The organism is Vibrio sp. 10N.222.54.E6 (assembly GCF_041473955.1).
GTDB lineage: Bacteria > Pseudomonadota > Gammaproteobacteria > Enterobacterales > Vibrionaceae > Vibrio > Vibrio tasmaniensis_A.
Genome location: NZ_JBFRTD010000014.1, coordinates 68,410 through 126,080, shown reverse-complemented (window position 1 = coordinate 126,080; position 57,671 = coordinate 68,410). Strand labels below are relative to the sequence as shown.

Genomic DNA, 57,671 nt, shown 5'->3' with positions numbered 1-57,671 from the left:
AAACTGCATGGCGACAGCAAGTTGCAACTGTTCGAAATCGCCATCAGGTAAGGTTTGAGTTTGCTTGTCTGCCATCGCTTGTAATAGGTTCTCAAGGCGGCGTAAAAACAGGTATGCCTCACGTAAGTGACCGACTTCTTCTGCTTCTAATAAATGAAGAGATTCAATCGCACTTAGCGTCTCCAACAAACCTCGACCACGAAGGCTCGGTTCACGTCCACCACGAATCAGTTGAAAGACTTGAGCAATAAACTCGACTTCACGAATACCACCAGAGCCAAGCTTAATGTTGTTTGATAAGCCACGACGTCGCACTTCGCTACTGATCATCGACTTCATTCGACGCAAAGATTGAATGGCACTGAAATCAATATAACGACGAAAAACAAACGGACGCAGCATCTGGCGGAGCTCTTGGTATTCAGGGTACATTTCACTGCCCATTACACGCGCCTTAACCATTGCGTAGCGTTCCCAGTCACGGCCTTGTTCTTGGTAATAGTCTTCAAGAGCAGCATAGCTCATGACCAAAGGGCCGCTCTCCCCGAATGGACGCAAGCGCATGTCGACTCGATAACAGAATCCGTCAAAGGTTTGCTGATCAAGCGCCTTGATAATACGTTGCCCCAAACGCGTGAAGAACTGCGCGTTGGCGATACTTCTTCTTGCTCCTTGGGTTTCACCATTCTCAGGGTAAGTAAAAATTAGATCGATATCGGAAGAGAAATTCAGCTCACCGCCACCTAACTTGCCCATACCTATGATCAACATAGGCTGCGCTTCACCTTGCTCGTTACAAGGTGTGCCCCACTCTTTACAACAAATATCGTACTGCCATTGATAGGTCTCGAAGATCATCGCCTCTGCTAGCATCGACAAATGATTTAAGCTCTGTTCTAGATCCCATGAGCCCATAAAGTCACGCCAAGCAATGTAGATCATCTCTCGATTACGGAATTGACGCAGTACACGTTGGCCGCTCATTTCATCAGCACAACCAGAAAGTAACTCGGCCAAACGCTTACGATACCCTTCCGCGCGCTCTTCACATCTCAGCATCTCTGGCAAGGTGCTGGATAAAATCGAGTCACGCTGTAAACAATCACCAACAAAACAGCTCAAGCCTAATACACGCTTGAGCTCGGCAATCAATGACTCAGGCCAAGTGTTAATGGCGTCACTTTGATGCTCTAATAATTGCTCAAAAGCAGACTGGGAATGAGTGACGAGTAGAGAAGGCAATGGCATGTTTCTTCCTTGTGTAAGCTGCGCACCGAACAATTGGTTTGTCGGTTCGGTTCTTCAATAACGAGTTCTAAAAACTAATGATTAGTTATACCAAAGTTCTGCCAATAAAAAACGCCCGCATTAGCAATGTGGGCGTTTTATCAGTGAACTTATCAAGTTGAGTCTTTTCTCTAATAACAAATCTCCAGGGCCAAACCTCTAGGAATAGACCTTTAGATCTTGCGAACTAGAGCTCAGACCGAAAGCTGGGGATTAAACCTTAAACTGCTTAATCTTACCGTCTAGCTCTTGTGCGTTGCTTTCCATGATCTCAGAAGTCTCGAGAAGCTCACCCACCACCACTACGGAGGCTTCAACAAGCTCACGAACATTGGTCAAGTTGACACTCATCTCTTCCGCCACACTAGTTTGTTGGCCCGCAGCAGTCGCGATCTGGAAGTTCATATCATTAATCTGGTTTACCTGACTTACGATGCCATCAAGCTCAGAACCAGCGTTAGTCACTAGGTCTACGCCTTCAGCCGCTTCAACAACACTCTTTTCCATCAGCTCTACAGCCGAGTTAGCACTGCTTTGTAGATGGCTGATCATATCTTGAATTTCTACTGTCGCTTGCTGAGTACGTTGCGCAAGGTTACGAACCTCATCGGCAACAACCGCAAAACCACGCCCCGCTTCACCTGCACGCGCGGCTTCAATCGCTGCGTTCAAAGCCAATAGGTTGGTTTGCTCTGAAATGCCTTGGATAGTACCAACCACACTGCCAATCGAGTCTACGCGCTCTTCTACTTGGTTTACCGCTGCTGCAGAGGCTGCGATGTCCGAAGAAAGCTCACTCATCTTAGAAACAGAACCTTGAACGAACTTCTGACCTGTTAGTGCTTGACCTGATGCTTGCTCAGTAAGAGAAGAAGCACTTTGCGCGTGCTCAGCCACGGTTTGCACAGTAGACGTCATCTCGCTCATTGCTGTCGCTAGTTGGTCGATTTCGTTAAATTCTTCCTGAGCTGAATCTTTGGTTTCGGACATGCTGATGGTCATCACTTCCGTCAGGGCAAACAACTCATCAGAAGAGGCCACCTGAGTTTTGATCATGTCACTCAACTGGACTCGAGTTTTTTCGAGTTCTCGTGCCACATCACCGTATTCATCTTTACAATCCATATGAATTGGCACTGATAGGTTCTTATCGGCCATCGTTTTAATGGCGTCATTGAGGTATTGAGTTTGGCGAAGCATAACGCGCGCTGCCGCCAATAGAAGAACCACAAACACAATGATCATCAAGGCTGTTTGCCAAGCCACTTGAACTAGGTAAGTCTCGTAATGCTGCTGTGCAACTTGTGCATTGTTAGTGACTGCAAGTAATGAATCGTAAAACGCACTTGCGTCCCATAGCTGCTTCGAAATAATCAAGATAGTGCTGAAAACCATCAGCATGATCATTTTTGGAACGAGACGGATGTCCGAGATAATCCTTTCCCACGGCTTGAATGACAGTTTAGTCATTGTCAGTTCTCCATTAACTCTTATATATTGATGGCTTCTATATCCGCGAGATGGCTATGTCAGTCAAAGTTCGCGATTTATTTTGAGCCTCGTATGAATGTTAAATAGTATCAAAGACACCACTAAGCCGATGAGCTTATTATCACTGATTCTCTCTTTCTTAGCGTTATTTGTGATCTCAGGCTTATTGTTTGCACCGATTGATAAAGAATCGAAACAAGTTCTTATCGGCCTGGACTTTATAATCTGTAGCGTTTTTCTTTTTCAGCTCACTATTGATCTATTCAGATCACAAAATAAGAAAGAATATCTAAAAGTACACTGGATCGATTTCTTGGCAAGCATCCCTATGGTCGAGCCACTTCGATTCGCTCGCATTTTTCAGATCTTGCGCGTGATTCTCGTTCTTCGGTCAGGAAAACGTGTTTTCAGGGAGCTGTTTAGCAATCGAAAAGAAACGACACTCGCCTCAATTATTTTGCTATTGGTTATTCTCCTGACCATAGGTGCAGGAACAATACTGCTGCTAGAGCACAAGGATCCCAATGCCAACATTACCACTGGCCAAGATGCTTTATGGTGGGCTTTCGTAACGATTAGTACCGTGGGGTACGGCGATTATTATCCAGTGACGAGCTCAGGCAAGTTAGTCGCTTCTCTGGTGATCATTTGTGGTGTGGGTGTTTTTGGTATGATTTCAGGGTTGATTACTTCTTTGATCACCTCTCCAACTCGCCATGACAATCAACGAGCTGAAAACAAAGAGAAGCACCTTGAGAAGATCATTGAGCAACAACAGAAAATTCTCGAACGACTAGAAAAGCTGGAACAACAAACAAAAAAATAGAGCCGAAGCCCTATTTTCAATTTCATGTTGTTATGAAACTCAGTCTTGCCAATACGGCTCAACTTCTACACTTATTTGGCGTGTCTGTTCCATCGCATGCAGAATAGACACCTCTTGACGAGCTAACCAACGCTCTAGCTGAACCTTCTCATCGCCTTCTAACTTCTCAGTCAAAGGCTCTAATGTTTTAAGTGCCAGCAAATCGTCAATACCTTGCACCATATCGGCCCATGGCAAGCGGAAACTGTTTCGTTCATCGTCATCATACAAACTCGCGAAACCAACACCAGAATATAGGTTTCTCATCAAACGATATTGCTGTTCAATATACGCTTGGCTAGTCATCACTCGCTCTGGCGGGAAAGCTTCCATCAAGTCGGCCCATGTGCGATCGAGTTGCTTAACCGAAAACCATTCGATACCACGTGCCATTTGTTCACGTGCTTTTTCGTCTAAGAATGGTTGCCAGCCACGAGACAAGATCCAGCGACTCAGATCTAGCAACAAACCAGTGTAACGAGCAGAGCTCAACAAGGTAAGCAGTTCTTCGCGATCGGGAAGTTGCTCTTGCATCTCTTTAAGTTCAGCGACCAAAAACTTACGCGCATCCAATTTACGCAGTACGTGGCCTTTATCTTCGAGCAAATCTTCGAAGTGGTCATAGCTTTTTAGCCAGTCGAGTTCTTGCTCAAGCCACTTAAGCTCTTGGCGTAAAATGGCACTCGCGCGTCTTGGGACAATGCCACCATAGATGGTGAAGGTTTGACGAATAAAACTCAGCGAGTGACTGATCTCATGTAACGCTTCAATGGATTGGCGCTCGGTGAAGATCTGCTCATGATAATGCCAATGAGCGAGAGCATGCTCTAAAGATTGAATGAAACACGATTCAACAGTATCACTTTTAGCAGTATCAACTAAGGTCAAAGGAGTGACTTCATCTCCTTGATAACCTTGAGCAAGGCGGTAACCCTTAGCGGCTTTGCTTAGATTACCTAAACGCATGCCACCTTGTTCACAGAATTGACGAGACAGTGTAAACAGAGCATCTGTTTGACCGGACTTAAGTTCCAATTCGACTTCACAAATCGGTTCTTGCAGTTCGCCTGATTCAACAAAACCTTGATCGAATGCGACCTCGACTTGACTGCCATCAGGCATACCAATCAACCACTGCTCACGTGTGAAGTTGGTAGAAAATAGAGGAGTCAACTCAGCTTCCAGCGTTTCGATGTCTTTGCCCGCTGGCCAGATGTCCTCTGGATGTAGGGCTAGCTTAGGTTCATTGCTGTCATGTTCTGCATTGTATTCAGGCCTTTGATGCAGGCCTGCAACCACACGACCAGCCGTCTTTACGGTCTGTACAAATACGTCATCAAAGCGTCGAATGCGCAAGCCAGTATCGTGCTTACGTAACCAGTTATCGGGGGTGTCAAAGTAGATGTTACCTAGCTCACGACAACTGTGCTGAAGTACTTTAGTTTCAGCAATTTTATTGCGTAAAGTCTCTGAAAAATCAGGAGAAACAAAAAACTTCAGTTCTATCTCGGTTTCCATAGTTATACCTTTCTGTGAAGATAGGGACAGGATATTGCCAATTTGAAAACTCAGCAAGTCAGAAATATCGCCCTTATGATGATCTAAAACAGTTTTAATGAGACATTGATTAGGTTAACATGCGCGACTTTGTAGCCATCGCTTAACATTTCACCATGAATATGGTGTATGTTGTTTTAAGGTTATTATTTATTAGGTTGGATGACCATGCCAGTAAATACAATTATGGGGTTATTTGCAAAGTCCCCAATTAAACCTTTGCAGCGTCACGTAGTATGCGTGAACGAATGTTGTTCTCACCTAGTTAATTTCTTTGAAGTTTCTTCAAAAGGTGACTGGGAGAAAGCATCAGAAATTCGAGCTCAAATTTCTCACCTTGAGAAAGAAGCTGACGTACTAAAACGTGAAATTCGCCTTAAACTTCCTCGCGGTTTGTTTATGCCAGTTGATCGCACCGATATGTTGGAGCTATTAACTCAACAAGACAAACTAGCAAACCTAGCGAAAGACATTGCTGGCCGTGTATATGGTCGTCAACTTGTCATTCCTGCTCCTATGCAAGAAAACTTCATCGCTTACGTTAAACGTTGTCTAGATGCAGCGAACCAAGCACAAAACGTAATCAATGAACTAGACGAATTACTTGAAACGGGCTTTAAAGGCCGTGAAGTAACACTCGTTGCTGAAATGATTCATCAATTAGATGTAATTGAAGATGACACGGACGCGATGCAGATCGAACTACGCCAACAACTAATGGCGATTGAAGATGGTCTGAATCCAGTTGATATCATGTTCTTATACAAAATTCTTGAATGGGTTGGTGGTATTGCAGATCAAGCACAGCGTGTAGGCGCTCGTCTTGAAGTAATGCTTTCTCGATCTTAAATCATACGTTAACTATATAACGAAGAGCATTTTTTGAACAAACCACTTATGCGCTGAGTATTTCTCTCGCTGAGCGGTTTTTTGCGTCTAAATTTGTTCCGCTTGTTATCAAACAACTAGGTATTACGATGGATATCCTTGCTAACTACGGCACTGTCCTGATTATTGTTGCAGCAGCTTTCGGTTTCTTGATGGCTATTGGTATTGGTGCAAATGACGTTGCGAACGCAATGGGCACTTCAGTAGGCTCTAAAGCTCTAACCGTTAAACAAGCGATCATTATCGCAATGATCTTTGAATTCGCAGGTGCTTACCTTGCGGGCGGCGAAGTAACAGACACGATCCGTAAAGGTGTTATCGAAACATCTCTGTTTGCAGATCAACCTGACGTACTTGTGTACGGTATGATGTCTGCACTACTAGCTGCTGGTACATGGCTACTTCTAGCTTCATACATGGGCTGGCCAGTATCAACGACTCACTCAATCATCGGTGCAATCATCGGTTTTGCTTGTGTGTCTGTGGGTACTGAAGCTGTAGATTGGAACAGTGTCCAAGGCATTGTGGGAAGTTGGATTGTCACACCATTGATTTCCGGTATCTTCGCCTATCTCATATTTGTCAGTGCCCAGCGACTGATATTCGATACAGAAAACCCGCTATTCAATGCGAAGCGTTTTGTACCGGTATACATGTTCATTACTACAATGGTCATTGCACTTGTAACGATCAAGAAAGGTCTTAAGCACGTAGGCCTTCATCTAACCGGTACTGAAGCATGGTTATGGGCTGCAGGTGTTTCTGCTGTCGTCATGATTGGCGGTTACTTATACATTCAGAAGAAGTTTGCTAACCGCGAAGAAGACCACGGTTTTACTGGCGTAGAAGGTATCTTCAGCGTACTAATGGTTATCACAGCTTGTGCAATGGCATTCGCACACGGTTCAAACGACGTTGCGAACGCGATTGGTCCACTGTCTGCTGTTGTTTCAACGGTTGAGCACATGGGTGAAATCTCAGGTAAGAGCACTATCGCATGGTGGATTCTTCCACTAGGTGGTATTGGTATCGTTGTTGGTCTTGCAACAATGGGTCATAAAGTAATGGCAACCGTTGGTACTGGTATTACAGAACTAACTCCTAGCCGTGGCTTTGCAGCTCAACTAGCGACCGCGTGTACGGTTGTACTTGCTTCTGGTACTGGCCTTCCGATTTCAACCACGCAAACATTGGTTGGTGCGGTATTAGGTGTAGGCTTTGCTCGTGGTATCGCAGCTTTAAACCTAGGCGTTGTACGTAACATCGTAGCTTCTTGGATTGTGACGTTACCTGCAGGTGCTCTACTTGCTGTTGTATTCTTCTACGCAATTCAGGCTATGTTTACTATGTAATAGCCCTGACGCTAGTCAATATTAGCGTCAGAAAACGGTGAGCTTCAGTAAAGATATGTAAATACCATGTCATTATTGACTCAAACGCACAGAAAGGGAGGCTTTGCCTCCCTTCTTTGTTGCACCATATAAAAAAACTAAATATTATTTGCTCATTGAGGCTGACTCATACGCCTACTCAATTTGAATCGTTAAAGGATTTACTGTGAAAAAACTGATTAGCTTAGTTTTGTTCGCAATGCTTGCGGCTCCAGCTGCCTTTGCTCAAGACCGTTATATTGCTGACAAACTATTTACTTATATGCACTCTGGCCCAAACAATACTTTCCGTATCATAGGTAGTATTGATGCCGGCGAGAAAATCACCTACCTGCAAACTAACAAGAGCACGGGTTACACTCAGGTTCAAGATAGCCGAGGACGTAAAGGTTGGGTTGAGAGTAAGTTCGTAAGCACAAAAGAAAGTATGGCGCTGCGCATGCCTAAGCTAGAGAAAGAACTCTCTGAAGTAAAAGGCAAACTGGCGAATGCTCGCCAAAGTGCTGACAGCGAAAAAGCAGGTCTCGCAAGCTCTCTAGACTCTCGCAACAAACAGATTGCTGAACTAGAGCAGAACTACAGTGAGATTAGCCAACAGCTAACGAGCTCTCAAACTGAGAACCGTCAACTACGCGCTAAGCTAGATACTCAAAAAGATGACTTACTATTGAAGTACTTCATGTACGGTGGTGGTGTTGCTGGTATTGGTCTACTTCTTGGCCTTGTTCTGCCACACATCATGCCTCGTCGTAGAAAGTCACCAAACGGCTGGGCGTAAGCCTCGCATTTGCTAGTAGGTTCAGTATCGAATATCAAAAAGGAGCACCGAGGTGCTCCTTTTTATTTGTCTGGATTTATCATTCAAGTCACAGCGCTAACATCAATCACAGTAAGTAATATCGATAGTACTAACCTTTCCACTCATACAAAGCTGGGATTTCTATTTTCTGCTGATTGAATTCAATGATTACCGATTGTGGTTTAATCTCAAGCAACTGAATACCCCGCTCGATCCATTCCCCTTGAGCAACTTCATGTCCATTCACTTTTACCCAACGCTTAGTTTCGCTACTCGAGTACATGTGAGTTTGTAAGTCTAACTTAGGTAATACACCAGACAATCTATTGCCATGTGTTTCTAAATCGATGACCTGAGAATCCATATTCCCCACAGGTCTAGAATCCATCGGTTCAGATGAAACCGACTGCTCTCCCATCATTGATTCAAGCTTCAACGCTAAATCGGGTGACAACTCGGTGAGGTCTAACCCTTTCAGTAAATCACGGTCCGATTGCAGCGTGGCATTATCATTATTCGTTCCAGGTTGAACTGACGGTTCAATAGATAATGGCTCTAAATTCGTTGCTGCTTGATTACTAGTATCTACATTTGCCAATATCGCTTTTGAGTCACTAGCGATATTACCGATGTCGGTGCCCATCTTTGCATGTATCTCTTGACGCGGTAGTGCTTTCAAAAGCTGGCTTACCGGTGCCGAGCGAACAGAGAATAATGCTTCATCGTCTGCATCCACTGACACTGCATCCACACTGGCAATGTGAGGCTCAAGGTCTGATTGAAGCTTTGATTCAGGCAGAGCTACGGGGCTAGCCGAGCCTTGCTGCTGCTGTTGATTATGCGACTGGTAAGCCAGAACGCCGCCCACCAATAAAGAAGGCACCAAGACAAGGATCAGTCCCATTGTTAACGATGAACCTCGTTTGTTGCTAATCCCTCTAGCAGAACTAGGCACGTGATGGTTTTGGTAACCTTTAAAACTAGGTTTATTATTAGAAGACTGTTTAAGCTCGTGCATAATACGTGACATTAGCTTTCGCCTCCTTCTAATGACATCAACTTAGGCGAGTCGAGTTGAGCTAATCTCTGCAACCTTGCTAAGGTGCGCTTACCTGCGATGCCATCAACAGACATACCCTGCCAAGTTTGAAACGCTTCGATTTTCATTTTCAATTCATAGTCAAATACATCACTGCCCGATACGTCTTCACCCAAGACTTCTGAAAGCAATAGATCAAGTAAAGCAACCGCCTCACCTTGATAGCCCTCTTTCAGGGTCTCTCTTAGCGGCTGTTTCCAAATCGCGACATAATCACCTTGCCAAATTTGCTTTAAGGTGCGCTTAGGCATCACCAATAGCTTTTCGTTGACTAGGAGCTCAACAGACTCCTCAGACGCGCCATAAAGTACAGCAAACACAGGTTCTTGACCTAATTCCAGATTAAGAACCACGGGAACTCCAAGTTCAATCAAATATTCTAAATTGGCTTGATGTTGCTCACATACAAATACACTTTGTTGTTCACTCAAACATAGCCAATCACGAAGCGAAGATTCATACCCCCAAAGCGTGTATAGGTCCCTAATTGCAAGCGTTTGATTATTCCCTTGCCTTAAGTGATTCTGAACATCTTGTGGTAGTGCAAACTTCGAAGCCTTGAGATCTTGAACCGATATAGATTTATCATCCAATATCGGTGCTTCAGCCACAAATGAGCGTTGAGTATTCGCCGCTACTTCCGTTTTCACTTCACTGGAAGTATCCGCAGGCATCCATGAACTAATATAGGTTGGGGCGAAGTTAAAGGTCGCGATTACAAGGCCGACACTTAATGTGGCAATCCCCGCGTATTGGATTAATTTTGGAACTACATGAGTAGCACGAGTTTTCTCGACGTGATACACATCGGCCTGAAAGGACATGACCTGCTGACAAGCTCGGTTAACCGTTTCATTACTCGGTGATTTATCACCATCATGGAAAGCCAATTGCAGCGCTTTATCACACACCAAGTTAATGAGCCTCGGAATACCATGGGTATATTGGGAGATAAGCTTGATTGAACGATTCGAAAACAACATCTGCTCACCACCAGCCGTTTCCAAACGAAACGCGATGTACTTACCCGTTTCTTCGATATTAAGAGGTAGTAAGTGATAGCGACCTGTAATCCGCTGCGCGAGTTGACGTAGCTGTGTGGTTTGTAAGTGTTGCTGTAATTCAGGTTGGCCAACCAACAGCACCTTTAATAGCTTACGACTATCGGTTTCTAAATTGGTCAGAAGGCGTAGCTGCTCCAACACATCAGCTGCAAGGTGTTGGGCCTCATCTATCACCAATAAGGTTTGAATGCCTTCAGCATGGCTATCAAGCAGGAAGTGATGAATTGCCTGACTCAGCTGTTTCAACGACGCTTGTTCAGGGTATTCGACCTCAAACTCATCGCAAATAGCTTCAAGTAGATCTGAATTGGAAAACGTAGGGTTGAGTATAAGGCCAGCTTGAGTCTGATTATCGAGTGATGACAACATCGCTTTGGCGACCGTTGTTTTTCCAGTACCCACTTCACCAGTAAGCATCGCGAAGCCCCCACCTTCGCCTAAACCGGCTTGTAGGTTCTGCATCGCTTCTTGGTGACGCTGACTCAAAAACAAATAGCGAGAATTTGGTACAATCGAAAATGGCATCTCAACGAAGCCAAAATATTCCTTATACATGTGCTGCCCTATAATTACGATTAATGGAAAGTACCATTGCTCGCAGTAAAGTCCAGCAGTGATAAAACATTTCGAGGTGATAAGTTGCAAATATACGATAGCCTACCAAAAGACAATGGGCTACAGCGCTATCTAGTCGGTGGAGCGGTACGCGATAAGCTGCTCAATATTGATAGTTATGATAGAGATTGGGTCGTGGTAGGAAGTACCCCTCAAGAGATGGAAAGCCTTGGCTTTACTGCTGTCGGGAAAGATTTCCCTGTATTCTTACATCCAAAAACCAAAGAAGAGCACGCACTGGCTCGCACTGAGAAAAAATCCGGTTCGGGTTATACAGGTTTCGAATGTTACTTTGCACCAGATGTGAGTTTGGAAGAAGATCTCATGCGTCGAGATCTAACGATCAACGCCATCGCTCAAGATGACAATGGCCAACTTTACGATCCTTACCATGGCCAAAAAGATCTCTCTGATCGTATTCTAAGGCACGTCTCGGATGCCTTTGTTGAAGATCCTCTTCGTGTGCTGCGTGTGGCTCGCTTCGCCGCCAAACTCCATCATCTCAACTTTACGGTTGCATCTGAAACCATGGTGATGATGAGTGAGATAGTGCAATCAGGTGAACTGGCACACCTCACTGCCGAACGAGTTTGGCAGGAGTGGCATAAATCTCTTAGTACTCCGCACCCTGAAGTGTTCCTTTCTATACTGAAAGAGTGTGGCGCATTAGCTGTTGTGTTGCCTGAAATTGACGCTCTATTTGGTGTGCCTCAACCTGAAAAATGGCACCCTGAGATCGACACGGGCATTCACACTCTGATGGTGGCTAAACAAGCAGCACTCTTAAGCCAGTCATTGCCAGTACGCTTTGCCGCTCAAGTACATGATTTAGGTAAAGGCGTCACGCCAGAAAGCGAGTGGCCAAGCCACAAAATGCATTGCCATACAGGCTTAAAAATCATTAAGAAGCTGTGTGAAAGAGTCAGAGTGCCCAATGAATTCAGAGACCTCGCACTGTTAGTGTGCGAACAGCATTCCAATATCCACCGTGCAGGCGAGCTAAAGCCAACCACCTTCCTCAAGGTTCTCAACAAATTCGATGTTTGGCGTAAGCCAGATAGACTCGACGATATACTGCTTTGCTGCCAGGCCGATCACGCAGGCCGAAAAGGATTAGAAGATCAGCCTTACCCTCAGAAAGCGCGTTTTGAAGTGGCTTACCAAGCAGCGCTTCAAGTCGAAGTGAAATCGATTATTGCCGATGGTTTTCAAGGTAAATATATTCGAGAAGAACAAGAAAAACGCAGAGCGGTCGCAATTGAAAGGGCCCTATCTGAACTCGCTGATAATTAAGCATTAGAAGATTGATAAACACGTATCAAAAAACCCGCTATTAGGCGGGTTTTTCCGTTTCAATCTGTAGGACCATACATGTGTCTTCGTAAGTCGAGCGCTACTGCATCATCAAGAAAGCGAATAGACCAAAACCTAAAATCAAGCGGTAAATAACAAACGGCGTCATACCCATACGAGAGATAAGCTTCAAGAAGAAGTGAATACAGATATAAGCACTAATGAAAGAAACCACGATTCCCGTTAGCAAAGTACCAACATGGATTGGATCACCACTGGTCACTAACTTCAGGCCCAAATAACCACCAGCCAGAGTGATGATTGGGATAGACATCAAGAAAGAGAATCGAGCCGCCGCTTCACGTGTGAAACCAAGGTAAAGTGCTGCGGTAATCGTTGCGCCAGAGCGAGACGTACCTGGGATGATCGCCATTGCTTGAGCAAGACCAATAAACAGCGCCTTTTTCCAACCCGCTTGGTATTCGTCATCACGCAGGCTTGAGTTCTTATCCACCCACCATAGCAACAGACCAAAGATAATGGTGGTCGTCGCTATCCCCCATGCACTGCGCAAGTAAAGCTCAACAATATCTTTCATCAACAAACCAAAGATACACGCAGGAATCGTCGCGAGAATGATCATCCACGCTAACTTCGCTTCTTTACTGCGATCGCCTTTAAACACTGAACCAAAGAATGCGCTCAACAGAGAGACCACTTCTTTACGGAAATAGATAACCACGGCTGCCAAAGTACCGACATGGACAGCCACATCAAAAGCCAAGCCTTGATCTTCCCAACCTAAAACAGCAGAAGGAAGGATTAAGTGTGCAGAACTGGAAATAGGTAAAAACTCAGTAAAGCCTTGCACCAACGCCAACATAAACGCTTCAAAATAACTCATTACTTGCCTTCAAATTATAGTTTCATATCTACAACAGAGAGTGTGTCTAATTGCTGCATATTCTGCCATATTTCACTGACGGTTCTTCCATCTTGCGGGATCACTCTCGCAGGACAGAGATCATAAAGTGGTTGTGTTACAAAAGAATATTTATAGATATCACTGCGTGGTAATTCTGGCTCGCTCTCAGAAACCACCTCTCCAAACAGCACAATATCAAGATCGAGCTTTCGATCTTGAAGCTTATGGGCATCTTGAGGGCGACCCCATTTAAACTCAATTTCACGGAGGTGCTGTGAAAATTCAGTCAATGAGAGTGATGTATCGATCTCAACCACAAAGTTATAAAACGAGTGGCTTTTAAACCCCACAGGCTCACAGTGATAGATCTTAGAGCATTTAAGGTTAGTCCCTAATGATTGAAGCTCTGTCCATGCCACCCTTGCATGCTTGTCGCGGTCTATGTTCGTGCCAACACCAACATAGGCTATTGTCATGCTTGACCTCTTTCGATGATCACACCCACGGCTTTTGCTTGTGGTACTGCGCCAGGCTTCGCTAGACGAATTTTAATCCAAGGCACTGAGAACTGAGTCATAATCAATTCAGCGACTTCTTCTGCCACACGCTCAACCAATAGGAATCGGCCATTCGCAATGTGGTCAAGTACGGCAGTGCTGACTGTCGAGTAATCCAAAGCATCGACAACATCATCACTCTTACCTGCTGGGCGATTGTCATGAGCCATTTCAATATCAAGCACAAGTTTTTGTTTAATCTCTTGTTCCCAATCGTAAACACCGATCGTTGTAATTACTTCTAGCTGTTCAATGAAAACTTTATCCAGTGCCATGACTTGTCCTTTTAGAGGTCGGATACCCATACCGGGGAAAAAAACGTATTATTTGCGTAATTCCAGATATGATATCAATTACTCTTAGATTGAGCATTATTTTCCCATCGTTAGGCTTATAACTGTTTAAGGAAAAACATGACCCCATTGGCACTCATCATGATTATTGCTGCCTATTTACTAGGTTCAATCTCTAGTGCGGTCTTGATATGCCGAGTCTTAAGACTTCCTGACCCAAGAACTGTGGGGTCCAATAACCCCGGAGCCACCAATGTGCTTCGCGTGGGTGGCAAAGGCGCCGCTGCGGCCGTCCTGCTTTGTGACATGCTTAAAGGCACCATTCCTGTTTGGCTTGGCTACTACCTCAAGATCGATCCCATCATTTTAGGTGTTGTGGCGATCGCAGCCTGCCTTGGTCATATGTATCCAATATTCTTCCACTTTAAAGGTGGTAAAGGCGTCGCAACCGCACTCGGAGCTATCGCCCCAATTGGATTCGATCTAACGGGCATGATCATGGCGACCTGGTTAGTTGTGGCATTTTTGTTTCGTTATTCTTCTTTAGCTGCACTGGTTACTGTGTTGCTCGCACCTTTCTACGCTTGGTTAGTCAAACCTCAATACACACTGCCTGTGGCCATGTTGTGTTGTTTGATCGTCCTACGTCACCATCAGAATATCCGCCGCCTACTCGATGGCAGCGAACCAAAACTCGGGCAAAAAAAATCGGCTTAAACTGTCATGTCTAAGCCGATCCATTTTTAAATTGAGATACGTTTAAACCAACGTAAATCTCTGTCGAGCAATACTATTCAATATCTAAAGCTTACAGCAGATGTTTATCTAAAAACGTCTTCAGCATTGTGTTCACAAACTCTGGTTGCTCTAGCGAACTAATATGACCAGCATCAGGAATCACCACTAACTCACTGCCCGTAATACAATCGTTCATTAGGTATGACTCAAGTGCCGGACGTGGTTTGTCTTCTTGCCCTACAGCGATCAAAACTGGCAGTGCAAAGCTCTCTACTGCTTCAATCATATCGCGACGTCCAAAGACCATTCGACCGATTCGAGCCACTTCTTCAGCGTTCTCACCCTTAAGAGCCGATAATTTCTGAGTAAAGCCTTCCACTAAAGTTGGCGTGTTTGTTTGAGCATCATTTGCAAAGAACAATGGAACAACCGCTTCAACAATCGGTTGAGGAACCATCTTGGTTTGAGTAATGGTGTCTAACATGCTGAAGTATTTAGCATGAGCAACTTCTGGTTCTAAACCAACAAAGGTATCCATTAGAACTAAAGATTTAATACGTGCAGGTGCAAGTTCCGCTAACTCGGTTCCCCACATACCGCCAACCGATAAACCTACTACGGAAAATTCTTCGATTTCTAAATGATCAAGTAGATCCAAAATGTGTTGAGCGTAATCTTTTAAGTTGCGCATCGAGCTCGGCGCGGCTTGTGATTCACCATGAGACCAAAGCTCTGGAACAATACAGCGATACTGAGCTTTTAGAGCCTCGATCTGTGGCTGCCACATTGCACTGTCCCAAAGGTAGCTGTGGCCTAATACAACAACAGGGCCTTGACCTTCATCTAGGTACGCCATCGATTGATTGTCTACTGTGAACTTGTTCATTTTCTTCCCTAATCTCTATCAGCAATTATTTATCGACATACAGTCGGTAAGCTAGGATATAAAAACGGCCGCACTCAGCGACCGTTTATCGAAATACTATGGTTTATTTGGCGATTGGTTATGATTAAACAATCGGCTCTAGCTGGTCAATTGGCCAACGCGGTGTGGCATGGACAGATAAATCAGCCGTTTCACCATTCTTCAGGCGCTGCATGCCCGCATAAGCGATCATCGCACCGTTATCTGTACAGAACTCAGTGCGTGGGTAGTACACCTCCCCACCGATTTTCTTGGCTAATGCTTCAAGCTCAACTCGTAGTTGTTTGTTGGCACTCACACCGCCAGCAATCACGATACGTTTCATACCCGTCTCTACCAACGCACGCTTACACTTGATTACCAAGGTCGCACAAACCGCTTCTTGGAACGCATAAGCGATGTCAGCACGAGTTTGGTCATCATTGTCATTAGCACGAATGGTATTTGCCGCGAACGTTTTCAAGCCCGAAAAGCTCATATCTAGACCCGGACGATCGGTCATTGGACGTGGGAACTTAAAACGACCTGGCGTGCCTTTTTCTGCGAGTCGAGATAGCAGTGGACCACCTGGGTAATCTAAGCCCATTAGCTTCGCGGTTTTATCAAACGCTTCACCCGCCGCATCATCAATCGATTCACCAAGAATTCGGTATTCACCAATGCCTTTCACTTCTACCATCATGGTATGACCGCCAGACACCAGCAGAGCAACAAATGGGAATGGTGGAGGATTATCTTCTAGCATTGGCGCAAGAAGGTGACCTTCCATATGGTGCACTGGCACAGCAGGCACGCCCCACGCATAGGCAATACTGCGACCAATCGTTGCGCCCACAAGCAATGCACCAACCAAACCAGGGCCAGCCGTGTAAGCCACGCCATCAATATCTTTCGACGTTAGGTTCGCTTCTGCCAATGCCGCTTTAATCAGTGGAATGGTTTTTTTTACGTGGTCACGCGACGCTAGCTCAGGTACCACACCACCGTAATCGGCGTGCAGCTTTACTTGGCTGTATAACTGATGAGAAAGCAGCCCTTGCTCATCATCATAAATTGCGATTCCTGTTTCATCACAAGAGGTTTCAATACCAATAATGCGCATAATTTTCTCGGCACGCTTTCGTCTAAAATGGGAAATTAGCGCAATATTACCCTGCCTAAGCTCTTCAAACAAATATTGTACAGACTATAATCGACAAAGTGCTTTACAAAGCCACTGTGATCGGATTAAAATTCCGCACCATTTTTGATCAAGCTGGTTAATGACCAAACGCGAATAGAGAGTTAGCTCGATGGGTAACTTCTCTGATTTGGTACTGAATAACCAGCGATAATGAATAACCCCTGAGGTGAAAGGCATATGCCAATAGTTAAAGTACGTGAAAACGAACCGTTCGACGTTGCACTACGTCGTTTCAAGCGCTCTTGTGAAAAAGCAGGTATCCTTTCTGAAGTGCGTCGTCGTGAGCATTACGAAAAGCCAACTACAGTTCGCAAACGCGCTAAAGCAGCAGCTCAAAAGCGTCACGCTAAAAAGCTAGCTCGCGAAAACGCACGTCGCGTTCGTCTGTACTAATAACTTAATCCATAAGGACTGAGTTATGGCTCTTATTGAACAACTCAAAGAAGAGCAAAAATTAGCGATGAAAGCCAAGGACAAACCGCGCCTTGGCACTATCCGCTTAGCTCTTTCAGCAATTAAGCAACGTGAAGTTGACGAACGGATCACTCTGAACGACGACGACATTATTGCTATATTAGTTAAAATGGTTAAGCAACGTCGCGATTCTGTTGCTCAATATGAATCGGCAAATCGGCAAGATCTTGCTGACGTGGAAAAAGCAGAAATTACGGTACTTGAAGGCTTTATGCCTCAACCGCTAACTGAAGAAGAAGTTATTGCACTACTTGATAGCGCAATTGCAGAAGCTCAACCTGCGGGCATGCAAGACATGGGTAAAGTAATGGCTATCTTGAAACCACAAATTCAAGGGCGTGCAGATATGGGTAAAGTTAGTGGTTTAGTTCGTTCTAAACTCGCTTAATCCCAAATCAAATTGCAACAAGCCGTGCAATCCTTCGGAACGCACGGCTTGTTTGTATCTGTAACCTATTCAAACTATTATTATCCACACTCTCAGTTAGTGCATTTTTCTAAGGTTTTATGGCAGGACACATCCCGCGTAGTTTCATCGATGATCTCCTAGCGCGTCTCGACATTGTCGATATTGTGGACGCACGCGTGAAACTTAAGAAAAAAGGCAAAAACTATGGTGCTTGTTGCCCATTTCACAACGAAAAGACCCCTTCTTTCAGCGTAAGCCAAGAAAAACAGTTTTATCACTGCTTTGGTTGTGGCGTACACGGCAATGCTATCGACTTCATTATGGAGTTCGAACGTCTCGATTTTGTTGAAGCGATTGAAGAGCTGGCCTCATTTTTAGGACTTGATGTTCCTAGAGAACAGCGCAGCGGTGAAATATCTACGGCGCCAAGAGCCAACAGCGAACAAAAACGTAACCTCTACGATTTGATGGGCGGCATCAGTAATTTTTACCGCTCTCAGCTGAAAATTTCAGCTAACAAACCTGCGATTGATTACCTAAAAAATCGCGGTCTTTCTGGTGAAATCGTACAGAAGTTTGGCATTGGCTACGTCGCTGATGAATGGGACTTGGTTCGTAAGAACTTTGGCCAACAAAAAGAAGCCCAAGACATGCTCGTTACTGGCGGCATGTTGATAGAAAACGATAAAGGCAACCGATACGATCGATTCCGTGGACGCGTGATGTTCCCGATTCGTGACCGTCGAGGCCGAGTGATCGGGTTTGGTGGTCGTGTCTTAGAAGACGGCACACCGAAATACCTGAACTCACCAGAAACGCCTATCTTCCATAAAGGCAAAGAGCTTTACGGCCTTTATGAAGTGCTGCAAGCCTACCGTGAACCGCCGCAAATACTTGTGGTTGAAGGTTACATGGATGTCGTGGCATTAGCGCAATATGGTGTTGATTACTCAGTGGCATCACTGGGCACCTCGACAACCGGTGACCACGTTCAAATGTTGTTCCGCCAAACCAGCACAGTGGTTTGTTGTTACGACGGTGACCGAGCAGGTAAAGAAGCGGCGTGGCGCGCACTCGAAAATGCGCTTGAATACCTGAAAACAGGTAACACGCTCAAGTTTCTGTTCTTGCCAGACGGTGAAGACCCAGACAGCTATATTAGAGAACACGGTCAGGCTGCTTTCGAACAGCTCGTCCACAATGCGACACCGCTTTCTACTTACTTGTTCGATAATCTTATTGAGATACACAAGTTGAACTTGGGAACAACGGAAGGGAAGTCGGCACTGCGAGCACACGCAAGCGCCTTGATTAACAAAATCCCTGACAGTTATTTCCAAGAACTGCTCGAGAAATTATTGGATGAGCGTACTGGTTTTGATAACCAACTGAGACGAGCTCGTGTTCATACTAAGAACCCGACACCTCAACCGCATAAAGAACTGAAACGCACTCCAATGCGAGAAGTTATCGCTTTGCTTATCCAAAATCCGAGCTATGCTGATATGGTACCGGATTTATCAAGTGTCAAAGGCTTACAGTTGCCTGGACTAAGTTTATTCGTCGAAGTACTTGATAAATGCCACGCGCATCCCCATATCAACACAGGCCAATTATTAGAGCATTGGCGACACAATAAACATGAGGCGCTTCTGTCTCGTCTCGCGAGCTGGGAAATCCCCCTCGACGAAGACAATCAAGAAGACATATTTTTAGACTCATTGGACAATATCCTTGCCCAGTGCGTTGAAAAACAAATTGAAAACCTGCAGGCCAAAGCAAGAAGTGTCGGTTTATCAGCCGAAGAAAAAAGGGAGCTACTAGCTTTAATGCTAGATCTAAAAGCGTAACCCTGTTTGATTAGTCAGCATTTAATAAATTTGTTAACATAATTGGTTTGCATTTGAGAATGCAACGTCCTTCACCAGACCTGAAGTTGGATATCATCTATGGATCAAAATCCGCAGTCACAGCTAAAATTACTTGTTATTAAAGGCAAGGAACAAGGCTATCTGACCTACGCCGAAGTAAACGACCACCTACCTGCAGAAATCGTGGATTCTGAACAGGTAGAAGACATCATTCAAATGATCAATGACATGGGTATCAAGGTAGTAGAAACTGCACCTGACGCTGATGATCTAGCACTTAATGATGACGATGCCAATATAGATGAAGATGCAGCTGAAGCTGCTGCTGCTGCGCTGTCAAGCGTAGAAAGCGAGATTGGCCGTACAACTGACCCAGTTCGTATGTACATGCGTGAAATGGGTACAGTTGAACTACTGACTCGTGAAGGCGAAATCGACATTGCGAAGCGTATTGAAGATGGTATCAATACTGTTCAATTATCTGTAGCTGAGTACCCAGGCACTATTCCATACATCTTGGAACAGTTTGACCGCGTACTCGCTGAAGAGATTCGTTTAACAGATCTAATCAATGGCTTTGTTGACCCAGACGACGATGGCACAGCTGCGCCAACGGCGACTCACATCGGTTCAGAACTTGCTAAAACTGATCTAGAAGACGAAGACAAAGAAGAAGCAGAAGACGACGAGGAAGAAGAAGAGGAAGATACAGGTATTGATCCTGAGCTTGCTCTTGAGAAGTTCACAGCACTTCGCACTAGCTACCAAAACCGTCAACTCGCAATCAATGAATACGGCCATGAAAGTCCGAAAGCCACACTTGCAACGACAATGATGCAAGACGTATTCAAAGAGTTCCGTCTAACGCCAAAACAGTTCGATTACCTAGTAAACGAACTGCGTACTTCAATGGATCGCGTACGTACTCAAGAACGCCTAATCATGCGTCAAACGGTTGAGTACGGCAAAATGCCGAAGAAATCTTTCATTGCTCTATTTACTGGTAATGAATCTAGCGAAGCATGGTTGGACGAAGTTCTTGCTTCAGACAAACCATACGCTGAAAAGATCAAACGTAACGAACACGACATCCGTCGTTCTATCCAAAAGCTGGATATAATCGAACGTGAAACGTCTCTTACTGTTCAAAGCATTAAAGATATCAGCCGTCGTATGTCTATCGGTGAAGCGAAAGCTCGTCGTGCTAAGAAAGAGATGGTTGAAGCGAACTTACGTCTAGTAATCTCGATTGCTAAGAAGTACACAAACCGTGGTCTACAATTCCTGGATCTAATCCAAGAAGGTAACATAGGTCTGATGAAAGCAGTAGATAAGTTTGAATACCGTCGTGGTTACAAGTTCTCTACTTACGCTACGTGGTGGATCCGTCAAGCAATCACTCGTTCGATTGCCGACCAAGCTCGTACTATCCGTATTCCGGTTCACATGATCGAAACGATCAACAAACTAAACCGTATCTCTCGTCAAATGCTACAAGAGATGGGTCGTGAACCACTTCCGGAAGAGTTGGCTGAGCGCATGCAAATGCCTGAAGACAAGATCCGTAAAGTACTGAAAATCGCTAAAGAGCCTATCTCAATGGAGACACCAATCGGTGACGACGAAGATTCGCACCTAGGTGATTTCATCGAGGATACAACGCTAGAACTGCCTTTAGACTCTGCAACGGCAACAAGCCTGCGCGGCGCAACTAAAGACGTTCTTGCAGGCCTAACGCCTCGTGAAGCGAAAGTACTGCGTATGCGTTTCGGTATCGACATGAACACTGACCACACTCTAGAAGAAGTGGGTAAGCAGTTCGACGTTACTCGTGAACGTATCCGTCAGATCGAAGCAAAAGCACTGCGTAAACTTCGTCACCCAAGCCGCTCAGAAACTCTGCGTAGCTTCCTAGACGAGTAATTACACACTTTAGTGTGGTTAGCTTTTAAGCATAAAATAAAAAAGGTGAGCGTTGGCTCACCTTTTTTGTGCCTATATGATTTAAGTGGCTAAGATGTAAGCGGAATTGCCCCTCATAGTGTCTAGACACCAATGAATGCTTCCCCTATAATCTATGCCCTACGGCCCCTTAGCTCAGTGGTTAGAGCGCACGACTCATAATCGTTCGGTCCCCAGTTCAAATCTGGGAGGGGCCACCAAATTAGAAAAGCCAGAACAGTTCACACTGCTCTGGCTTTTTGCTTTTCTGAAGCTGTACAACTCACCGCTGTATTTCCTACAAATAACGAATTGTCCCACACGCAATTCCAATTCCCTCTCTGTGACTAAATATACTTTTCTTTTATAAAAAAATCGGCAATATGAGAGTACACAAATCATTCAATAGTTCAGGGAAGACTCATGAAAGACGAAACGCTCTCGATTCACTTCGGCTACGAAACTGATCCAACAACCAAATCAGTTGCGACCCCTATTTACCAAACCGTTGCTTACGAATTCGATGACGCACAACACGGTGCAGACCTGTTTAATCTTGCGGTACCCGGTAATATCTACACTCGCATAATGAACCCAACCAATGATGTGTTGGAAAAACGCATGGCAGCCTTAGAGGGTGGTATTGCAGGCTTAGTGGTGAGTGCGGGCAGCGCGGCGATCAACTACGCCATTCAAACGTTGGCACAAATCGGTGACAACATCGTTTCAACGCCTCAGCTTTACGGCGGTACTTACACTCTATTTGCTCACATGCTGCCAAACCAAGGGATAGAAGTTCGCTTTGCCAAAGACGACAAACCTGAAAGCTTAGCGGCACTGATTGATGAAAAAACCAAAGCGGTTTACTGCGAAAGTATCGGTAACCCCGCTGGTAATATTATCGACTTAGAACGAGTTGCTGAGCTTGCTCACGCACAAGGTGTACCTGTGATTGTCGATAACACGGTGGCGACACCTGTGTTGTGTAAACCTATCGATTTTGGTGCTGATATTGTGGTGCACTCACTCACCAAATACGTTGGTGGTCACGGAACAACATTGGGTGGCGTGATTGTCGACTCAGGCAAATTCCCATGGGCAGAGCACAAAGATCGCTTCCCAGTATTTAATCAGCCAGAACCTTCTTACCACGGTGTGGTGTACACCGAGGCTTTTGGTGAAGCCGCGTTTATTGGTCGTGCTCGAACGGTTCCACTACGTAATACAGGCGCTGCACTGTCGCCTATGAATGCCTTCATGCTAATGCAAGGTCTAGAAACGTTGTCGTTACGCATGGAGCGACACACAGAGAACGCACTAAAAGTAGCAGAGTACCTTCAGCAACATGAGAAAGTGAGTTGGGTGAGCTACGCTGGTTTACCAACGTCTGAGTTCTATCCGCTGGCTGAGAAATACATGCAAGGTAAGCCGTCTGCCATTTTATCTTTTGGCTTGAAAGATGGTTATGAAGCCGGTGTTCGTTTCTATGATGCGCTACAAATATTCAAGCGCTTGGTGAACATTGGCGATGCAAAATCTCTCGCTTGTCACCCTGCTTCTACAACACACCGTCAATTAAGCGAAGCGGAACAAAAGCAAGCAGGTGTGTCACCAGAGATGATTCGTCTCTCAGTAGGTATCGAGCACATTGACGATATCTTGGCTGACCTAGAGCAAGCACTTAGCGCTTAATGCTTAATGCTTAATGCTTAATGCTTAATGACGCTACAGCTAGCTCTAACACGAATCGTTAACTAGCAGACACAAAAAAGCCCATCACAGGATGGGCTTCTTATTATCTAATTTTCTTAGATAAGCTAACGATTACTCAACAGTAACCGCTTTCGCAAGGTTACGAGGTTGGTCAACGTCAGTACCTTTGATTAGCGCTACGTGGTAAGACAACAACTGCATCGGTACTGTGTAGTAGATAGGTGCTGTTACTTCACTTACGTGAGGCATCTTGATGATCTTCATGTTCTCATCGCTTTCAAAGCCTGCATCTTCATCTGCGAATACGTAAAGTAGACCGCCACGAGCACGTACTTCTTCAACGTTTGATTTCAGTTTCTCTAGCAAGTCGTTGCTTGGTGCAATAACGACGACTGGCATATCTGCATCGATAAGAGCCAAAGGACCGTGCTTAAGCTCACCAGCCGCGTATGCTTCTGCGTGGATGTAAGAGATCTCTTTCAGTTTAAGAGACGCTTCCATCGCGATTGGGTAGAACTCACCACGACCCAAGAATAGTGTGTGGTGCTTATCTGCAAAATCAGGTGCTAGCTCTTCGATCTCTTTATCAAACGCTAATGCTTTTTCAATATCAGCAGGCAGTTGATGCAGTGCTTGAACGATCTCAGCTTCTTTCTCTTCATTGATGCGACCTTGTAGACGACCAATTGACGTTACCATCATCAGCATAGCCGCTAGCTGTGTCGTGAAGGCTTTAGTTGAAGCAACGCCGATCTCAGTTCCTGCGCGAGTCATGAAGGCAAAATCAGATTCACGAACTAGCGAAGAACCCGCAACGTTACAGATAGTCATTGCCGACATGTAACCTTTTTCTTTTGCAAGACGAAGTGCAGCAAGCGTATCCGCCGTTTCACCAGACTGAGACAGAGTCACCAATAGGCTGTTCGGGCGAACAACGAAATCACGGTAACGGAATTCAGAGGCAATCTCTACGTCACAGCTTACGCCTGCTAGAGACTCAAACCAGTAACGAGCTGCCATGCCTGAGTTGTAAGACGTACCACATGCGATGATCTGCACGTGTTCTACCTTGCTTAGGATCTCTTCCGCTTTAACACCGATTGCATTAGTGATTACAGAAGTGTCAGAGATACGACCTTCCATTGTGTTGATCAGCGCTGTTGGCTGCTCAAAGATCTCTTTCTGCATGAAGTGACGGTATTGACCTTTATCACCTGCATCGTGTTCTGCGTTTGATTCAACGATTTCACGCCCTACACGCTCGCCCGCTACATCAAATACTGTTACATCACGACGAGTCACCTCAGCAACATCACCCTCTTCTAAGTACATGAAGCGACGAGTTACGCTTAATAGCGCTAGTTGGTCAGAAGCAAGGAAGTTCTCGCCCACACCAAAACCGATAACGATTGGGCTACCAGAACGAGCAACAACGATACGGCTAGGATCTTTACGATCAACCGCCACCGTGCCGTATGCACCGTCTAATTGTTTTGCTGTTTTTTGCAGAGCTTCAACCAAAGAAGCTGACGTGCGAAGTTCCCACTCAACAAGATGAGCGATAACTTCAGTATCCGTTTGTGAAGTAAACACATAACCACGCTCTTGAAGAAGAGCACGCAGTGCTTCGTGGTTTTCGATAATACCATTGTGTACAACAGCAATATCACCAGACATGTGTGGGTGTGCGTTTGCTTCAGAAGGCTCACCGTGTGTCGCCCAACGTGTATGAGCTATACCAGTACCGCCAATAACATGTTGTTGATCGACTGCGTCTGCTAGCTCTTGTACTTTACCAAGGCGGCGTACACGAGTTAGGTTAGATTCGCTATCAACTACAGCGACACCCGCTGAATCGTAGCCTCGGTATTCTAGGCGGCGAAGGCCTTCTACTAAAATTTCGGCTACATCACGCTGTGCTACTGCACCAACAATTCCACACATAGTTTCACTCCATCAATTTTGTTTTATTCCTATTGGCAGCAAGCAAAGGCCATATCTTTATTAAGATTAATTATAGGAAGGTAAATGCATAATATTTAAATTTGTTTTTACGCTGGATCAGTCAAGATCACACGAACATCATGTGATTCGATACTTGCTTGAGATTCTTTGCTCAAATCTGTATCGGTAATCAAAATGTCGATGTGGTTCCAAGCCAACTCTAAATTGGGGATCTTTCGCCCCACCTTTTCCGACTCAACCATCACGATCACTTCTCGTGACACTTCAGCCATTACTTTACTTAGACCAACCAATTCATTGAACGTGGTCGTGCCTCTATCAAGGTCGATACCATCAGCCCCAATAAATAGTTGATCAAAATCGTAAGCACGAAGTACTGACTCTGCGACTTTGCCTTGGAAAGAATCCGAATGGGTATCCCAAGTGCCACCGGTCATTAGCAGTGTTGGTTCGCTTTCCAACTCATTAAGTGCATTAGCAACGTGCAACGAGTTGGTCATCACAACCAAACCACGCTTGCTATTGAGCTGCTGAATTAGCGCCCCTGTCGTGCTACCGCTATCGATCACAATGCGATTATGGTCGCGAATTAAATCTGCCGCGGCTTTCGCTAATGAAATCTTTCGAGTCGAAACTTGTGGACCCAGCTCTTCGTTCACAACCTCTTTCGGTAATGAAATCGCACCACCATAACGGCGCAAAAGCTGACCGTTTTTCTCTAAAGACGCCAAGTCCTTTCTAATCGTGACCTCTGAGGTTTCGAACTTAGCGGATAATTCATCAACACTAACCTCCCCTTTTTCATTCACTAGGTTAGAAATTGCATGTCTTCTGAGCTGGGTGTTTCGTTTCGACATTTAAAAAAGGCCATTAAGTTTCGATGTGAAACATATTATAGTTACAACGAAACTATTTAGTCCATTTATTTTGATCCAAAAAATTAATAAATAGCGATAAAACCTTGTCCTAAGACAATTGTTAAGCAGTGATATTGAACTCATTAGGTGGTAGAATCCGCACCCGAAAAGAAAAAAAATTACAAAACTGACTGTTATTTTTTTGCAACTTACCTCCTATATAGTGGGGTAAGTCACAGAAAACCGATATTGAATCAAAATCTTTTGGTCATAAAATGACTAAAATTGATGAAAGACTTACAACTCTGAAGGACATATTGGAAGTCCCGCGCTTTTACACAACAGGCACAAAATGTTGATGTAGCGGACCAATCTTCAGAACTTAAATAAATTTCAAATTGTAACAATACTTACCGGAGAGTACCTTCCATGAAAAAGACCAAAATCGTATGTACGATTGGCCCTAAAACTGAATCTGTAGAGAAGCTAACTGAACTAGTAGATGCTGGCATGAACGTTATGCGTCTTAACTTCTCTCACGGTGATTTCGCAGAGCACGGCACTCGTATCGCGAACTTCCGTAAAGTAATGGAAAATAATGGTGAGCAACTTGCGATCCTTCTAGATACTAAAGGTCCAGAAATCCGTACTATCAAACTTGAAGATGGTAACGACGTAGATCTAGTAGCTGGTCAAGAGTTCACTTTCACAACTGACGCAACAGTTGTTGGTAACAAAGACGTAGTAGCAGTAACTTACCTAGGTTTCGCTAAGGACCTAACAGCAGGTAACACTATCCTTGTTGATGATGGCCTAATCGAAATGGAAGTTATCGCAACAACAGAAACTGAAGTTAAGTGTAAAGTTCTTAACAACGGTGCTCTAGGCGAAAACAAAGGTGTTAACCTTCCTGGCGTTTCTGTTCAACTTCCAGCTCTTTCTGAGAAAGACAAAGCTGACCTTAAGTTTGGTTGTGAGCAAGGCGTTGATTTCGTAGCTGCTTCTTTCATTCGTAAAGAAGACGACGTTAAAGAAATCCGTGAGCTTCTAAACGCTAATGGCGGCGAGAACATCCACATCATTTCTAAGATTGAAAACCAAGAAGGTGTAGATAACTTCGATTCAATCCTTGAAGCTTCTGACGGCATCATGGTTGCTCGTGGTGACCTAGGTGTTGAAATCCCAGCTGAAGAAGTAATCTTCGCTCAGAAGATGATGATCGAGAAGTGTAACCGCGCACGTAAGATGGTTATCACTGCAACTCAAATGCTTGACTCGATGATCAGCAACCCACGTCCAACTCGTGCAGAAGCGGGTGACGTTGCGAACGCAATCATGGATGGTACTGATGCAGTAATGCTTTCTGGTGAAACTGCTAAAGGTAAGTACCCAGTTGAAGCTGTTACTATCATGGCTCAAATCGCGAACCGTACTGATTCAGCTCTTAAAGCTGAGCTAGGTTCTCGTCTAGACAGCCCACGTCTACGCATCACTGAAGCAGTATGTAAAGGCGCTGTAGACACAGCAGAGAAGCTAGCTGCTCCTCTAATCGTTGTTGCAACTGAAGGCGGTAAGTCTGCACGTTCAGTACGTAAGTACTTCCCAACTGCAAACATCCTTGCTCTAACAACTAACGAAAAGACAGCTGCACAGCTAGTTCTTACTAAAGGTGTTAAGCCAGTTCTTGTTGACTCTATCGAGAACACAGACGCGTTCTACATCAACGGTAAAGAAATCGCTCTACAATCTGGCCTAGGTAACAAAGGCGACATCGTAGTTATGGTTTCTGGTGCTCTAGTCGCTTCTGGTACTACAAACACAGCATCTGTTCACGTTCTATAAGAATGAACCGATTCGCATAAAATATAAAAGAGGGCTTCGGCCCTCTTTTTTTATGAAACAAAATCTTGCCTAACTTTTCAGTACGCTGTATTATCAATCACATTAGAACTACGTACTGTTAAACTCCAATAAACTCTTCCTAAGAAACGGATTAGCAGACTAGAAATCAAATATACATGAGGTTTGTAATGTCTAGTCCTACGCTTACTGACAAAGTATCAAAGATGATTCGCCAAGATATTCTCAATGGTGAATTAACCCCAGGTAAAAAACTCGTTGTAGCTGATCTCAAAGCACGATACAACGTCGGCGCATCTCCAATTCGCGAAGCCTTAGTGCAGCTATCTTGGAGTAAATACGTAAAGCTAGAGCCACAAAAAGGCTGCTGGGTATCACCGGTATCAAAAAAAGAACTCAATGACCTATATGAAAGCCTTCGTGTTGTCTCTTCTGTTCTGCTTAAAAAGGCAATTTCAGCAGGCGATGAAAGCTGGGAACTGGAAGTATTAACCTCCTACCACAAGCTATCACGCATACAATATGTCTCAGAAGAGTTTGATTGTGTTGAGTGGGAAGAACGTCACCAGCAGTTCCATGCAGCGTTACTTGAAGGCGCAGACTCAGAGAACATGTTTAAGTTCTTTGATGATCTTATCAATCAAGTAAAACGCTACCGCTTCCTAGCGATGTCAGCGAAAAGCGCATCTGATGATCTGTTCAATATTGATGAGCATGAAATGATCATGAAGCTGGTACTTGCTAAAAATGTCGATCAAGCGACAGAACTATTGGATCAACACCTGTTAAGTTCAATGAAGCGAATTGAAGAAGTTATCGAAGCCGCATAATGTCAAGATAGATTCTAACCACATAAAAACTGAGCCTAATAGCTCCGTTTTTTATTTCCAGTATTACGACTGAACTACCACCCAAAAAACTCTTTGTGATGAGTATTGAGTAGCACAACCATAGGTAAAAAATACAATGCACTCAGTTGAAAGCCAAGAACGGCTAATGTACCTATGGTTAACCTCACTAAAAAATCGACAAACATACCACGCCTCTTTCAATCAGACTGTATGATCCCTAAACCCTTGCTTCAGCGAACCTAATTCAACTAATGCCTTTCAAGACTTTGATAGGGTTAGCTAACCAGTTGAATTAAGTTAACGGTGCCATCCTTTTACATCTAGCAAACACTCTATTAATCGCATCTTTTATCATAAGATGACATGAAGCAAGACTATTTGATTATTGTTCAGTTTAGCTCAAATCACCGCGAGCATTAGACTTTAGTCTAATCATATAAACTTTGTGATTTAAGTCTCTCAAAAATGAGATTCCCAATAAATATGGATGCACGGCACTGGGGGGATCAAGCACAGTAAATAACAGGGCACTCTATAAACAGCGCAATAGCGCCCTAATGGAGAGCTACAAAGAAATGAATGGCAATAAGAAAGTATGGACAAACGATGCTTACTTCCAGAAAGCAAAACGACCCAAATTAAGGGCCGTTCGTATCAGTAAAATCGCTATTTTTTTCAAACGATTAAATGCTCAGTTTTAGCTTAAAAGCAGCTTTAAATCTTTCTTCGTTAGGCTTTCAACGCTCGTTCACCACGTGCGATGCCAACAACCCCACTTCGAGCCACTTCAAGTACTTCCGTTACTTCAGACAATGCCTGAATGAAAGCATCCAGCTTCTCGCTAGTGCCGGCCATTTGAACCGTATATTGCGAAGCCGTCACATCAACGATTTGACCACGGAATATATCCGCTGTGCGTTTCACTTCAGCGCGAGCAAAGCCGCTAGCGCGTACTTTTACCATCAGAAGTTCACGCTCGATATGCTCAAGCTCAGACACTTCTTGTACCTTAAGTACGTCGATTAACTTGTGTAGCTGTTTTTGGATCTGCTCAAGCTGCATTTCGCTTGAGTTAGTGGTGACATTCAGACGAGAAAGCGTTGGATCATCCGTAGGGGATACATTCAAAGACTCGATGTTGTAGCCACGCTGAGAAAACAAGCCAACCACACGAGATAGTGCACCTGGTTGGTTTTCCATTAATAGTGAAAGGATGTGTCTCATATTATGTTCTCTCCGTTTTGCTTAGCCACATGTTATCCATACCCTCGCCTTTGATCTGCATTGGGTATACGTGCTCGGTGTCATCCACACTAATATCGACAAATACCAAACGGTCTTTCATCGCCAGTGCTTTTTCCAAACCTGATTCCAATTCATCCGGAGATGAAATACGCATGCCAACGTGGCCATAAGCCTCAGCGATAGCAGCAAAATCAGGAACAGAGTCCATATATGAATTAGAGTAACGACCTTGATAAACAATGTCTTGCCACTGTTTTACCATGCCTAAGAAACGGTTGTTAAGATTAATAATCTTAACGGGAATATTGTATTGCAGCGCAGTCGACAGCTCTTGGATATTCATTTGAATACTGCCGTCACCAGTAACAATCACAACTTCTTCATCAGGTTTCGCAAACTTAACGCCCATACCAGCAGGTAAGCCAAAGCCCATCGTGCCTAGACCACCAGAGTTAATCCAACGGCGCGGCTTGTCAAACGGGTAGTACAAAGCAGCAAACATTTGGTGTTGACCTACATCCGAAGCAACATAGGCATCGCCATTGGTTACTTTATGCAGTGTTTCAATAACTTGTTGTGGCTTAATTCGACCCGACGTTTTGTCATACGCTAAGCAGTCACGTTCTTGCCACTGTTTAATTTCACTCCACCAGCTTTCCATCGCTTCTGCATCGTTAGTTCCACCTTGCTCAATAAGCAGGTTAACCATGCTTTCTAGTACTTTTTCCGCTGAACCTACAATCGGAAGATCCACTTTAACGTTCTTAGAGATAGAAGATGGATCGATATCAATGTGCATGATCTTCGCATCAGGACAGTATTTATCTAGGTTATTGGTCGTTCGATCATCGAAACGTACGCCAATACCAAAGATCAAGTCCGCATTGTGCATCGCCATATTGGCTTCATACAAACCATGCATGCCCAACATACCCAAAGAGTTCTTATGAGTACCAGGGAAAGCGCCAAGCCCCATTAGGGTACTTACCACGGGTAAATTCAGTGCCTCTGCTAATTTTAACAGCGGCTTATCTGCCTCAGAAATAACCGCACCACCACCGACATAAAGTACCGGTTTCTTCGCTTCAAGAAGGGCTTTTAGCGCCTTTTTGATCTGACCTTTATGACCCGTAACCGTTGGGTTATATGAACGCATTTTGATCGTTTCTGGGTATTCATAAGGAAGCTTAATTTGTGGGTTTAAAATGTCTTTTGGCAGATCAATAACCACAGGACCTGGACGTCCTGTCGTTGAAATATAGAATGCTTTTTTAACGACTTCAGGGATATCTTCCGCTTTCTTAACGAGGAAGCTGTGTTTAACGATCGGGCGTGATACACCAACGATGTCACACTCTTGGAAGGCGTCGTTACCAATAAGGTTATTTGGTACGTTACCAGAAATAACAATCATTGGGATTGAGTCCATGTAGGCTGTTGCAATACCAGTAACGGTATTGGTCGCACCTGGACCAGAACACACAAGTACTACACCCGGCTTACCGGTAGAACGAGTATAGCCATCTGCCATGTGGGTAGCGGCTTGTTCGTGTCGTACTAATACGTGTTTAATTTCAGCAGTTTTAGCATGCAGCGCATCGTAGATATCAAGTACAGAACCACCTGGATAACCAAAGATTTGTTCTACACCCTCTTCAATTAGAGACTGCACCACCATCTCAGCGCCGGATAACATTTCAGCGCCGGATGACATGGCTGTTTCAGGTTTTGTTGTCATATTGCTCTCCTCACCAGTTTCCAATCACATTTGGTGAACATGTTGGGCTGGTTTTTCATAGTCTAGGGCTTATTCGTAGCCTAATTCGAAATACTTCCACTTTTTCGGCTATGGCTGTCTGTTGTGATAACAACAAACAGTAATACGAAACAACTTTAACGCTTTATTATCATCTGGTCTAACGCCTGTTATTCGGCAACTGTGCCAAAAAACCAACTATTAGCTCAAAGCATCAAATAAAACCCAATACAGGCTTTCACACTAGGTTTAAACACTGCCTACTTGATAAAAAAAAGCACTTAATATTTCAACAGTTCGCTATTTATCGATAAACAGCGAGCTTGTTGGTGTGCGCTTTCGCACATTGTGCTGTGTCATTAGATACAAAAAATCCCCCTAAAAATGCAATCACATTCGTAGGGGGATTTTTAAACAACTGAAAATTTATCTAAACAGAAAACTACTTATCTTTAGGCTTTTCGTTGTACATTTCTTCGATTTCGTCTTGATACTTATCGTTAATAACCTTACGACGCAGTTTCTGGGTCGGTGTTAGCTCACCATCATCCATAGAAAACGCTTTTGGCAGCAACTTGAACTTCTTCACTTGCTCAAACTTCGCTAGCTCTTGTTGTAAGTCATTCACACGTTTCTCTAGCATCTCTACTATTTGGTGATTTTTAACAAGTTCCACACGGTCGTGATACTTAATATTAAGCTCTTTGGCATACACTTCTAGCGAGTCATAACAAGGAACAATCAGCGCAGAAACGAATTTGCGAGTATCAGCGATAACAGCAATCTGTTCGATAAAGTGATCTTTACCAATCGCGCCTTCCACCACTTGCGGTGCAATGTACTTACCGCCAGAAGTCTTCATTAATTCTTTGATGCGATCAGTAATGAATAGATTACCATTTTCATCAAAATGACCCGCATCACCCGTTTTTAGGAAACCATGCTCGTCAAATGTCTTAGCTGTCTCTTCTGGCATCTTGTAGTAGCCACGCATCACCATTGGGCCACGAACAAGAATCTCGTCCTTAGCGCCAATTTTCACTTCAGCGCCCGGCATCGACATACCGATCGAATCAGGGTTAAAACAACGGTCATCCCAGCACGATACTGTTGCCGTGGTTTCTGTCATGCCGTAGCCAAGTTTTACATTGATACCAATCGCGTGGAAGAAGCGACCAATGGTTTCATCAAGCTTCGCGCCACCACATGGCATGAAGTTGATGTTACCACCTAACAGAGCTCGCAGTTTAGATAACACAAGCTTGTCAGCAAGCGCATGGCTCTTCTTCAGCATGAATGATGGTGTACGACCTTCTTGATGACAAACAGAAAGCTTCGCGCCCATGTTCACCGCCCAAGTAAAGAGTACTTTACGAATAAACGGTGCTTTAGATACTTTCTCGTGAATCGCTGAGAAAATCTTCTCGTAGAAGCGAGGAACAGCAGACATAACCGTTGGTTTAACATCACTCAATGCATCACGAACTTGCATGGTGTCTTGCAAATAGCAGTTGGTTGCGCCTTTATAAAGGACATAGAAAGTCCAAGCGCGCTCAAATACATGTGATAGAGGTAAAAAACACAATGAGACGTCGTCTTTGCTTAAGCTGAGACGCTCATCATGGCCTTTTAGTTGATAGCCAACATTAGTGTAATCAAGCATTACACCTTTAGGCTGGCCTGTTGTACCAGAGGTATAGATAAGCGTCAGTAAGTCATCCATGCAGGCATCCGCAAGACGAACATCAAGTTCAGCTTGCTGATCTTCAACACCACGAGCCATGAATTCTTTCCAAGAGACGGCAAAGCGATGTCCTTGCAGATCGATATCATCAGACATCGCCACAACAACTTCTAGCTGTTCACACTCTTCAAAAAGGCTAACCGCCGCATCGAATTGAGCTTGCTCACCAACGAATAAGATCTTCACATCCGCATTTTGGATAATGTAAGAAGACTGCGCCGCTGTGTTGGTTGGGTAGATTGGTACCGTTACAAGGCGCGCTTGTAAGGATGCGAAGTCAGCCACAGTCCACTGAGGCATATTGTTCGAGAAGATACCGATCTTATCCTGAACTCTCAATCCTTGAGCCAATAGCGCTAATGAAAGCGTATCGATTTGTTGTCCAAATTGTTCCCAGCTAATACCTTGCCATACATTGTCTACTTTGTGCTTCAAAGCTGTACGGTTGCCGCCTTGGGCAATTTGGTCACGAAGTCTTTTTACGATATGAAAATCTAAATTGGCCATCTCTTTACCTTTGGCTTACACCTGTAAGCTTTTTTGAGCGCACAAGTGTACCTCTGATCATGGAAAAGGCAACTGATGAAGCTCAAAGTTATAAGTAATAGTACGTCTCACGCTAAGTTTTCTATCAACAAAAATAGCAGGTACAAAAAAACCCCAAGCCAGACTCCTAGCTTAGGGCTTATAAATCATAGGAATTAGTGTCTAGTTAAGCGCCACTACTTCGCCACAGATCATCATTAACTGATCTCGTAACCAGATGTGTCCTTTGTCCTTTTCACTTGATTCGTGCCAGCTAAGGAAGCCAGAAATCGCCGCATTATCGAATGGGAAATCTAAAATCTGAAGCTGCTCTTTGTTTGCTGCATGTTCTACCATCCAACGAGGAGCGATTGTTACAAGTTCAGATTGACCAACAACGTAAAGAACGTTGCTCAAGCTCGTACCTTCGTAGAAAGGCGTGCAATCTAGGTCACGGTAAGCTTGCTCAGAGAAGCTACGTTGACCGTGAATGCGAGACAGTTTAGCGTGCTTTTCGTTAAGCAATTCTGCCGCTGAAACTTCACCGTTGATGCGTGGGTGAGAAGCAGAAGCGACCACAACCAATTCATCTTGGAAGATTTCAGTGCTTGAGAAACCTTGTTCATCAAAACGCGAGTAATCAATAACGAAGTCAATTTCTTGGTAACGCATGCGCTCAGAAAGTTGACGGTCAAATTCAGCATCCATGTGCAGATTAACGCTAGGTGCTTGGTCGTTGATTGTCGACATAATCTTAGGTGCAAAACGCATGTCGCAAGGGCTACAAATTGCAAGTTTGAACAAACGAGAAGACGACTCTGGTGAGAATACAGAACTTGGCAATTCGTTGCGTACTAACTGCAGCGCTTGGCGGATTGGGCCAAACAACTGACGAGCACGTTGAGTCGGTTGAATACCACGACCTTGACGCATGAATAGCTCGTCGTTGAACATTACTTTCAAACGAGCAACAGCATTACTTACCGCTGGCTGAGACATGCCCAGATTATGAGCTGCACGTGTAATATTTTGCTCTTGCATAACTGCATCAAATACAGTCAAAAGATTTAAGTCGACTCCACGAAGTGTGCTTTCCATTCTGTAGCTTGCAATTGCACTCATTGCGTCTTTTTTCTCTAACATTCAAGTTGCCTCTTGTCGGTTCGACAGGGTTAAATTGGTAATGGTGTGGGAATAGATAACCACTAATTCTTATATTTATCAGACCGATGTTTTTCGGATTGCCATTACTATTAACCAATAAATCTCGAGCTACCAACAAGATTGATAAAGAATAATTTAATTTTACCTTAATGATTAAACAACACCTAAAAATCAGTTGCTTATGGAGTTATAAAAAAACATAAAATGCGTCACTTATGAGTTTCATTTCGACTTATTTAGCTGTTCTATCGTTTTGGTTACATTTGTTACAAATTATTGAACTCGTGAATCGTTCAGCTAGGCAATTCAGAAATAACAATTATGGGTTACGTGAGTGATGCATAACTAGGAAAATCCACCTTATCCCAAAGTTGCTTTCTCAAGTCATCTTGGTTAGACCATTTGCCCGCCAAAACCCACTCAACAAGTGCACTTGCCACGTCAGGGTAAGTAACCCTTTCAGCCTGCTTTTCACCGAGCCAACTACGCAAGATAGCCGCGTCTAAAAAACTCATGGTTTGAGCCAACCCGAGCGCTTCAAGCGTCGCCACATTACTTTGTTGTTCGAACTGTCCCTCAAGAGGCTTAAGAAGCAACTTCTTACCTAAAGTTAAGGCTTCAGATGGCAATTCAAAACCGCCGTTGGCCACCACACCAGAGCACTGATTGAGATCGAATTGGAAGCCGGCATGACTGAGTGGTTTGAACTCTATATTTTCGACTCGGCTATGCTCAATCACATTCGGGTGATAACAGACAAAGTGATGAGAAACAAACTTCATCAACAACTCAGAGATCGCATCAAGATCCTCAAATGGTAGATAAACCAAGGTGAAGTCTTGTGTTGCTTTCGCTCGCTCATCACACGCTGGCGTGTGAACGATAGGTGGCAATATTGGCTGTTCAAAGTGATACCAGTGCAAACCAATAGAGTGCTCAGTTGGGGCGAAATGTTGAATCACGGAATGTTCAATCCAGTTGCCCCCTTCTTTAGGTACATCATAGCGGAACGCATTCTGGTGGCTTATACCAATACATGGCACACCTTGCCTCTTAGCCGCCCATGCCGTCACAGGTTCAAAATCATTAAGCACTAAGTCATAAGGCGCAAGATCGATCTGGTTAACCTCGCGGAGAAATCGCCAGATGTTGTTCTTGATGAGTGTCTTGCCGTATTTAACCTTTCCCTGCTCGCTGTAAAAAGTTAAACCGCTGCGGGTCTGATAGTTGCCAAACGCTTCCATCGAAAAGAATTTACTCTCGTCTCGCCCAGAGAACAGAAAGTCGACATCAATATTTTGCTGACGAAAAGCGACGGCCATTGCTCTCGCTCTAGCGATGTGCCCATTTCCAGTGCCCTGTACGCCATATAAAATTTTCATTCAGGTTCCTTGAAGATTAATAATTCGAGCTCTGCTGTCTTTGCCTGTGTCTTTTTAATATGAACAACAGAACAAACAGCCATACGACTAAGCGCTATAAAATGAAGTAAATGGCTAGGCTTGTGCACGCTATACCTAGCGCTGCGCCAATCAGTACGTCCGTTAAAAAGTGCACACCGAGTAGGATTCGAGAGCCTGCAATCGCTGTCGCCCAAATCAAGCTAAAGAGATAGAGACTTGGATAAAAATGTCCGATTAGAGTCGCCATAACAAATGCAGCAGCGGAGTGCCCAGATGGCAGGCTGTATTTATCTGACGGCACAATGTGAGAGTGAAGTAATGAAGAGAATTCAGCGGGTCTGCGGCGCTTTAGGGTGTTTTTGGCTACCCAATAAATCGGTAGCTCTATCGCAAAAGCGGCTAGACCAACCATTAAAAATTCACGACCTGTGTAGCCATCAGCTAACAGCGCAATCAGAGCGATCAACACATATAGATGACCATCCCCGGTATGAGACACCGCTTTACTCAATGTTGCATGTTGCCCGCTATAACGGTTCTTCAAACAGAAAACAGAAAATGCCACATCCCAGCGGACAACAGGTTCGATAGTACGCATACGATCTCCTTAACAATCCTTATTCAGTTAAGGCTCAAGGTATGCCCCTGAAATGACAGTTAAGTGACGTTTTGAATGAACTAAAATGAATTTTGAAGCGAATTAACCGCTTTCACTAAGTAAGCTAATAGGAGCCTAGAAGCAGCCGATAAAAATAAAGCGACACAAGGCCGCTTTATTCTTCTATGTTTTTGCTTCTTTATATAAGTAAACAAACACTACTTCTATCGTGTTAATGGTTATAGCGTTCGCTAATGATAGTAGTGCTGACTAATGATAATAGCGCTAAAGATTATAGCGCTAAAGATTATAGCGCTAATGGCTCATGCTTCTTCACCAACCCGAAGTCAGCCAATATCGCGTAAGCGGCAGGGATCATAAACAACACCAGTAAGGTTGAAGCAAATATGCCAAACACAATTGAAATAACCAGAGGCTGGATAACCTGAGCCTGCAAGCTGGTTTCCGTCAACAGCGGTAGCAAACCTGCTGCGGTCGTCATTGATGTCAAAAATACCGCACGGAAACGCTCGCGACTGGCCTTCACCACCGAGTCATGAACGCTATCTCCCTCATCAACATGGTGACGAATGTATTGCACTAACAAGATGGAATCATTGACCACGATCCCGGCAAGCGACACAAAGCCCATCATGCTTGGCATACTCAAAGCGTGGCCAAGTATCCAGTGACCAACCACTACCCCAATGAAGGCTAGTGGAATCGCCAACATCACGACCACAGGTTCTAAGTAACTTCTGAACTGATAACTTAGAATCGCAAATACGCCGAATAAGCCGAGCAAGAACCCTTTGCCCATTGAGGCTCCGGTCTTCGCGGCATCTTTGGCTTCACCTTCAAAATCAAAACGTAAACCCGGGTACTTCTGAATAAGTTTGGCGGCTTCATCTTTTTGGAACTGAGCCAGAATCGCGGATGAACTCGCTTTCTTATTATCAATATCACCAAAGATACTGATGGTTCTTAAGCCATCGATGCGTTGAATTCGCACGTAGTTACGCTGGAAATCTAACGTTGCCAATGTAGCTAGCGGGATCTGGCTGCCGTCTGCGGTGATGATTGGGAAGTTAGCCAGTTGCTGTAAATCACCCGCTTGTTCTTTATCAAGGCGTACCTCAATCGAAATGTTCTCAACCCCAATTTGGATTTCATCCGCAGTCTGACCAAAGAAGGCCGCACGCAATTGGGAAGCAATCATCTGCCCATTCACATTGTAGGTTTCCGCACCTGGGCGAAGTTTAACTAAGATCTCTTCCTTACCCATGCGCATGTCATCAAGAACACCATGCACACCATCAAACTGATTAAGGTACTCCTGAATATCCAAAGAAGCCGATTTCAATGCAGCAAGATCATCATGTTTGGCGCGGATCTCGATAGCACGACCACCCGGCCCCATCGTCGGTTGTTTGAAAACCAGCGAGATAGGGTCCGCCAAATCGCCGATGTCTTCCCGCCATGCATCAATGAAATCATCGATCACCGTGTTGCGACTTTCTGCACCTCGTAAGTCTAAGCGCACGGTAGCTAAGTGTGGCCCTGATTCATTGGCATCCGCGTTTGCATTGAATTGGCTGGTGATATGCTCAACCAATCTATTACCGTCCTCGACGTCTTCACTCCACTGCTCATTCAAACGTTCAGCAGATGCGACTATTTTATCGACCACTTTCTCGGTTTGAGACAGTGATGCGCCCGGTGGAAGAATGATGCGAGCCTCGGCAATATCACCATCCAACTCAGGAAATGGTTGGAATTTGACAACACCACCAGCAATCAAGGAGATAGATAGAAGTAATAAGGTTATCACTCCCCCCATAAAGGCGTAGCGGAACGTCACGACCTTCTCAACCATGTTCATCAAGATGGTATTACGAAAGTTCTCGAACTTCTCTAACAACACAACTTTAAAGCGCAGCGCTGGCTTATCATTTTTTTCTTTGTGTAATGAATGAGATAAGTGATTTGGTAGAATAAGAAACGCCTCGATTAAGCTCAGCGACAACACCAAGATAAGCACCTGAGGCACCGCTTTAAGCACCGCGCCCATTTCCCCATCAAGGAACAGTAAGCTACCGAAAATACACACCGTGGTTAGGAAAGAAGACAGTACTCCGGGAAGCACTTTCTTTACGCCGTTGTACACCGCATCATCAACGCTTTGTCCCCTATCTAAATGGGAGGCTATCGATTCGGCTATCACGATGGCGTCGTCCATCATGATACCAATCGCCATTAATAAACCGACCAGTGACATAATGTTGATCGACAAGCCAAGGTTGGCCATCAAGAACAAACCACCAAGGAAGGCTACCGGCAGACCAGCAGCTACCCAGAATGAATATCGCAAACTGAAGAACAACCACATGGTGGCAAACACCAACACAATACCTTGCCAGCCGTTGCGCACCATCATGGTCAGACGATCCCAAAGTACAGAGGAGAGATCATTGGTCATTTGCAGTGTCACACCATCGGGGGCAATCGCGCTTTGATCCTCAACGAATCGCGTCACGTTCTCTTTGATTCGTAACGCATCATCTTCTTTATTCTTACTGATCTTCAACAGAGCAGATGGCTTACCATCAAACAGAACCTTCTGCTCATCCAACTCAAAGCGATCGGTTATCTTGGCAATATCTCTCAAACGAATCACCGAGCCATTAGGCGCAGATCCAACCACGATGCTTTCCAGCTCAACCGGTGTAATTCGTCTCTCATCAAAACGAATCAGAAAATTTTTGTCTGGCGTCTCAACGTTACCGCTTGGCAGTTTTACATTCTGACGGCCAATTTGGTCGGCGATATCACCGACACTCAAACCCAACTGGCGAATGGCTTGGGTATCCAGTTCGACACGATATTGGTGATCGGAAAAACCACTAACTTCGACTAAAGAAACGTCGTAATCGAGCTTCATGGTTCGTTTGAGATCTTCGGCGTAAGCTTTGAGTTCAGGCCATGAGGTTTCGGCTGTAATAGCGATATCAACTACCGGTTCATTCCAATCCAACTCTTGAACAACCGGAGATTCAATCTCACTAGGGAAATCATTGATCGAGTTGATCTGAGTTTGAACGTCCACCAGCATTCGGCCAATGTCCGCTTTCTCATTTAACTTGAGAATTAAACGAGCGCTGCCTTCGATGGCTTCACACTGAGTCTCTTCAATGTTAGCTAGGCCATCGACGGCATCTTCCATTCGTACACACAAGCTTTCTTCCACTTCTTGTGGTGATGCACCGGGATAAACGATGGCCGCCATAATATAAGGCGGATCATAAGCGGGGAAGGTTTCACGCTTGATGGTTGATAATGAGCTTATACCCATGATCAATAACCCAAGCATCAACAAGTTTGCAGCTGTTGGGTGCCTAGAAAAGAACTTGATCATGACGCACTCTCCTGAGTATCCGATTCAAGCTTAACCTCTGTAGAGTTCGACTCTTTCAGTAACATGCCTTCGATAGCTGGCAGGACGTCATTAAGAACCAATTTATCTCCCGTTTGTAGCTCGCCACTCACAACCACTTGGTTATCTCTGCGATAAAGCACTTCAACATTCACCACTTGCAAGCGCTGATTGTCATCCATCAGGTAAACCTTGTCACCGTGCAATGCTCGCTCTGGAACCACCCAACTTAGATTCGCGACACCTTCAATCTCTGCTTTGACGAACATGCCATTGACCAAAGGCGTTGCACTGCTTGGCTGCAGAGCTGAATAGTCTTGACCAATTTCAAGAATGATCCCCGCAGTTGCTTGGTTCTCATCAACGGTTTCACTGATTCTCGCAACCTTTGCAGGCCAATTGAGGTTAAGGCTGCCACTGTTTAGCTGAATACTTGCTTTGATTGGCGCTTCATAAGGGTTTGGTATGCCTGCGGCATCACGAGGGAATTGAGTAAAGCTTGAGGCTAAAGTTTGCATATCGTGAATAGAGAGTTGCGCCTCAACTTCCATAACTTTAATCCCGTGAGCAACAAACATCTCTTGCTGAAGATTAACCACTTGGTTCTGTTCAATATCGACCTGAGCTATTCGCATCGCTCTAGGCAAGGTGATGGTCGTTTTATCCAAAGAGCGTTGCGCCTCTTTTACTTTAGAGACATTCACCTTAATCACTGCTTCCGCAACACGCTTTTCATCTGGCATCAATGCAATTTGGTTGTCAATATCCAATACAAGCTTCTGTTGAGACAACGCACTTTGCTGCTGGAGATCAACATCGGATTGAGAAGTTAGCCCTTTCTTGCGCAGATCTTGTTTACGTTGCAGCTCTTTATTGCTGATCACTAAGCGGTTCTTTTCGATCTTTAAGGTCTGCTTAAGGTTATCTTCTTCTTGGTTTAACTTAGCTAATGAAGTCTGGCTTGATTTAAGATCCGCTTCAGCTTGTACCAACTTCAACTCGTAATCCAAAGGATCGATCTTAAGTACCTCAGTTCCCGCTGGAATGATCTGCCCTTTTTCTAGGTCTGGATGTCGATAAACAATCTGCCCTGTCACCTCGGCGATGGCTTTCCATTCAACTTTAGGGACTACTTTGCCAAAGCCCACCGCCAACGGCGCGATCATTTGTTGTTCTAAACTAACTGTTTCGACTAGACGAGCCCTATCTCCCGCGGGCTTAGTCGGCAGATCCGGCTTTAAGCTAATCGCAGTCACAAGGCCGATGACACCAACCGCAAGTGCTGGGAAGAAGAGTAGTTTTTTATTTATTTTCATTATCTTTTGTCCTGCACTGCAGAAGGGCTCGGTGCGTTGATAAAGCCTTCGGTCATCAATTGAATGTTGTGTTCGATTAAACGGTTAAGAAATTCTTCATTAATCTCAATACCATGGATTGCTAATAGAGGGGGCGGAGCAATGAAGGGGAACACCATCAAGCTTATATACGAAACTCGACACAATTTTGGATCCATGTTCTGTTTTAAGATGCCTTGTTCAACCAGCTTTTCAAAAATGACATCTTGGGCTGGCTTGGCGACATCGAGAAAAACCTTTTCGAGCAACTCTCTTTGCACTTCAGAGGGAGGCATATTCATCACTTGAGCAATCAAGCGAGGAAACTTGGGCACCTTGACCATCTCTTTATAGTAAGTCCGCATTAAATCAAGAAAGTTCTCATGGCTGCTTTCTTCAACCAATCTCTGCATTTGCAATTGCATCGGTCGTAGCGTTTCACGCAGCATCGCCTCAAATAATCCAGCCTTACTGCCAAAGTAATAACGGATCATCGCAATGTTCACACCCGCACGATCAGCAATCAGGCGTGTCGAGACCTTGTCGTATGACTGAACGACAAACAGATCACGAGCATGCTCAATCAATAGTTGTCGAACATCTAAGTTCTGTTGAGGTCGCCCCGCTTTTCGTGCCGTCATGGCAAAAATCCATCTCTATAATTAATCATTCGATTAATTATAGAGATAAACAGGCATAACAGTAGAAGATTAATTACTCACTATTTAATCAATTGATTAATTACTTTAGTCACGCTTGTGATTTTTTTGGTGAATCGTTCCATTAAAAATATTTACTACAAAGTTTTAACCTACACATCAGCCAAACGATAAACTAACCCGCCAATACAAAACCACCATTCAGTTGATATCGCTAACACTTAAACAAAAAACAGCACAAACAAAACCAAAACACTGCCAATGCACGCTGATATTGGATTTTCTTGTTTGACGCTCAGAATAAATTACGGTAAATATGGTGTTAACAGTTTATTTACGGATATTTGTGTAATGATTTTTTCTTCTTCTCTACTGCTGAAACTTCTCCTTATCGTGAACCAATCGCGCGGGTAAGTTGTGGGTCAAGAACTACACAAATATTAAAACCCGCACTGAGCGGGTTTTTTTGTAACTGGCACTTTTAAAAGAACATCATTCTTAATAATAATTTGGATAGCAATCGATTCATTATCGATATAAGGAAGCACCCATGAACGATCAAGTAATAATTTTTGATACTACCTTACGTGACGGCGAGCAAGCATTGGCTGCAAGCCTTACGGTAAAAGAGAAGTTACAGATCGCTTATGCTCTTGAGAGACTGGGTGTAGATGTTATCGAAGCTGGCTTCCCTATTTCTTCTCCGGGTGATTTTGAGTCAGTACAAACCATCGCTAAACACATCAAAGACAGCCGTATTTGTGCGCTTTCTCGTGCCGTAGCGAAAGATATCGATGCCGCTGCCGAAGCGCTTAAAGTTGCTGACCAGTTCCGTATTCATACCTTCATCTCAACATCAACGGTTCACGTACAAGACAAATTACGCCGCAGCTACGATGACGTAGTAGAGATGGCAGTGAAAGCAGTCAAGCACGCTCGTAACTATACCGATGATGTTGAATTCTCTTGTGAAGATGCCGGCCGTACCCCTATCGACAACCTATGTCGCATGGTTGAAGCCGCGATTAACGCAGGCGCGAAAACCATCAACATTCCAGACACAGTGGGCTACACAGTACCAAATGAGTTTGGTGGCATTATCAAGACGCTATTCGATCGCGTACCCAACATCGACCAAGCGATCATCTCTGTTCACTGTCACGATGACTTAGGTATGTCGGTTGCAAACTCAATTGCTGCTGTGCAAGCGGGCGCTCGCCAAATTGAAGGCACAATCAACGGTATTGGCGAACGTGCAGGTAACTGTTCTTTAGAAGAAATTGCAATGATCATCAAAACTCGCCAAGAGCTTTTGGGTGTTCATACTGGCTTGGATCACAAAGAGATTCACCGTACCAGTAAGTTGGTTAGCCAACTTTGCCACATGCCGATTCAAGACAATAAAGCAATCGTCGGTGCTAACGCATTCAGCCACTCTTCAGGTATTCACCAAGATGGCATGCTTAAGAACAAGAACACTTACGAGATCATGACGCCTGAGTCTATTGGCTTGAAAAACAAAGCCTTAAACCTAACAAGTCGTAGTGGCCGAGCCGCTGTTAAGAGCCACATGGACGCGATGGGTTATAAAGACAATGAGTACAACCTAGATTCATTGTACGAAGACTTCTTGAAGCTTGCTGATCGTAAAGGACAAGTGTTCGATTACGACCTAGAAGCATTGATGCACTTCGCGAATCTACGTGATGAAGATGACTTCTATAAACTTAACTACCTAAGCGTACAATCTGGTAGTGTTATGTCTACCACCAGCATCAAACTGCAATGTGGTGATGAAGAGAAATGCGAAGCGGCTGTCGGCAACGGCCCGGTTGATGCTTTATACCAATGTATCTACCGCTTAACAGGCTACGAAATCGCGTTGGATAAGTTCGACCTAACTGCAAAAGGTGAAGGTGAAGATGGCTTAGGTCAAGCTGACATCATTGCTAACTATAAAGGCCGTAAGTACCACGGTACGGGCGTTTCAACAGATATCGTTGAAGCTTCTGGTCAAGCGTTGCTACACGTTATCAATAGCATTCAACGCGCAGACACTATTGCTGAAATGAAGCAGCAAAAATTCGCGACAGTTTAATACCCCAATAACAGAGCCCTAGAGCCGATGTTGTTGGCTTTAGGGACAAAATTTAAAACGAGCCAAACAGCTCAGTAACAAGAATTAAAGGATTAACATGACAGATAAATCATACAAGATTGCCGTACTACCTGGTGATGGCATTGGCCCAGAAGTAATGCAGCAAGCACATAAAGTGCTAGACGCGATTGAAAAGAAGCACGCGATTAGCTTTTCTCGCGAAGAGTATGATGTTGGTGGTATCGCAATTGATAATCACGGCTGCCCACTTCCAGAAGCGACAGTAACGGGCTGTGAAGAATCTGACGCAGTACTATTTGGCTCGGTTGGCGGACCTAAGTGGGAACATCTCCCACCAAACGATCAACCAGAGCGTGGTGCCCTACTTCCTCTACGTAAACACTTCCAACTGTTCTGTAACTTACGTCCTGCACAAATCCATAAAGGTCTAGAGTCTTTCTCTCCTTTGCGTGCAGACATCTCAGGTAACGGCTTCGACATCGTTGTTGTTCGTGAACTAACTGGCGGTATCTACTTCGGTCAACCAAAAGGCCGTGAAGGCGAAGGCGCAACAGAGAAAGCCTTTGATACTGAGGTTTACCACCGTTACGAAATCGAACGAATTGCGAAGATTGCTTTTGAATCCGCTCGTCTACGTAACAAAAACGTTTACTCAATCGATAAAGCGAACGTTCTTCAGAGCTCTATCTTATGGCGTGAAGTGGTTGAAGAGATCGCAAAAGATTACCCAGATGTCACGCTAAAGCACATGTACATCGACAACGCGACCATGCAACTAATCAAAGATCCATCTCAGTTTGATGTGATGCTTTGTTCAAACATCTTCGGTGACATCATCTCTGATGAGTGTGCAATGATCACAGGCTCTATGGGTATGCTTCCTTCTGCAAGCTTGAACGAAAGCAACTTCGGCCTATACGAACCAGCAGGTGGCAGTGCTCCAGATATCGCAGGTAAGAACATTGCGAACCCAGTCGCGCAAATTCTTTCGGCAGCGCTAATGCTTCGTTACAGCCTAGGCGAAGAAGCGGCAGCGCAAGACATCGAAACAGCGGTATCTAAAGCACTTTCTGCAGGCGAGCTAACTGCAGACCTTGCAGGCAAGAACCAAGCGCTGACTACCTCAGAAATGGGTGACAAGATCGCTGAGTACATCTTAGCTTCATAAGCTAGATGCTTAGATTAAAAGCAAGTACATAAGAATAATATCAAGCCAAGTCAGCTTAGACAGTATGACTTGGCTAGAAACAAACACTGGGACTGATGCTCCCAAGGAAGAAAAGCTATGTCGACAAACCAGCAAGCAAAAACCTTATACGAAAAAGTTTATGACGCTCACGTTGCGGTTGCAGCGAAGGGCGAAACGCCAATTCTTTATATCGATCGCCACTTAGTCCACGAAGTAACGTCGCCACAAGCCTTTGATGGCCTGCGTGAAAAAGGTCGTAAAGTTCGCCAAGTAGGCAAAACTTTTGCGACCATGGATCACAACGTATCGACACAAACGAAAGACATCAACGCTTCGGGTGAAATGGCTCGTATCCAAATGGAAACGCTATCAAAAAACTGTGAAGAGTTTGGTGTCACGCTTTACGATCTAAACCACAAATACCAAGGTATTGTGCACGTAATGGGTCCTGAGCTAGGTATTACTCTGCCGGGCATGACCATCGTATGTGGTGACTCACACACTGCAACACACGGTGCATTTGGTTCTTTAGCATTCGGTATCGGTACTTCTGAAGTTGAGCACGTTCTAGCAACTCAAACGCTAAAACAAGCGCGCGCTAAAACCATGAAGATCGAAGTAAAAGGCAAAGTCGCTGAAGGCATTACCGCAAAAGATATCGTACTCGCGATCATAGGCAAGACAACAGCCGCTGGCGGTACAGGCTACGTGGTTGAATTCTGTGGTGAGGCAATTACTGACCTTACAATGGAAGGTCGTATGACGGTATGTAACATGGCAATCGAGCTTGGCGCTAAAGCAGGCTTAATCGCTCCAGATGCAACGACATATGAATACATTAAAGGTCGTAAGTTCTCTCCACAAGGTGAAGACTTAGAAGCAGCAATCGAATACTGGGACACATTGAAAACTGATGCTGACGCTGAATTCGATGCAGTTGTGACACTAGAAGCAGCAGACATCAAACCACAAGTTACTTGGGGCACTAACCCAGGTCAGGTTATCTCGGTAGACACACCAATCCCTGCACCAGAAAGCTTCGCAGATCCTGTTGAAAAAGCTTCAGCAGAAAAGGCTCTAGCGTACATGGGTCTTGAAGCGGGTAAATCTCTATCGGATTACAACGTTGATAAAGTCTTCGTAGGTTCTTGTACTAACTCGCGTATCGAAGACATGCGTGCAGCTGCAGCAATAGCAAAAGGCCGCCAAGTAGCGAAACATGTTCAAGCATTGATCGTTCCGGGCTCTGAGCAAGTAAAAGCACAAGCGGAAGCTGAAGGCCTAGATAAGATCTTTATCGAAGCCGGCTTTGAATGGCGCCTGCCGGGTTGCTCTATGTGTCTTGCAATGAACAATGACCGTCTAGGTCCACAAGAGCGCTGTGCTTCTACATCAAACCGTAACTTTGAAGGTCGCCAAGGCCGTGATGGTCGTACGCACCTAGTTAGCCCAGCAATGGCAGCCGCAGCAGCAATCGCTGGTCACTTTGTCGATATTCGTGAACTTTAATTAGAGGATTTAACATGTCAGGTTTTCAACAACACACCGGATTAGTCGTTCCTCTAGATACGGCCAACATCGATACTGATGCGATCATTCCAAAGCAGTTTCTACAGAAAGTGAACCGTATCGGTTTTGGTAAGCATTTGTTCCACGACTGGCGCTTCCTTGATGATGCAGGCCAACAACCAAACCCTGAGTTTGTAATGAATGCACCACGCTATAAAGGCGCTTCAATTCTACTGGCTCGTGAAAACTTCGGTTGTGGTTCATCTCGTGAGCACGCACCTTGGGCGCTTGCCGATTACGGTATTCAAGTGATGATCGCGCCAAGCTTTGCTGATATTTTCTACGGTAACTCGATCAACAACCAGATGGTGCCTGTTCGTCTTTCAGAGCAGGAAGTCGATGAACTATTCCAGTTTGTTGAAGCAAACGAAGGCGCTGAGATCGACGTTGATTTAGAAGCAATGAAAGTCAGAGCAAACGGTAAAGAGTACTCGTTTGAAATTGATGAGTTCCGTCGTCACTGTTTGCTGAATGGCCTAGATAACATCGGCCTAACGCTTCAACATGCCGATAAGATCTCAGAGTTTGAAGCTAAGATTCCTAGCTTCCTGAAGTAAAGAAGTCTTGAAATAGAATCACACAGTTTTGTGTTCATATAAAAGGTTGGCTTAGCGCCAACCTTTTTTATTTGGCTAAGCTTTTAACTTAACTTCATATGTTTATTTAAATGAAGAGCATTGAAAGAAAATGGTAAGCCTTAAGGTCTTAGTAGTCAGTCATCAGGAGAATGCCATGAAACAACTACTTTTTATTGTCAGCCTACTTTTCTCAACCTTAGCTTGGTCTGCGCCTAAATCCGATCTTTGGCCATACTGGAACCAAAGCGACGAAACCAATCTAGAACAGGTATCTCATCAAGATTGGCAGCAATTTATCGATAGCTACTTAGTTAAACAAGGGCAAAACACCCTAGTTCGCTATCAAGCCGTGAGCACTGCAGATAAGACAAAGCTCAAGCAATACATCAAGAGGCTAGAGCAGTTGAATCCACTCGACTACTCAAAAGCGGAACAATATGCCTACTGGGTTAATTTATATAACGCCGTGACTGTCGATTTAATTCTTGATGCCTACCCAATAAAATCCATCACCAAGCTCGGCGGACTGTTTAGTTTTGGACCGTGGGGAGATGATGTAGTAATCGTTAACGGGAAGTCACTAACACTCAATGATATTGAGCATCGAATTTTAAGACCGATTTGGCAAGATCCGCGCACGCATTACGCGGTGAATTGCGCGAGTTTAGGTTGCCCTAACTTACAGCCTGAAGCTTTTACCTCTGACAACACTGCAGCCTTGTTAGAACAAGCTGCTAGTGATTTTGTAAATAGTGATAAGGGCGTGTTAATTGAAAACAATAAACTACAACTATCATCGATTTACGATTGGTTTGCTGTGGATTTTGGTACAGAGAAACAACTCATTCAACACTTAGACCAGTATCGAACAAAGCCGGTGACGAACACTAACAAAATCAGCTATGACTATGATTGGTCGCTCAACCAAGCAAACTAGTTTTAACGTTAAAGCTCATGAATGAAGCCAAACAAAAAAAGAGGCTAAAGGTTTTTATTAACCACTTGCCTCTTTTTTATCTATTGAACTGTGTTTCTACAATTAAAAGCTTGAGCCCGGTTGCTGCAAGAACTCAACCTCTTCGGGAGTCGAAGCTCTCCCTAACACCTCATTACGGTGAGGGTAGCGACCAAAACGCTTGATGATGACCTTGTGCTTAAACTCAAAATCAAGATTATGTTCTAATCCCGTTTGAGAAAAGAGTTCCACAGCTTGTTCATGAACTAACAAAGACTCACTGTGCATATAAGGCATATACAGGAAGCTTTTCTGTTGCTCGTTAAGCTGGTGATCAAAACCACCCGCTACCGCCTCTTGGGCTAGAGCCAACGCCATCGGATCAGCCGAAAAAGCTGTCGGACTGTTTCTACCAATATTTCGAGAAAACTGATCAAGCACGATAATCTCAGCCAATCGTCCTTGCGCAGTTTGGCGCCACTCAAATAGCTCGCCTTGAATGGCTGCTTTATGCAATTCAGAAAATCGAGACTCTATCAAAGTGTCAATCTCGGCGCCGCCAGTAAACCAATCTTTAGGCGTCAACTCATCGAACCAAAACTCTAGAACATCCTGATACATTACCGTCATATAATTCCCTTTAATAAAAAACCGAGTAACTTTGTTATTACTCGGTTTAGTGTTCAATTACTTAAAACCTTTTACTTTCTTTATCAGATCATAAGCATTCTGAATTTCTTGCGATTTCTCTTTCGCAACATTCATCATCTCAGGCGGTAAGCCCTTCGCCATCAGTTTATCTGGGTGATGCTCATTCATCAGCTTGCGGTAAGCTTTCTTAACCTCTTTACCGTCGGCACTTTCACTTACACCGAGAACTTTAAACGCATCGGCCAATTGGTTTTGTTGCGAAGCCTGTTGCCAACCCGATGATTGACCATGGCCTTGATGGCCACCAAAGCTTCCACCTTGCTGTTGAAAACGAAATGCTGCTTCTTGCATCTGCAAGCGGCGCTCTAGCTGTTCTGCAGAAAATCCAAGGCCTTGCGCTATCTTATGTAAGACTTGGCGCTCACTCGGGTGCAAACTTCCATCGGCAAATGCTGCGGACACTTGTAGCTCAAGAAAAAACTGCAGAAGATCAAAACGACCGCCCGATGAGATTTTCACACGCTCAAGCACATCGCTTAACGGGAAGTCACTCTCTTTGCCGTCACGGAAAGCATCTTGAGCCGCTTTACGTTGTTCGCCATGCAGGTTCATACGCTCCATCATTGTAGAAGCGAGCTGAATCTCTTCTGGCGTGACCTGCCCCTTAGCTTTAGCAACGTGTCCCATAACCGCAAAGGCGGATTTAAAAAACTCGTTTTGTCTTTCAGCTTGGCTTGGACCTCGTCCAAAACCAGAGCTATTGAAGCCCGATTGGTTCAATCGGCGAGCTTTATCGAACTGGTGCCCTAAAAATAGGCCAAAAACTAAACCGAGCGGCCCCCCAAATAAAAAACCAAAAAAAGCGCCCAAAATTTTGCCAAATATTTGCATTATGTGTTCTCTATCTATGAATTTTGTCTGAGTAATGCTGTCTGATGATGCTGAATGCTAATATTTCCTTTATCATAAGGAAAATGCTTTATTAATTGGATTGATACTAGATCAACCCTTCATCTAGTGACACAGGATAGTTCAACTTCATGCAATTTTTTTCCCGCACCTTGTTAGCCGCGTCTATAAGTACGGCATTATACGTGTCGACAACTCAAGCTGAAACAATCACCGATAGTAGTGTGCAGGAAATGCCCTCTATAGATCAATGCTTGATCGATCCCGCTGCAGAAAACGAGACACAACTTCCCGCTCATGTTGAGTCCGATCGCTTAGAGGCTATCAATGGTGACAAGGCAATCTACTCAGGTGATGTAAGAGTTACCCAAGGAAACAAAACCATCCTTGCCGACAATGTAACGCTTCACCAACAAGAAAATATCGTTGTAGCTGAAGGCAACGTAAACTTTAGCGATGGTCAAATAAAGTCAGTGGCAGACAGAGCCACTAACAATCTGACCACCGATGAAATGACGCTCGAAAATACCGATTATGAGTTTCTCTGTGAGCAAGGGCGAGGAGATGCGGTTTACATCGCAAAAACCGGAAAAGCGGTTTATGAGATTGAAGATGGCTCAATCACCTCTTGCCCTATCGGCGACAATGCATGGCGACTAAGAGCGTCAAGTATCGATGTCGACCAAAATGAAGAAGAGGCTACGTTCTACAACCCAAGGTTTGAAATTCAGAGCGTTCCTGTTTTTTATCTGCCGTACTTAACCGTTCCGATTGGTGATACGCGTAAAACAGGCTTCTTATATCCAACGGTATCATATGGCTCAAGTGATGGTTTTGAATTTGAGATCCCTGTTTATTGGAACTTGGCACCAGAGTATGACCTCAAAACCACTTTTAAGCACATGAAAGAGCGTGGTACCCAGCTTAACAGTGAATTTAGATATTTAAGCGATTTTGGTTCCGGGATGATTAAGTCTGAATACTTGCCTGATGACAAAAAATACCCAGAGAAAGGCAAACGTTGGGGGGCTCAACTTAATCACTCAGGAATATTCCAAGAATCTTGGTTGTTTGAAATTGATTACTCAAAAGTTGGCGATATCGAGTACTTCACAGATGTCAACGGAAGCGGCATTGGTAACCGTGAAGATGGCCAGCTTCTTCAAGAAGGGCAGGCTACATACCGTTCTCAAAATTGGGATGCGTCTGTACTTGTGCGAGATTTTCAGGTCCTCACAAATACGACAAACAACCTTCCATACCGCCTGCTCCCACAGCTTGAATATAACTATTATGCCCCTGAGGTAATGGAGTATTTAGATTTCGACTTGGTCAGCCATGTGTCTCTGTTTGATACAGATGCAAAAGGGAAACCATCGGCAACTCGTATTCACGTTGAGCCGGGAATTACAATTCCAGTAGGCAACACTTGGGGTACTTGGACCACAGAAGCCCGACTTCTTGGTACTTACTACCAACAAGATCTTGATGGTGTTGATACCACAAGTGACAAATATAAAGATTTAGAAAAGTCAGTAAGTCGAGTTATCCCTGAATTTAGGAGTCATGCTGGTATCGTTTTAGAAAGAGATACCAAGGTTATTGGTAACTACACTCAAACTCTAGAACCCCAAGTTCAATACCTGTATGTACCAAAAGAAGATCAAAACAACATTGGTCTTTACGATACGACACTTCTGCAGACTGATTATTATGGCCTGTTTAGAAGCCGTAAATACAGTGGTGTAGACCGTATCGCTGCAGCTAACCAAGTAAGCTACGGTGCATCATCTCGTTTCTTTGATGATGAGTATAAAGAGCGACTCAATGTGTCTTTTGGACAGATCTTTTATATCGACAAAGATACGAAACAACATCTAACACTTGATACTAAAGATAAGAACTCGAATTACTCATCTTGGGCTGTAGAAGTCGACTTTAATTACGACGACTACCTGTTTTATCATGGTGGGGTTCAGTACGACATCGATACCACAGCAATGCAACTAGCCAACAGCACCATTGAGTACCGTTTTTCTGGTGGTTATATCCAAACCAACTACCGCTACGTAACCAAAGAGTATATCGAAGACACTGTTGATTTTAATGTTGGATCGATTACTAAAGATGGTATATCTCAAGCAGGATTACTCGGAGCCTACCAGATTTCACGTAAGTGGAGTGCCAGCGCTCAGTACTTCTATGATTTAACAACCGAAGAGAACCTTGAGTGGTTAGCTAAACTCAATTACAAGTCCGATTGTTGGTATATCGGCTTCACCTATAGTAACCAATTGCGTAGATGGGAAGGTGATTACATCAACACATCGAATGCGACACCAGTATACGAGAAAAACTTTGGCTTTAACTTCGGTATTGTTGGCTTTGGTACCAATATAGGCTCTGATTCAAGCGAAGTAAGTGAAACAAGCTCAAATAACGCACTTAGCTACGGTCGCCCATTCTTCTTAAACAACTAACTTTCTTTACTGATAAAACATCGGTAAATATAAAGGATTACACATGACATTGTGGAAACGCACATTAATAGCTATCGCAGCCGCTTGTACTTTATCAACAAGCTATGCCGCACCAGTTGAACTCGATAGCGTAAAAGTAATCGTCAACGAGGGCGTGATCTTACAAAGTGACATTGATACTTCAATGAAAACACTGCGTGCAAACGCGAAGAAAAGCGGGCAAACACTACCATCACAAGACGTGCTCAATGAACAAGTACTCGAAAAGTTGATCATCGATACAATTCAGACCCAAGAAGCGGAACGTATTGGGGTTCGAATTGATGATGCTCGACTGGATCAAGCGATTGAAGGCATTGCCAAAGATAACAACCAAACAGTGCAACAACTTACAGCATCGGTTGCTGAAGAAGGCCTGAGCTACAATGCATTTCGTGAGCAAGTAAGAAAAGAGATTGCGGCAAGTGAAGCGCGCAATGCCTTGGTTCGTCGTCGTATTAATATCCTTCCTGCAGAAGTTGACAACCTAGCGGACATCTTAGCGCAAGAAACCAATGCGACGGTTCAATACAAAATTGGCCACATTCAACTGCGATTCAATGACGACCAAACCAAAGAAGAATTGGAAGCACAAGCGACTGATTTAGTGGAAGAGCTAAACAACGGCAAAGACTTCAGCACCATGGCTTATACTTACTCTAAAGGCCCTAAAGCACTGCAAGGTGGTGATTGGGGTTGGATGCGTAAAGAAGAGATGCCTACGATTTTTGCAGATCAAATAAAAATGCAGAACAAAGGCAGCATCATCGGCCCTTTCCGAAGTGGTGTTGGCTTCCATATTCTAAAAATTGAAGACGTAAAAGGTTTGGAAACCGTTGCAGTTACCGAAGTTAATGCACGTCATATTTTGATTAAGCCAACGGTTATCTTGAGTGATGACGGTGCGAAAGAGCAGCTTGAAGAAATCACTCGTCGTGTAAACGCAGGTGAAGCGAGCTTTGGTGACCTTGCACAGCAATACAGCCAAGACCCAGGTTCAGCAGTACAAGATGGTGAGTTAGGCTACCAAACTCCGGATTTATACGTACCTGAATTCAAGCACCAAGTAGAAACGTTACCTGAAGGTAAAATCAGTGCGCCATTCAAAACCGTGCACGGTTGGCACATTGTTGAAGTACTAGACCGTCGCGAAGTCGACCGTACCGATTCAGCATTGAAAAACAAAGCTTATCAAATTCTATTTAACCGTAAGTTCAACGAAGAAGTTGGTGCTTGGCTGCAAGAAGTAAGAGCTAGCGCCTTTGTTGAAGTGGTCGAGGATGACCAAGATGACAACTAAACGCCTTGTCATTACGGCAGGTGAACCAGCGGGAATTGGGCCAGATTTAACTCTCGCCTTATCCCAAGAAAGCTGGCCACATCAGCTCGTCGTTTGTGCGGACAAAACCCTATTAGCAGAGCGAGCTGAAATGTTAGGGATTGAGGTTGAGCTGTTGGATTACGATTCAACCGCGCCCAAGCAACCTCAACGCTCTGGAACATTGGTTGTGAAACACGTTCCACTAGCTGAAACAGCAGTTGCAGGCCAACTCAACGAGGCTAACGGTCATTACGTATTAAATACTTTAGAAACCGCAGCAATTGGCTGTATGAATGATGAATTTGATGCTATTGTCACCGGCCCTGTTCACAAGGGTGTAATTAACCGAGCTGGCGTTGCTTTTAGTGGCCATACCGAGTTCTTTGCAGAGAAGTCCAATACTCCACTTGTCGTGATGATGTTGGCAACAGAAGGGCTGCGTGTTGCTCTAGTAACAACGCACATCCCGCTAGCTTATGTATCTCAAGCAGTGACCGAAGACAGATTAGAGCAAATCATTGCTATTCTGCATAAAGACTTGGTTGAAAAATTTGCGATTGAGAAACCAGCTATCTACGTGTGTGGTTTGAATCCACATGCTGGTGAAGATGGTTGTTTGGGTCGTGAAGAGATAGAAACTATCACCCCTACGCTAGAAAAAATTCGCCAGAAAGATGGTATTAATTTAGTTGGCCCATTGCCAGCAGACACCATCTTTAATGAAAAATATTTGCAAGATGCAGATGCTGTTTTAGGTATGTATCACGACCAAGTACTCCCAGTATTGAAATACAAAGGGTTTGGTCGCTCAGTGAACATCACGCTTGGCTTACCGTTTATTCGCACATCAGTCGATCACGGTACCGCCTTAGACTTGGCAGGGAAAGGCCAAGCCGATACAGGGAGCTTTAGAACAGCGCTCACGCACGCCATTGAATTAGTAGAGAAAAAGCAATGAGAAATGATGTCCACTTAGGGCACAAAGCGCGTAAACGTTTTGGTCAAAACTTCCTTAACGATCCATACATTATTGATGGCATCGTATCGAGTATTAACCCACTACCAGGCCAGAACTTAGTAGAAATCGGCCCCGGTCTTGGTGCGATTACTGAGCCTGTTGGCAAGCTTGTCGACAAGTTCACAGTAATTGAACTGGATAGAGATCTTGCTGAACGTCTGCGTAATCACCCTGATCTTGCTGAAAAGTTAACGATCTATGAAGGCGATGCAATGAAGTTCGATTTCGAACAACTTGTTAAGCCAAACAACAAGCTACGTATCTTCGGTAACTTGCCATACAACATCTCTACACCATTGATGTTCCACCTTTTTGAGTTCCATAAAGACGTGCAAGACATGCACTTTATGCTTCAAAAAGAAGTCGTTAACCGATTAGCAGCGGGTCCTGGTACTAAAGCTTACGGTCGTCTAACGGTTATGGCTCAATATTACTGTAAAGTCACTCCTGTTTTAGAAGTGCCACCAACAGCATTTGTTCCGCCACCGAAAGTAGACTCTGCAGTCGTTCGCCTTCAGCCTTATGAAGTACTGCCTTACCCGGCAAAAGATCTTAAGTGGTTAGATCGCGTATGTCGCGAAGGCTTTAACCAGCGTCGTAAAACAGTACGTAACTGCTACAAGAGCCTAATCGACAAGGAAGTGCTTGAAGAGCTAGGTGTAAACCCTGGCATGCGCCCTGAGAACCTGACGCTCGAACAGTTTGTCGATATGGCGAACTGGTTGCACGACAGTCACAACGCTGATAAATAATCGAAAAAGGCTCCTACACTTCGGTGAGGAGCCTATTTTTTATGTAATACTTAAAGCATACCAACAACAAAAGGTGCGAATATGGATATATCTACGCCTTGTATCAAATGCCAAGTTCATTCTAAATATATTGAAGAACAATCTGAGCCATCTAAGAATCGCTACGTTTTCGCTTACATCATTACCATCAAAAATCTAAGTAAAACAACAGTACAACTTATGTCTCGTCGCTGGCTGATTACTGATTCCAACGGTAAACAACTCACCATAGAAGGTGATGGCGTGGTTGGACAGCAACCTGTGATTGAAGCCAATGACGAATACACATACACCAGTGGCACCGTCATCGAAACCCCAGTGGGAGTCATGCAGGGACACTATGTAATGACCGATCATAAAGGCATTGATTTCATAACAGAAGTCGACCCATTTAGACTGGCCATCCCCAATATTCTTAACTAGTACACATCTACCACTTACAGGAAAATGCTGTGTCGAATTATATTGTCGGAGACATCCAAGGATGCTTCGACGAACTTCAGTTACTGCTTGAAACCATCAACTTTGATAAACAACAAGATACGTTATGGGTCGCCGGAGACATAGTTGCTCGTGGCCCTAAATCCTTAGAGACGTTACGTTTTGTTCGTAGCCTTGGCAGTTCAGCGAAGGTGGTATTGGGTAACCATGATTTACATCTACTTGCGGTCTCCTTAGGCCTCTTTTCAGCCAAACCAAAAGACAAGACTCAACCAATTCTTGATGCTGAAGACCGTGACCAATTGCTGGAATGGTTAAGACAACAACCCTTGATGCAAGAACACCCTGAGTTTGTCATGACACATGCGGGCATCTCACCTCAATGGGACTTAGAACAAGCACGTACAGAGAATCGAGAGATAACGTCATTACTGAAATCGGACCGTTGGCAGTGGCTTATTGAGAACATGTACAGCAACACGCCAGATCTCTGGAACAACGAGTTGCAAGACATCGAACGTTATCGCTATGCGATCAATAGCCTGACAAGAATGCGCTTCTGTTTTGAAGATGGCCGACTCGACATGGCATGTAAGCTACCACCGAATGAAATTACCGATGAACCACTAGTGCCATGGTTTGACCTTCCGCAACGCATAAAGCTCGATAAAACCGTTGTTTTTGGACACTGGGCTGCGCTTGAAGGCTATAACGGAAAAGATGTAATTGGACTTGATACTGGGTGTGTGTGGGGGGGAGACTTGACGATACTTCGCTGGGAAGACAAACAGTTTTTCACTCAAAAAGCGCTATAGAAACACGAGATACGAGATACGAGA

General features: G+C 44.4%; 47 protein-coding genes and 1 tRNA gene (1 of these 48 running past the window's edge). 25 read left to right on the top strand and 23 right to left on the bottom strand.

Annotated features, from left to right (window positions below):
* On the bottom strand, window positions 1–1,248 hold the 5' end (the start) of the coding sequence (glnE, locus tag AB4513_RS09895; RefSeq protein ID WP_009848976.1) for a bifunctional [glutamate--ammonia ligase]-adenylyl-L-tyrosine phosphorylase/[glutamate--ammonia-ligase] adenylyltransferase. 1,602 nt of this gene lie to the left of the window's left edge; only the first 1,248 of its 2,850 coding nucleotides appear in the window; the start codon lies at window positions 1,246–1,248; its stop codon lies beyond the left edge, outside the window.
* 252 nt (window positions 1,249–1,500) lie between these two features.
* Window positions 1,501–2,757 (bottom strand): methyl-accepting chemotaxis protein, encoded by a 1,257-nt coding sequence (locus AB4513_RS09890; RefSeq protein WP_009848975.1) that lies wholly within the window; start codon window positions 2,755–2,757, stop codon window positions 1,501–1,503.
* A gap of 97 nt (window positions 2,758–2,854) precedes the next feature.
* Between AB4513_RS09890 and AB4513_RS09885 the strand changes: the two genes are divergently transcribed.
* Window positions 2,855–3,604 carry a potassium channel family protein gene (locus tag AB4513_RS09885; protein ID WP_009848974.1) on the top strand — a complete coding sequence of 250 codons (750 nt, stop codon included), beginning with the start codon at window positions 2,855–2,857 and terminating at the stop codon, window positions 3,602–3,604.
* Between the two features lie 39 nt (window positions 3,605–3,643).
* Here the strand turns inward: AB4513_RS09885 and AB4513_RS09880 are convergent, their stop codons facing one another.
* Window positions 3,644–5,161, bottom strand: a complete 1,518-nt coding sequence (locus AB4513_RS09880; RefSeq protein WP_009848973.1) for an inorganic triphosphatase — start codon at window positions 5,159–5,161, stop codon at window positions 3,644–3,646.
* Window positions 5,162–5,368: 207 nt separating this feature from the next.
* Here AB4513_RS09880 and AB4513_RS09875 point away from each other — a divergent pair, with 207 nt between their 5' ends.
* The 3 genes from AB4513_RS09875 (at window position 5,369) to AB4513_RS09865 (ending at window position 8,257) form a co-directional block, all read left to right on the top strand.
* The gene (locus tag AB4513_RS09875) at window positions 5,369–6,049 is read left to right on the top strand and encodes a TIGR00153 family protein (RefSeq protein WP_029223984.1); all 681 of its coding nucleotides are present in this window, start codon (window positions 5,369–5,371) and stop codon (window positions 6,047–6,049) included.
* Window positions 6,050–6,177: 128 nt separating this feature from the next.
* Window positions 6,178–7,440, top strand: a complete 1,263-nt coding sequence (locus AB4513_RS09870; RefSeq protein ID WP_012603189.1) for an inorganic phosphate transporter — start codon at window positions 6,178–6,180, stop codon at window positions 7,438–7,440.
* A gap of 205 nt (window positions 7,441–7,645) precedes the next feature.
* Window positions 7,646–8,257 carry a TIGR04211 family SH3 domain-containing protein gene (locus tag AB4513_RS09865; RefSeq protein ID WP_017098289.1) on the top strand — a complete coding sequence of 204 codons (612 nt, stop codon included), beginning with the start codon at window positions 7,646–7,648 and terminating at the stop codon, window positions 8,255–8,257.
* A gap of 130 nt (window positions 8,258–8,387) precedes the next feature.
* On the opposite strand, the gene AB4513_RS09860 is transcribed toward AB4513_RS09865, so the two are convergent.
* Window positions 8,388–9,308, bottom strand: coding sequence for a general secretion pathway protein GspB (locus AB4513_RS09860; protein ID WP_009847788.1), 921 nt, complete (start codon window positions 9,306–9,308; stop codon window positions 8,388–8,390).
* Window positions 9,308–10,996, bottom strand: a complete 1,689-nt coding sequence (locus AB4513_RS09855) for an ExeA family protein (RefSeq protein ID WP_009847789.1) — start codon at window positions 10,994–10,996, stop codon at window positions 9,308–9,310. The genes AB4513_RS09860 and AB4513_RS09855 overlap by 1 nt, the downstream gene beginning before the upstream one ends.
* 36 nt (window positions 10,997–11,032) lie before the next feature.
* Between AB4513_RS09855 and AB4513_RS09850 the strand changes: the two genes are divergently transcribed.
* A complete protein-coding gene (locus AB4513_RS09850; protein WP_009847790.1) occupies window positions 11,033–12,349 on the top strand; it encodes a multifunctional CCA addition/repair protein in 1,317 nt (438 codons plus the stop codon).
* A 100-nt stretch (window positions 12,350–12,449) separates the two neighbouring features.
* On the opposite strand, the gene AB4513_RS09845 is transcribed toward AB4513_RS09850, so the two are convergent.
* From AB4513_RS09845 to folB, 3 genes are read right to left on the bottom strand one after another with little or no spacing between them, the layout of a single operon-like run.
* A complete protein-coding gene (locus AB4513_RS09845) occupies window positions 12,450–13,253 on the bottom strand; it encodes an undecaprenyl-diphosphate phosphatase (RefSeq protein ID WP_009847791.1) in 804 nt (267 codons plus the stop codon).
* A 14-nt stretch (window positions 13,254–13,267) separates the two neighbouring features.
* Entirely contained in the window at window positions 13,268–13,750 is a 483-nt protein-coding gene (gene folK, locus AB4513_RS09840; protein ID WP_009847792.1) for a 2-amino-4-hydroxy-6-hydroxymethyldihydropteridine diphosphokinase, read from the bottom strand.
* On the bottom strand, window positions 13,747–14,106 hold the full coding sequence (gene folB, locus AB4513_RS09835; protein ID WP_004735969.1) for a dihydroneopterin aldolase: 360 nt from the start codon (window positions 14,104–14,106) through the stop codon (window positions 13,747–13,749). The genes folK and folB overlap by 4 nt, the downstream gene beginning before the upstream one ends.
* A gap of 138 nt (window positions 14,107–14,244) precedes the next feature.
* Between folB and plsY the strand changes: the two genes are divergently transcribed.
* A complete protein-coding gene (plsY, locus tag AB4513_RS09830) occupies window positions 14,245–14,841 on the top strand; it encodes a glycerol-3-phosphate 1-O-acyltransferase PlsY (RefSeq protein ID WP_009847793.1) in 597 nt (198 codons plus the stop codon).
* A gap of 91 nt (window positions 14,842–14,932) precedes the next feature.
* Here the strand turns inward: plsY and AB4513_RS09825 are convergent, their stop codons facing one another.
* Together AB4513_RS09825 and tsaD are read right to left on the bottom strand one after the other, a co-directional pair.
* Window positions 14,933–15,748, bottom strand: a complete 816-nt coding sequence (locus tag AB4513_RS09825) for an alpha/beta fold hydrolase (RefSeq protein WP_009847794.1) — start codon at window positions 15,746–15,748, stop codon at window positions 14,933–14,935.
* Between the two features lie 124 nt (window positions 15,749–15,872).
* On the bottom strand, window positions 15,873–16,889 hold the full coding sequence (gene tsaD / locus AB4513_RS09820) for a tRNA (adenosine(37)-N6)-threonylcarbamoyltransferase complex transferase subunit TsaD (protein WP_009847795.1): 1,017 nt from the start codon (window positions 16,887–16,889) through the stop codon (window positions 15,873–15,875).
* A gap of 258 nt (window positions 16,890–17,147) precedes the next feature.
* Here tsaD and rpsU point away from each other — a divergent pair, with 258 nt between their 5' ends.
* The 6 genes from rpsU to AB4513_RS09790 all read left to right on the top strand — a co-directional run bounded on the left by rpsU (window position 17,148) and on the right by AB4513_RS09790 (window position 23,357).
* On the top strand, window positions 17,148–17,363 hold the full coding sequence (gene rpsU / locus AB4513_RS09815) for a 30S ribosomal protein S21 (protein WP_004396009.1): 216 nt from the start codon (window positions 17,148–17,150) through the stop codon (window positions 17,361–17,363).
* A 25-nt stretch (window positions 17,364–17,388) separates the two neighbouring features.
* Window positions 17,389–17,832: a GatB/YqeY domain-containing protein gene (locus tag AB4513_RS09810; RefSeq protein ID WP_009847797.1), complete on the top strand. Its 444-nt coding sequence runs from the start codon at window positions 17,389–17,391 to the stop codon at window positions 17,830–17,832.
* A gap of 119 nt (window positions 17,833–17,951) precedes the next feature.
* Window positions 17,952–19,703: a DNA primase gene (gene dnaG, locus AB4513_RS09805; RefSeq protein ID WP_012603181.1), complete on the top strand. Its 1,752-nt coding sequence runs from the start codon at window positions 17,952–17,954 to the stop codon at window positions 19,701–19,703.
* Between the two features lie 99 nt (window positions 19,704–19,802).
* On the top strand, window positions 19,803–21,647 hold the full coding sequence (rpoD, locus tag AB4513_RS09800) for an RNA polymerase sigma factor RpoD (protein ID WP_009847799.1): 1,845 nt from the start codon (window positions 19,803–19,805) through the stop codon (window positions 21,645–21,647).
* 163 nt (window positions 21,648–21,810) lie between these two features.
* Window positions 21,811–21,886, top strand: a tRNA-Ile gene (locus AB4513_RS09795).
* Window positions 21,887–22,088: 202 nt separating this feature from the next.
* Window positions 22,089–23,357, top strand: a complete 1,269-nt coding sequence (locus AB4513_RS09790; RefSeq protein WP_010434545.1) for an O-acetylhomoserine aminocarboxypropyltransferase/cysteine synthase family protein — start codon at window positions 22,089–22,091, stop codon at window positions 23,355–23,357.
* 132 nt (window positions 23,358–23,489) lie between these two features.
* Here the strand turns inward: AB4513_RS09790 and glmS are convergent, their stop codons facing one another.
* The gene (gene glmS / locus AB4513_RS09785) at window positions 23,490–25,322 is read right to left on the bottom strand and encodes a glutamine--fructose-6-phosphate transaminase (isomerizing) (RefSeq protein ID WP_009847802.1); all 1,833 of its coding nucleotides are present in this window, start codon (window positions 25,320–25,322) and stop codon (window positions 23,490–23,492) included.
* A 107-nt stretch (window positions 25,323–25,429) separates the two neighbouring features.
* Window positions 25,430–26,200: a DeoR/GlpR family DNA-binding transcription regulator gene (locus AB4513_RS09780; protein ID WP_009847803.1), complete on the bottom strand. Its 771-nt coding sequence runs from the start codon at window positions 26,198–26,200 to the stop codon at window positions 25,430–25,432.
* A 429-nt stretch (window positions 26,201–26,629) separates the two neighbouring features.
* On the opposite strand from AB4513_RS09780, the gene pykF reads away from it, so the two are divergent.
* Complete coding sequence (pykF, locus tag AB4513_RS09775) at window positions 26,630–28,042, top strand: pyruvate kinase PykF (RefSeq protein WP_009847804.1); 1,413 nt, start codon at window positions 26,630–26,632, stop codon at window positions 28,040–28,042.
* A 176-nt stretch (window positions 28,043–28,218) separates the two neighbouring features.
* Window positions 28,219–28,890, top strand: coding sequence for a GntR family transcriptional regulator (locus AB4513_RS09770; RefSeq protein WP_012603177.1), 672 nt, complete (start codon window positions 28,219–28,221; stop codon window positions 28,888–28,890).
* 750 nt (window positions 28,891–29,640) lie between these two features.
* Here the strand turns inward: AB4513_RS09770 and ilvN are convergent.
* The 9 genes from ilvN to AB4513_RS09725 form a co-directional block, all read right to left on the bottom strand.
* Window positions 29,641–30,135 carry an acetolactate synthase small subunit gene (gene ilvN / locus AB4513_RS09765; protein WP_004735875.1) on the bottom strand — a complete coding sequence of 165 codons (495 nt, stop codon included), beginning with the start codon at window positions 30,133–30,135 and terminating at the stop codon, window positions 29,641–29,643.
* A 1-nt stretch (window position 30,136) separates the two neighbouring features.
* Window positions 30,137–31,894, bottom strand: coding sequence for an acetolactate synthase 3 large subunit (locus AB4513_RS09760; RefSeq protein ID WP_009847808.1), 1,758 nt, complete (start codon window positions 31,892–31,894; stop codon window positions 30,137–30,139).
* Window positions 31,895–32,354: 460 nt separating this feature from the next.
* A complete protein-coding gene (locus AB4513_RS09755) occupies window positions 32,355–34,163 on the bottom strand; it encodes a long-chain fatty acid--CoA ligase (RefSeq protein ID WP_009847809.1) in 1,809 nt (602 codons plus the stop codon).
* A 201-nt stretch (window positions 34,164–34,364) separates the two neighbouring features.
* Complete coding sequence (gene leuO, locus AB4513_RS09750) at window positions 34,365–35,324, bottom strand: transcriptional regulator LeuO (RefSeq protein ID WP_009847810.1); 960 nt, start codon at window positions 35,322–35,324, stop codon at window positions 34,365–34,367.
* Between the two features lie 347 nt (window positions 35,325–35,671).
* Window positions 35,672–36,727 carry an MJ1255/VC2487 family glycosyltransferase gene (locus AB4513_RS09745; protein ID WP_009847811.1) on the bottom strand — a complete coding sequence of 352 codons (1,056 nt, stop codon included), beginning with the start codon at window positions 36,725–36,727 and terminating at the stop codon, window positions 35,672–35,674.
* Window positions 36,728–36,821: 94 nt separating this feature from the next.
* Window positions 36,822–37,346 (bottom strand): phosphatase PAP2 family protein, encoded by a 525-nt coding sequence (locus AB4513_RS09740; RefSeq protein ID WP_009847812.1) that lies wholly within the window; start codon window positions 37,344–37,346, stop codon window positions 36,822–36,824.
* 307 nt (window positions 37,347–37,653) lie between these two features.
* Complete coding sequence (locus AB4513_RS09735) at window positions 37,654–40,761, bottom strand: efflux RND transporter permease subunit (RefSeq protein WP_009847813.1); 3,108 nt, start codon at window positions 40,759–40,761, stop codon at window positions 37,654–37,656.
* Window positions 40,758–42,095 (bottom strand): efflux RND transporter periplasmic adaptor subunit, encoded by a 1,338-nt coding sequence (locus AB4513_RS09730; RefSeq protein ID WP_009847814.1) that lies wholly within the window; start codon window positions 42,093–42,095, stop codon window positions 40,758–40,760. Before AB4513_RS09730 ends, AB4513_RS09735 begins: the two co-directional genes overlap by 4 nt.
* Window positions 42,095–42,754 carry a TetR/AcrR family transcriptional regulator gene (locus AB4513_RS09725; RefSeq protein ID WP_009847815.1) on the bottom strand — a complete coding sequence of 220 codons (660 nt, stop codon included), beginning with the start codon at window positions 42,752–42,754 and terminating at the stop codon, window positions 42,095–42,097. The genes AB4513_RS09730 and AB4513_RS09725 overlap by 1 nt, the downstream gene beginning before the upstream one ends.
* A 568-nt stretch (window positions 42,755–43,322) precedes the next feature.
* On the opposite strand from AB4513_RS09725, the gene leuA reads away from it, so the two are divergent.
* From leuA to AB4513_RS09700, 5 genes are all read left to right on the top strand, one after another.
* Entirely contained in the window at window positions 43,323–44,870 is a 1,548-nt protein-coding gene (gene leuA / locus AB4513_RS09720) for a 2-isopropylmalate synthase (RefSeq protein ID WP_009847816.1), read from the top strand.
* 97 nt (window positions 44,871–44,967) lie between these two features.
* The gene (leuB, locus tag AB4513_RS09715) at window positions 44,968–46,059 is read left to right on the top strand and encodes a 3-isopropylmalate dehydrogenase (protein ID WP_009847817.1); all 1,092 of its coding nucleotides are present in this window, start codon (window positions 44,968–44,970) and stop codon (window positions 46,057–46,059) included.
* Window positions 46,060–46,176: 117 nt separating this feature from the next.
* Window positions 46,177–47,589: a 3-isopropylmalate dehydratase large subunit gene (leuC, locus tag AB4513_RS09710; protein ID WP_009847818.1), complete on the top strand. Its 1,413-nt coding sequence runs from the start codon at window positions 46,177–46,179 to the stop codon at window positions 47,587–47,589.
* 14 nt (window positions 47,590–47,603) lie between these two features.
* Complete coding sequence (gene leuD, locus AB4513_RS09705; protein ID WP_009847819.1) at window positions 47,604–48,206, top strand: 3-isopropylmalate dehydratase small subunit; 603 nt, start codon at window positions 47,604–47,606, stop codon at window positions 48,204–48,206.
* A gap of 175 nt (window positions 48,207–48,381) precedes the next feature.
* Window positions 48,382–49,164, top strand: a complete 783-nt coding sequence (locus AB4513_RS09700) for a DUF547 domain-containing protein (RefSeq protein WP_009847820.1) — start codon at window positions 48,382–48,384, stop codon at window positions 49,162–49,164.
* Between the two features lie 102 nt (window positions 49,165–49,266).
* On the opposite strand, the gene AB4513_RS09695 is transcribed toward AB4513_RS09700, so the two are convergent.
* Window positions 49,267–49,812, bottom strand: a complete 546-nt coding sequence (locus tag AB4513_RS09695; RefSeq protein WP_009847821.1) for a DUF924 family protein — start codon at window positions 49,810–49,812, stop codon at window positions 49,267–49,269.
* Window positions 49,813–49,869: 57 nt separating this feature from the next.
* Window positions 49,870–50,724 carry a co-chaperone DjlA gene (gene djlA / locus AB4513_RS09690; RefSeq protein ID WP_009847822.1) on the bottom strand — a complete coding sequence of 285 codons (855 nt, stop codon included), beginning with the start codon at window positions 50,722–50,724 and terminating at the stop codon, window positions 49,870–49,872.
* A gap of 149 nt (window positions 50,725–50,873) precedes the next feature.
* On the opposite strand from djlA, the gene lptD reads away from it, so the two are divergent.
* The 6 genes from lptD to AB4513_RS09660 all read left to right on the top strand — a co-directional run bounded on the left by lptD (window position 50,874) and on the right by AB4513_RS09660 (window position 57,647).
* Window positions 50,874–53,222 carry an LPS assembly protein LptD gene (gene lptD / locus AB4513_RS09685; RefSeq protein WP_032555290.1) on the top strand — a complete coding sequence of 783 codons (2,349 nt, stop codon included), beginning with the start codon at window positions 50,874–50,876 and terminating at the stop codon, window positions 53,220–53,222.
* A gap of 43 nt (window positions 53,223–53,265) precedes the next feature.
* Window positions 53,266–54,561: a peptidylprolyl isomerase SurA gene (gene surA / locus AB4513_RS09680; RefSeq protein ID WP_009847824.1), complete on the top strand. Its 1,296-nt coding sequence runs from the start codon at window positions 53,266–53,268 to the stop codon at window positions 54,559–54,561.
* Window positions 54,551–55,540: a 4-hydroxythreonine-4-phosphate dehydrogenase PdxA gene (gene pdxA, locus AB4513_RS09675; protein ID WP_009847825.1), complete on the top strand. Its 990-nt coding sequence runs from the start codon at window positions 54,551–54,553 to the stop codon at window positions 55,538–55,540. Before surA ends, pdxA begins: the two co-directional genes overlap by 11 nt.
* Window positions 55,537–56,352 carry a 16S rRNA (adenine(1518)-N(6)/adenine(1519)-N(6))-dimethyltransferase RsmA gene (gene rsmA, locus AB4513_RS09670; protein ID WP_009847826.1) on the top strand — a complete coding sequence of 272 codons (816 nt, stop codon included), beginning with the start codon at window positions 55,537–55,539 and terminating at the stop codon, window positions 56,350–56,352. Before pdxA ends, rsmA begins: the two co-directional genes overlap by 4 nt.
* A gap of 81 nt (window positions 56,353–56,433) precedes the next feature.
* A complete protein-coding gene (gene apaG, locus AB4513_RS09665) occupies window positions 56,434–56,814 on the top strand; it encodes a Co2+/Mg2+ efflux protein ApaG (protein WP_009847827.1) in 381 nt (126 codons plus the stop codon).
* 29 nt (window positions 56,815–56,843) lie between these two features.
* The gene (locus AB4513_RS09660) at window positions 56,844–57,647 is read left to right on the top strand and encodes a symmetrical bis(5'-nucleosyl)-tetraphosphatase (RefSeq protein WP_009847828.1); all 804 of its coding nucleotides are present in this window, start codon (window positions 56,844–56,846) and stop codon (window positions 57,645–57,647) included.
* The last annotated feature ends 24 nt before the right edge of the window (window positions 57,648–57,671 follow it).

Excerpts from the sequence above, each read along its gene's own strand:
- AB4513_RS09740 (WP_009847812.1), bottom strand. The coding sequence starts at position 37,346 with ATGCGTACTATCGAACCTGTTGTCCGCTGGGATGTGGCATTTTCTGTT.
- AB4513_RS09845 (WP_009847791.1), bottom strand. The coding sequence starts at position 13,253 with ATGAGTTATTTTGAAGCGTTTATGTTGGCGTTGGTGCAAGGCTTTACT.
- AB4513_RS09730 (WP_009847814.1), bottom strand. The coding sequence starts at position 42,095 with ATGAAAATAAATAAAAAACTACTCTTCTTCCCAGCACTTGCGGTTGGT.
- rpoD (WP_009847799.1), top strand. The coding sequence starts at position 19,803 with ATGGATCAAAATCCGCAGTCACAGCTAAAATTACTTGTTATTAAAGGC.
- folB (WP_004735969.1), bottom strand. The coding sequence starts at position 14,106 with ATGGCACTGGATAAAGTTTTCATTGAACAGCTAGAAGTAATTACAACG.
- leuO (WP_009847810.1), bottom strand. The coding sequence starts at position 35,324 with ATGTTAGAGAAAAAAGACGCAATGAGTGCAATTGCAAGCTACAGAATG.
- folK (WP_009847792.1), bottom strand. The coding sequence starts at position 13,750 with ATGACAATAGCCTATGTTGGTGTTGGCACGAACATAGACCGCGACAAG.
- AB4513_RS09825 (WP_009847794.1), bottom strand. The coding sequence starts at position 15,748 with ATGAACAAGTTCACAGTAGACAATCAATCGATGGCGTACCTAGATGAA.
- apaG (WP_009847827.1), top strand. The coding sequence starts at position 56,434 with ATGGATATATCTACGCCTTGTATCAAATGCCAAGTTCATTCTAAATAT.
- glmS (WP_009847802.1), bottom strand. The coding sequence starts at position 25,322 with ATGTGTGGAATTGTTGGTGCAGTAGCACAGCGTGATGTAGCCGAAATT.
- AB4513_RS09790 (WP_010434545.1), top strand. The coding sequence starts at position 22,089 with ATGAAAGACGAAACGCTCTCGATTCACTTCGGCTACGAAACTGATCCA.
- leuB (WP_009847817.1), top strand. The coding sequence starts at position 44,968 with ATGACAGATAAATCATACAAGATTGCCGTACTACCTGGTGATGGCATT.
- lptD (WP_032555290.1), top strand. The coding sequence starts at position 50,874 with ATGCAATTTTTTTCCCGCACCTTGTTAGCCGCGTCTATAAGTACGGCA.
- AB4513_RS09875 (WP_029223984.1), top strand. The coding sequence starts at position 5,369 with ATGCCAGTAAATACAATTATGGGGTTATTTGCAAAGTCCCCAATTAAA.
- AB4513_RS09760 (WP_009847808.1), bottom strand. The coding sequence starts at position 31,894 with ATGACAACAAAACCTGAAACAGCCATGTCATCCGGCGCTGAAATGTTA.
- AB4513_RS09880 (WP_009848973.1), bottom strand. The coding sequence starts at position 5,161 with ATGGAAACCGAGATAGAACTGAAGTTTTTTGTTTCTCCTGATTTTTCA.
- leuC (WP_009847818.1), top strand. The coding sequence starts at position 46,177 with ATGTCGACAAACCAGCAAGCAAAAACCTTATACGAAAAAGTTTATGAC.
- AB4513_RS09860 (WP_009847788.1), bottom strand. The coding sequence starts at position 9,308 with ATGTCACGTATTATGCACGAGCTTAAACAGTCTTCTAATAATAAACCT.
- AB4513_RS09725 (WP_009847815.1), bottom strand. The coding sequence starts at position 42,754 with ATGACGGCACGAAAAGCGGGGCGACCTCAACAGAACTTAGATGTTCGA.
- dnaG (WP_012603181.1), top strand. The coding sequence starts at position 17,952 with ATGGCAGGACACATCCCGCGTAGTTTCATCGATGATCTCCTAGCGCGT.
- leuD (WP_009847819.1), top strand. The coding sequence starts at position 47,604 with ATGTCAGGTTTTCAACAACACACCGGATTAGTCGTTCCTCTAGATACG.
- plsY (WP_009847793.1), top strand. The coding sequence starts at position 14,245 with ATGACCCCATTGGCACTCATCATGATTATTGCTGCCTATTTACTAGGT.
- AB4513_RS09810 (WP_009847797.1), top strand. The coding sequence starts at position 17,389 with ATGGCTCTTATTGAACAACTCAAAGAAGAGCAAAAATTAGCGATGAAA.
- pdxA (WP_009847825.1), top strand. The coding sequence starts at position 54,551 with ATGACAACTAAACGCCTTGTCATTACGGCAGGTGAACCAGCGGGAATT.
- AB4513_RS09745 (WP_009847811.1), bottom strand. The coding sequence starts at position 36,727 with ATGAAAATTTTATATGGCGTACAGGGCACTGGAAATGGGCACATCGCT.
- AB4513_RS09695 (WP_009847821.1), bottom strand. The coding sequence starts at position 49,812 with ATGACGGTAATGTATCAGGATGTTCTAGAGTTTTGGTTCGATGAGTTG.
- AB4513_RS09700 (WP_009847820.1), top strand. The coding sequence starts at position 48,382 with ATGAAACAACTACTTTTTATTGTCAGCCTACTTTTCTCAACCTTAGCT.
- djlA (WP_009847822.1), bottom strand. The coding sequence starts at position 50,724 with ATGCAAATATTTGGCAAAATTTTGGGCGCTTTTTTTGGTTTTTTATTT.
- AB4513_RS09870 (WP_012603189.1), top strand. The coding sequence starts at position 6,178 with ATGGATATCCTTGCTAACTACGGCACTGTCCTGATTATTGTTGCAGCA.
- AB4513_RS09735 (WP_009847813.1), bottom strand. The coding sequence starts at position 40,761 with ATGATCAAGTTCTTTTCTAGGCACCCAACAGCTGCAAACTTGTTGATG.
- tsaD (WP_009847795.1), bottom strand. The coding sequence starts at position 16,889 with ATGCGCATTATTGGTATTGAAACCTCTTGTGATGAAACAGGAATCGCA.
- AB4513_RS09770 (WP_012603177.1), top strand. The coding sequence starts at position 28,219 with ATGAGGTTTGTAATGTCTAGTCCTACGCTTACTGACAAAGTATCAAAG.
- rsmA (WP_009847826.1), top strand. The coding sequence starts at position 55,537 with ATGAGAAATGATGTCCACTTAGGGCACAAAGCGCGTAAACGTTTTGGT.
- AB4513_RS09890 (WP_009848975.1), bottom strand. The coding sequence starts at position 2,757 with ATGACTAAACTGTCATTCAAGCCGTGGGAAAGGATTATCTCGGACATC.
- surA (WP_009847824.1), top strand. The coding sequence starts at position 53,266 with ATGACATTGTGGAAACGCACATTAATAGCTATCGCAGCCGCTTGTACT.
- leuA (WP_009847816.1), top strand. The coding sequence starts at position 43,323 with ATGAACGATCAAGTAATAATTTTTGATACTACCTTACGTGACGGCGAG.
- rpsU (WP_004396009.1), top strand. The coding sequence starts at position 17,148 with ATGCCAATAGTTAAAGTACGTGAAAACGAACCGTTCGACGTTGCACTA.
- AB4513_RS09755 (WP_009847809.1), bottom strand. The coding sequence starts at position 34,163 with ATGGCCAATTTAGATTTTCATATCGTAAAAAGACTTCGTGACCAAATT.
- AB4513_RS09780 (WP_009847803.1), bottom strand. The coding sequence starts at position 26,200 with ATGTCGAAACGAAACACCCAGCTCAGAAGACATGCAATTTCTAACCTA.
- AB4513_RS09855 (WP_009847789.1), bottom strand. The coding sequence starts at position 10,996 with ATGTATAAGGAATATTTTGGCTTCGTTGAGATGCCATTTTCGATTGTA.
- AB4513_RS09885 (WP_009848974.1), top strand. The coding sequence starts at position 2,855 with ATGTTAAATAGTATCAAAGACACCACTAAGCCGATGAGCTTATTATCA.
- pykF (WP_009847804.1), top strand. The coding sequence starts at position 26,630 with ATGAAAAAGACCAAAATCGTATGTACGATTGGCCCTAAAACTGAATCT.
- ilvN (WP_004735875.1), bottom strand. The coding sequence starts at position 30,135 with ATGAGACACATCCTTTCACTATTAATGGAAAACCAACCAGGTGCACTA.